A 54147-nucleotide genomic window follows, 5' to 3' on the forward strand; every position below is an offset into this window, starting at 1 on the left:
ACGGCCGCGCAACCTCCGGGCGGCGCCAACTTCGCGCTGGCAGCGGCCGGTACCGGCAACAACGCCGGACGCACCGACTTCTTGCCGCAGAAGGCCAAGACCTATGAAGTGGGCACCAAGTGGGACGTGCTGAACAAGCGCCTGGCGCTGACCGCAGCGCTCTACCGCACGGAGGTGCGCAACGAGGTGGTCCAGGATCCGACCAACGCCGCCGTCTTCACGCAGACCGGCAAGAAGCGCGTGCAAGGCATCGAGCTGGGTGCGGCCGGCGCGATCACCGACAACTGGGGCGTGAGCGCAGGTTTCACGACCATGAACACCAAGGTCGACGGCTCCACCAATTCGCAGGACCAGATCACGGTGGTCCCCTACACGCCGAAGCGGGCGTTCACGGCGTGGACGACCTACCAATTTCCCTTCGGCCTGACGATCGGCGGCGGCGCCCGCTACAACGGCAAGCTGACCAAGGGCTTCGACGGCGCCGTGGGCACCCCGGCCTACACCGAATCGTATTGGGTGTTCGACGCGATGGCGTCTTATCGCGTCAGCAAGAACGTCGAGATCCAGCTGAACATCTACAACCTGTTCGACAAGGAGTACGTGGCGGCGATCAACAAGAGCGGCTATCGCTACTCGCCCGGCATCCCGCGTTCCGGGCGAATCACGGCCAACTTCACGTTCTGATGCGAGCGCCGCGTCGCCGCCCGCGCGATGCGACACTCGAGCCCCGGCCCCTTTGCCGGGGCTTTTTTCATTGAGAGAGCTCCACAAATGATGCTGCATGTGCCCAATGTCCTCAGCGCGGAACAGGTGTGCGACATCCGCGCAGCGCTCGACGGCACCGACTGGGTCGATGGCCGCGAAACCGCCGGCAAACAAGGCGCGCAGGTCAAGCGCAACCGGCAATTGCCGGAGCACTCCGCGGTGGGGCGCGAACTCGGCAAGACGATCCTGCAGGCGTTGGCCCGCCACCCGCTCTTCTTCTCGGCCGCGTTGCCGCTGCGCTTCGTGCCACCGCTGTTCAACCGCTACGAAGGCGGAGAGCACTACGGGCTTCACGTCGACGGATCGGTGCGTTCCGTGCCGGGCACGGGCGAGCAGTTGCGCACCGATCTCTCCTGCACCCTCTTCCTGTGCGATCCGGACGACTATGAAGGCGGCGAGCTGGAGGTCGTCGACACCTACGGCGCGCACGAGGTCAAGCTTCCTGCCGGCGACCTGATCCTCTATCCCTCGAGCAGCCTGCACCGCGTACACCCCGTGACCCACGGCGCCCGCACCTGCGCGTTCTTCTGGGTCCAGAGCATGGTGCGCGACGACGGCCAGCGGGCCATGCTGTTCGAGCTCGACCAGAACATCCTCAGGCTGCGCGGACGGATCGGCGAGTGCGAGGAGACGGTGGCGCTGACGGGCCACTATCACAACCTGCTGCGCCTCTGGGCCGAAGTTTGAGACTGGCCGCCGCCGCTGCAAAACCCCATTGGCCATAGTTGTTGCAAATGCGAGGGATTCGTATTTATAATCACGACTCCTATCACCAGCCAGCCAGACTGCCGCCCCACCGCCATGATCGTTTGCGTATGTCGCCGAGTGTCAGACCGCGAAATCGCGCGCCACGTGCGGGCGGGGATGACTTTCGACGAAGTGCAATTCGAGCTCGGCGTCGCCACCCAGTGCGGCCAATGCGAGAGCTGCGCACGCGACGTGGTCGCGCAGTGCAGTGCCTCCCACCCGATCGCCGCGTTGAGCCGCGAATCGGAGCCGAGTTCGATCCAGCTCGCCAGCGCCATCACGGAAAGCAGGGCATGGAACTCTTCTCGGCACTCGGCATCAGCCTGATCGTCGTCACAGGCTCGGCCTGGTGGATTTTTCGCAAGTAAGTAGACAGCCGGCGGTTTGCTGCATCCGGCACCTTTGAAGGTGTCCGGCACTCGAATGTTTGATCGTGTCTGACCGCTTCTATTCGCCGCCCCCCTCCGTTCTGGGCCTGTCGCGCAACGCGCTTATTGCGAGCGGCGTGGTGCTCTTCCACGTCGCGGCGCTCTGGGCGCTGCAAAGCGGGCTGCTGCGGCGGGCCGCCGAGGTGGTCATTCCAGTGGAAATCCTGAGCGAGTTCATCGAGCCGCCCAAGCCGAAGGAGTTGCCGCCGCCACCGCCTCCTCCGCCGCCGCCGAAGCCCCAGGTCACGAAGGCCCCGCCCCCGCCGCGGCCGCAGGCGATTCGCGAGCCCAAGCCTACGCCGGCACCGAACGCCCCCACCGGGACGGTCGAACCGCCCCCACCGCCGGCCCCCATTGCGCCGCCCGCGCCTCCGGCACCGCCGGCTCCGCCCCCCGCGCCGCCGGCGCCGCCGTCAATCCAGTTGCCGTCCAGCGACGCTGACTACCTGCAGAACCCCAAGCCCGCGTATCCGGCCATGAGCAGGCGCCTGGGCGAACAGGGCCGGACTGTCGTTCGAGTCACCATCGGCGTCGACGGGCTGCCTAAACGCGCCACCGTCCGGACCTCCAGTGGCTTTGACCGCTTGGACGAGGCGGCGGTCGCTGCCGTCATGCGATGGCGCTACGTACCGGGCAAACGAAATGGAGTCGTTGAAGAAATGGACTTCAGCGTTCCGATCAACTGGGTTCTCAACTAATTTCTGGAGCAGCTTCGTATGGATTCCCACTTTGGCCTGATGAATGTCTGGAATCAGGGCGACTTCGTCACACGCGCCGTGGCCCTGCTTCTGATCGGCATGTCCCTCGCGTCATGGATCGTGATCCTGATCAAGGCGCTGGACGTCATCCGCTACAAGCGCCTCGCCAAGCACTCGCAGGACTTCTGGCACAGCGAAGACTTCGCCACCGCGCTGAACAAGCTCGGCAAGGACGACGGCAACCCCTTCCGCGCGCTGGCGCTGGAGGGCCGCGAGGCCGCGGCGCACCATCGCAATACCAAGGCGCATCTGCACGACGCACTCGACGTGAGCGACTGGATCACCCGTGCGCTGCGCAACGGCATCGACGAATTCACCGCGCGCCTGCAGACCGGCCTCGCGATCCTGGCTTCCGTCGGCTCGACGGCGCCGTTCATCGGGCTGTTCGGCACGGTGTGGGGCATCTATCACGCCCTGATGAGCATCGGCTCCGCCGGACAGGCCACCATCGACAAGGTGGCCGGCCCGATCGGCGAGGCGCTGATCATGACGGCACTGGGCCTTGCAGTCGCCATCCCCGCGGTGCTCGGCTACAACGCGCTGGTGCGCGGCAACAAGTTCGTGCTGACCAAGCTCAACAGCTTCGCGCACGACCTGCATGCCTACTTCGTGACCGGCGCCCGCGTGCAAAGCGGCGTCGAGGCCACCGTGGTGCCGCTCAAGAAAGGCTGAGGAACGCCATGGCTTTCGGAACCCAGGACGAACCCGACGAGGTGATGAACGAGATCAACATGACGCCGCTGGTCGACGTCATGCTGGTGCTACTGATCATCTTCATCATCACCGTACCGGTGATGAAGCACGCGGTCAACATCGACCTTCCCCGCGCCAGCAGCGAACCGGAGCAGACCAAACCGCAGAACATTTTGTTCACGGTGGCGGCCGACGGCAGCTACTACTGGAACGAGCAGAAGATCGACGACGGCGAGTTGAAGACGCGGCTGGCCGCCCAGGCCGCCAAGGATCCGCAGCCTGAGCTGCACATCCGCGGCGACAAGGCAGTGCGTTACGAGCGCGTGGCGCAGGCCATGTCGGCAGCTCGCCAGGCCGGCGTTCGCAAGATCGGGTTCATCACCGAACCCGAGCCCAGGTAGCGCCGAACCGCAAGCTCGAAAAATCGATCGCAGCGATTGACTTTTTATTGAGAATCATTATCATTCAGCTATCGTTCAGATAAAGGGATTCCAATGCAAGCCGTGCCCAACGCGTTCAGTGTCCTGAGCCATCCCTCGCTCGACCATTCGGGCGGCGGCCGCGCAAGCAGCGAGGCTCCCCGCCCTGCCACCCTGTTCGAGAGCGCGGAGCTTCTCCAGGGCGGCAAGATCGTCGGCATCATGCACAACGGCTCGTTGTACCGGCTGCAAGCCACCAAACTCGGCAAGCTGATCCTCACCAAGTAGGTTTCAGTTCGCCCCTCGCGCAAGTTTCATCGTGGGGCGACTCGAGGAGATCTGATCTCCGAAGGGTCGTTTTTTGCTAGCCAACGGCTTCTTGCCGACTAGCCAAGCTTTTTTTCCCGCCTTGAAACCCAAGTAAAACGCCGACCCGGAGGTCGGCGTTCTGCATTGGGGGCCTTGCAATCAGAGGCCGAGCGCGGCGATGCCCGCCCTGGCGATCTGGGCATCTTCGTTCGACTTGACGCCACTGACGCCGACGGCGCCGATCACCTGGCCGTCCTTGACGATCGGCACGCCCCCCTCGAGCAGGCCATTGATGCCCGGCGCCGACAGGAAGGAGGTGCGGCCGCCATTGACCATGTCCTCGTAGACCTTGCTCTCGCGCCGCCCCATGGCAGTTGTGTGAGCCTTGGCGGGCGCGATGTGCGACGAGATGGCGGCGGCACCATCCAGCCGCTGCAGCCACAGCAGGTTGCCGGCGTCATCGGCGATGGCGATGGTCACGGCCCAGTTGTTCTTGAGTGCTTCGGCTTCGGCCGCTGCGGCAATCGCCTTGACATCGGCGAGTTCGAGAAAAGACTTGGTCTTCATGGTCTTGCGAATAGTGAGCAAATGGCAAGCATAGCGCCAGCGCCTGCCTGAACGCTTACGAAACGCGGAGTGCGCTTTAGCGCCATGCCGAGGCGGGTCTTTTCCCGGTCGGGTCCTTGCACCCCCCTAGAATGACCCCAACTGCTGCATTGCAGCCAACATCAGGAGTTTCAGCAATGAACGACCGCGTCAACACCCTTGCCACTACCGTCGGCTACGGCCAGGCGCTGCCGCAAGCAGAGCGCCAGCGCGTACTGCGCAACACCTACTGGCTGCTCGCCTTGAGCCTGCTGCCCACAGTGCTGGGCGCCTGGCTGGGCGTCGCCACCGGAATCACCCGCTCCCTCAGCGGCGGCATCGGCCTGATGGTGTTCCTGGGCGGTGCCTTCGGCTTCATCTTCGCCATCGAGAAGACCAAGAACTCGGCGGCAGGCGTTCCGGTGCTGCTGGGCTTCACCTTCTTCATGGGCCTCATGCTGTCGCGGCTGATCGCGATGGTGCTGGGCTTCAAGAACGGCTCCGAGCTCATCATGACCGCCTTCGGCGGCACCGCCGGCGTGTTCTTCGTGATGGCCTCGCTGGCCACCGTGATCAAGCGCGACCTGTCGGGCATGGGCAAGTGGCTGTTTGTCGGCGCATTGGTGCTGATGATCGGCGCCGTCATCAACGTGTTCGTGGGTTCCAGCGCCGGCATGCTCGCGATCTCGGTCGCCGCGATCGGCATCTTTTCGGCCTACATGCTCTATGACCTCAAGCAGATCATGGACGGCGGCGAAACCAACTACATCAGCGCCACGCTGGCGCTCTACCTGGACATGTTCAACGTCTTCCAGAGCCTGCTGGCCCTGCTGGGCATCTTCGGCGGCGAGCGCGACTGAGCATCGTCTCGGCATTCGAAAAAAGGGCCTTCGGGCCCTTTTTTCATGCCCGTTCGAACACGGCGATCGACTCGACGTGCGCCGTGTGCGGGAACATGTTAACCACGCCCGCGAAGGTGCAGCGATAGCCCGCCTGGTGCACCAGCAGGCCGGCGTCGCGCGCCAGCGTCGAAGGATTGCAGCTCACGTAGACGATGCGCCTGGGCGGCGCCCAGCCATCCCTGGGCAGATCGTCCTGCTGGTGCAGATCGGCCAGCGCCTTGGCCAGCGCGAAAGCCCCCTCGCGAGGCGGATCCACCAGCCATTTGTCCGCTGCGCCGTCGGCCACCAGCATCGCAGGCGTCATCTCGAACAGATTGCGGGCGACAAAGCGCGTTGGGGCCAGCGCGCCCCGGCTTGGCGCCGGGCCCTGGTTGCGCACCAGGTTCTCCGTGGCCCTGGCCACCAGCGTATCGCTGCCCTCGATGCCCAGCACTTCCCGAGCACGGGTCGCGAGCGGAAGCGTGAAATTGCCCAGTCCGCAGAACCAGTCGATGACGCGCTCCTCTGGCTGCACGTCGAGCAGGCGCAAGGCGCGACTGACGAGCACACGGTTGATAGGCGCATTGACCTGGGTGAAATCGGTCGGCTTGAACGGCATCGTGACGCCGAATTCCGGCAACTGGTACGCCAGCGCCGGCCCGCCGGGCTCCAGCAGCCGCACCGTTTCGGGCCCCTTCGGCTGAAGCCACCACTGCACGCCCTCGTGTTCAGCCGCGAAGGCCTTGAGGCGTGCAATGTCCGCAGTAGACAGCGGCTCCAGGTGCCGCAACACCAGCGCGATCACGCCGAGCCCGGTGTCGTCGGGCCCATCACCGCACGCCAATTCGATCTGGGGGCAGGTGTCGCGTGCGTCCATCGATCCGATGAGCTCGCGCAGCGGCATGAGCATGGCGCTGACGCGCGCCGGCAGCACCGGGCACACCTGCATGTCGGCGAGATAGCGGCTCTTGCGTTCGTGAAAACCGATCAGCACCGTGCCCTTCTTGACCACGTGGCGCACTGACAGCCGCGCGCGATAGCGGTAGTGCCAGGCCGGGCCTTCGAGCGGCCGCAGCATGTTCTCCGGCCGCACCTTGCCCAGATGCCACAGGTTGTCCTCGAGCGCACGCTGCTTGACCGCCACCTGCGCCGCGGCGTCGAGATGCTGCATCTTGCAGCCGCCGCAGGCACCGGGGTGCAACCCGAAATGCGGACATCCCGGACGCACGCGCTGCGAGGATTCGCGGCGGATCGCGGTCACCGTGCCCTGCTCCCAGTTGTTCTTCCTGCGCTGCACCTTGAGCTGCACTTCCTCGAAGGGCAGCGCGCCCTCGATGAACACCACCATGCCGCTGGCCTTGTGTGCCACGCCTTGCGCGTCGAGGTCGAGCGACTCGACCTGCAGCCACTCATCGTCGGGCTGCTGCTGCGCCTCTTGGCTTCCTGTCGATTCCGTCATGCACGGATTGTCTCAGGGCGGCATGCCCTGCCCGGACGGATGCCTACAAGAGCGCGTCGCGCTGCACGCCCGCGCGCGCGAGCTGGCGCCGCATCTTGGCGAGGGCCTCGTTCTGGATCTGCCGCACGCGCTCGCGCGTGAGGCCCAGGCGCACGCTCAGCACTTCGAGGGTCTCCGGATCGCGGTCATGCAGACCGTAGCGCCCCTCCAGCACCTCGCGTTCGCGATCGCTCAGCGCGAGGATCCACTGATCGAGGAGCTTCTCGACCTCATGCGTCTGGGTGGTACCCGTCGGGTCGCTGTGCTCATCCTCGGAGGCCACCGTGTCGGCGAGGCTGAAGCTGTCTTCGCTGCGCTCGCTGCCGGCATCCAGCGAACGCGGCGCCTCGGCCAGCGCCATCAGGTCGGCCACGGCCTGCACCTCGCGACCCAGCAGCGCCGCCACGTCTTCCACACGCACGCCGTCGGGGCGACGCGCGATGAAGTCGGCGTCGCCCTCCAGCGTCCGCCGCGCGCGCATCACCTGCTGCAGTTCGCGCACCACGTGCACCGGGAGGCGAATCGCACGCGCCTGCATCATCGCCGCGCGCTCGATCGACTGGCGGATCCACCAGGTCGCGTAGGTCGAGAAGCGAAAGCCTCGTTCGGGCTCGAACTTGTTGATCGCGTGCATCAGGCCGAGGTTGCCCTCCTCGATCAGGTCCACGAGCGGAACGCCGCGGTTCAGGTACCCCTTCGCAATGTTCACCACGAGCCGCAGGTTGTGCTCGATCATCGACTGGCGCGCCGAGAAGTCACCGCCACGCGCGGCACAGGCAGTGCGGTATTCCTCGTCGGGCGTGAACAGCTCGGTGCGCCGGATCTCGCGCAGATAGAGCGTCAGCGAATCGCCGCCCTCGCCGCCCTCGCCGCCCAGATCGAGCGGGGCGGCTTCACGCGAAATGTCTTGCGCCGCCTCGCCGCCGGCACGCTCGGCCGCCTCGTCCGCAGGAACGGCAGGACCGAAGGCACCGAATGGAACTGCGCCGCCGTTGCCCGCCGCGCGCCGCACGATCTGAACGCGACGCCGGCGAGAGGCAGCCATGCATGGTCCTAGCGGGCGGGCAGATAGCGCGCCGGATCGACAGGCTTTCCCTGCCGGCGGATTTCGAAGTGCAGCTTCACGCGGTCCGCATCGCTGTTGCCCATCTCGGCGATCTTCTGCCCCTTCTGCACCGACTGGTCCTCCTTCACCAGCAGCGTCCGGTTATGGGCGTAAGCGGTGAGGTAGGTGTTGTTGTGCTTGAGGATGATCAGGTTGCCGTAGCCGCGCAGGCCGGCACCCGCATAGACGACGCGCCCATCGGCCGCGGCAAGCACCGAGTCGCCGGCCTTGCCGCCGATGTCGAGGCCCTTGTTCTTGGCCTCGTCGAAGCCCGCGATCAGCGAACCCTGGGCAGGCCAGATCCAGCCGACGTCTTCATCGCCCGACGCCGTAGCGGCCGGTGTCGCGGGCGACGCCGTGACGATGGATGGCGTGGGCTTGGCAGCCGCGCTCGCTGCCGCTGCGGGAGCCGGCGCTGCAGCGGCGACAGTCCCCGCACTGGGTGTGGCGGCAGCGGTCCGCGTCGCATCGGTGGCAGCGGACGCAGGCGGCACCGCCGCGGTTGCGGCCGCGCCCGCAGGCGGGATCACGCGCAGCACCTGGCCCACTTCGATCAGGTCCGGATTCTCGAGATTGTTCCAGCGCACGATATCGCGCCAGTTCTGGCCCGTCTCCGTGCCGATGCGGCGAATGGTGTCACCAGGACGAACCGCGTAGTAGCCGGGCTTGCCGTAGTTCTCGATCCCCGGCAGCGGCTTGCCCGATGCATCGGTGGTGATGGGAGGCGTGCCGGGGGCGCCCGGCGCGGCAGCAGCCGGCGCACTGATCATCGTGCCGCGGTCCTCGACCGGAACGGGCCCGCGCTTCGCGGCACACCCCGCAATCAAGAGTGCGACCAGCAGCGTCACGCCAGCAAGCCAGCCCCGATTGCCAATACCCTGCATGTGTTCTTCCTTCAAGCAATTCCCGATTTTAGGGGGACAAAGTGAACCGCCTCAAGAACGCGGCGCTCGAGTCCGCGAGCGGTCTTGTCGATCACGACGAGGGACTGTCCACCCGCCGCCGACTGCGTCGGCGCGACGATGCGGCCGCCGACGGCGAGCTGCGCGAGCCACGCCTCCGGCACTGCATCGCCGCCTGCCGCGGCGATGATGCCGGCATAGGGCGCACCCTTCGCATAGCCCACCATGCCGTCGCCGAGAAGCAGGTGCACGGTGGCCAGGCGGAAGTGGCGCAGATTGGCACGCGCGCGCTCGTGCAGGCCGCGCAGGCGCTCGATGCTGTAGACCTCCGCCGCGACATGGCTCAGCACAGCAGCCTGGTAGCCGCAGCCCGTGCCGATCTCGAGCACGCGCCCAAGCCGATCGCCAGGCTTGTTCGCGAGGGCAGGCGCGCCGAGCAGCAGCTCGATCATGCGCGCCACCACGCTGGGCTTCGAGATGGTCTGGCCCAGCCCGATCGGCAAGCTGGTGTCTTCGTAGGCCTGGTTGACCAAGGCGCTGTCGACGAAGCGATGGCGCTCGACCGTGCTCATGGCGCGCAGCACGCGCGCGTCGGCGATGCCCTGCGCGGCAAGCCGCTGGACCATGCGCGCGCGCACCGCGTCGGAGGCCATCGACGGCGTGTGATGAACGAGCGGCTTCGCAGGAACGGCCGAAGTCCGCCCACGCGTCGCCGCGGACGCGGTGGGCGTGAGCCGCACGGGAAACCCGGGCCGTTGGCTCGCCATGGTCAGGAGAGCTCGCCCAGCCGCGCCACGGTCTCGCGCCACTGCCCCAGGTGCGCGTGGTCGGTCAGGTCGATCTGTAACGGCGTCAATGCGATGTGGCCGGCAGCCGTCGCATGGAAGTCGGTGCCCTCGCCGCTGTCCTTGGCGCCGCCCGCGCCGGCGATCCAGTACATGGTCTCGCCGCGCGGGCTGTCCTGCGTGATGACCTTCTCGGCGGCATGGCGGCGCCCCAGCCTGCAGACCTTGATGGGCTTGAGCTCCTCGAAGGGCAGGTTCGGCACGTTGACGTTGAGCAGGAAGGCCGGCCCTGCGAGCATGCGCTCACGCTCGATCTGTTCGACCAGCCGCCGCGCCGCGCGCGCCGCAGCGTCGACATGCGCCCAGCCCTTCTCGATCTGGGAGAAGGCGATCGCCGGAATGCCGAAAAGGTACGCCTCCATGGCGGCGCCGACGGTGCCCGAATAGATCGTGTCGTCGCCCATGTTGGCGCCGTTGTTGATGCCGGACACCACGAGGTCGGGCCGGTAGTCGAGCAGCCCCTTGAGCGCGATGTGCACGCAATCGGCCGGCGTGCCGGTCACATAGCGAAAACCGTTGTGTGCCTTGTGCACATACAGCGGCGCCGCGAGCGTGAGCGCATTCGACTTGGCGCTGTTGTTGTGCTCGGGCGCCACCACTTCGACTTCCGCCATCTCCTTGAGCGCATCGTGCAATGCAACGATGCCGGGAGCCTGGAAGCCATCGTCGTTCGAAATCAGTATCTTCATGGCGTTGGTAGTGCGCGCGATTGTAGGCGGCGGGCGCGTCACGACAGGGACAATGCCCGCCTGCGGTCCGGCCTATCATGGCCCGGATCCGTTGCCCCAGATTCACCCAAGGAGACCCGAGCATGCACGCATGGCTCTGCGAAAACCCGACCGGCGTCGACGCGCTGACCTGGAAAGAACTACCGACCCCCACGCCCGGCCCGGGCCAGGTGCTGATCGAGATCAAGGCGGCCAGCCTGAACTTTCCCGATCTGCTGATCGTGCAGAACAAGTACCAGATCAAGCCACCGCTGCCTTTCGTGCCGGGATCCGAATATGCCGGCGTGGTCTCGGCCGTCGGCGAAGGCGTCACCCACTTGCGCGTCGGCCAGAACGTCGCCTGCCTGTCGGGCACCGGTGGCTTCGGAACCCACACCCTGGCGCCCGCGGCGCTCTGCATGCCGCTGCCCGAGGGCTTTGGCCATGTCGATGCGGCCGCTTTCATCATGATCTACGCGACCTCCTGGCACGCGCTGATGGACCGCGCACAACTCAAGCCCGGCGAAACCGTGCTGGTCCTGGGCGCGGCCGGCGGCGTCGGCACCGCCGCCATCCAGATCGCCAAAGCCGCAGGTGCCAAGGTGATTGCCGCGGCTTCGACGGACGAGAAATGCGCGCTGTGCAAATCCATCGGAGCGGACCTCACGATCAACTACACCACCCAGGCGCTTCCCAATGGCTTTCGCGATGCCGTGAAGGCCGCGACGGACGGCAAAGGTCCGGACGTGATTTACGACCCCGTGGGCGGAGAATTCGCGGAACCCGCATTCCGCTCCATCGGTTGGCGGGGGCGCTATCTGGTGGTGGGTTTCGCCTCGGGGCCGATTCCCTCGCTCCCGCTCAATTTGATGCTGCTCAAAGGCGCATCGCTGGTCGGCGTGTTCTGGGGCGATTTCGCCAAGCGCGAACCCAAGGCCAATGCCCAGATGATGGCCGAATTGGCGAAGTGGTACGGCCAAGGCAAGATCAAGCCGGTGATTGACCGCACCATGCCCATGGCAGAGCTCAAGGCCGCCTATGCGCACATGGGGTCGCGCGGGGTCAAGGGCAAGCTCGTCATGGTCAACTGAGGGCACCGTTGCCTCCATTGAAAAAGCCCGCAGCGCGGGCTTTTTCAATGGAGAGGACAAAGACCTAGCGGATCTCGAAGTCCGACAGCGATTTGCCGGCGGCCAGCGCCTCCGTGATCCAGCGCGGCTTGCGTCCACGTCCACCGGACCAGGTTTCGCCGGTCGGGCTGCGGTACTTTGCAGCGGACTTCACCGCCGCGACGGGAGCTCCGCGACGGCTGCTGCGCGCTGCGAGCTTCAAATCGGCCGCCGTCAGGCCGTATTCGGCGATCTTCTTGCGCAACTCTTCGACCACGCCCGCGCGCTCTTGATTGCGCAGCTCCTCGGCTTGCTTGCGCAATTGCGCAATCTGCTCGTCGTGCTTCTTGATCTGGGAATTGATGTCGGCAAGTGTTGAGGCCATCGGTGAAAGCTCCTCCGAATTAGGAAGTCCGAATTCTAATTCAAGTCCGAATTGCCGCAAGCGCGGCCGGCCCCAAAAAAAACGCCGGTCGATTGACCGGCGCTTTTCATCAAAGGATTTTGGGGTGGCTGATGGGACTCGAACCCACGACGACCAGAATCACAATCTGGGACTCTACCAACTGAGCTACAGCCACCGCAGAGCCCGCAATTGTAGCCGGAAAAAACTAGCGCCCGACGACGATGCCCGCATCGACCGGTTTCGGCACCAGAATCTCAGCCTTGAACCGGCTCTTCAGCAGTTCGTAGTAGGCAGCGGCTTCCGCCGCGGCCGTGGTCATTGCGACCTGCTGGGTTTCCTGCTGCGCCGCCTCAGGTGCAGGCGGCGTGCGCGGCACGGCCTTGTTGACGCGAACGACGGCATAGCCTTGCGCGCCCAGATCCACACCCACCAGCGAGGGCAGCTTGGCCGGGTCGGCGCGCAACGCACTCTCGATGATCGGCGTGGGCTGCGACTGCGCGTCGAGCCGGGAAACCGTCACCGCCGCGCCGAAGTTCGCGCCGGCCGCGTTCGATTGCCACGCCGCGAGCTTGGCCTCGCCTTCGGTCTTGGCCAGCGCTCCCGCGCGCTCGGCGACGAGCTGTGTGCGAACCTTGTCCTTGACCTCGTCGAAAGGCTGCGCCCGTGCCGGCGAGTGCTGTGTCACCCGTCCGGATGCGAGCTGATTGGGGCCGATCTCGATCGCCTCCGTGTTGTGCTTGCGCTCAAGGGAATCGGCGGCAAACAGGGCGCTCAGGAAATTGCGGCTGGCCAGGGCGCCCGTCGCGCCGGGCGCCGGCGTGCGCGCCACCTTGTCCGCAGTCCGGACCGTGAGCTTCAGCTTGTCGGCCGCCGGCTTCAGGCTGTCCGGCTGCTGATAGACCGCATCGGTGAAGGTCTCCGCCGCCTTGGCGAACTCCTGCGTGGCCTGTTGGCCGCGGACCTCGTCCTCGATCTTCGCGCGCACCTGCTCGAAGGGCGCCACCACGCCCGGCTTGATGTCGTTGAGCTGGATGACGTGGTAGCCGAACTCGGACTCGACCACGTCGCTGACTTCGCCCTTCTTGAGCGCGAACATCGCATCCTCGAACGGCTTCACCATCGCGCCGCGCGTCACGAAGTCGAGATCGCCGCCCTTCTCCGCCGAGCCCGGGTCCTGCGAATTCTTGCGCGCGAGCTCGGCGAAGCTGCCCGGCGCCTTCTTGATCTCGGCCAGCAATTGCTGCGCCTTCTCGCGCGCCTTTTCACGCTCTGCGGCAGGAGCTCCCGAGGGGGCGGTGATCAGGATGTGGCTGGCACGCCGTTCCTCCTTCGTGCCGAAGCGCTCCTTGTTCTGTTCGTAGTAGGTCCGCAGGTCAGCTTCGTTGACGGCGATGTTCTTCTTGGCAGCGTCGAGATCCAGCACGAGGTATTCGATGCTCGCCTGCTCCGGCACCTGGAACTGCGCAACGTGCTGCTTGTAGTAAGCCTCCAGATCCGCATCGCTCACATTGACCTTCGCCGCGAACTCGCCGGGGGCGAAACGCGCGACCTGGATCTCGCGCCGGTCATAGAAGGCATTGAGCGTCGCGGCGGCCTGCGCCGGCGCTGCGAAGGCCGTGTCCGCGATGCCCTTCAGCACCTGCTGGCGCGTCATCTGCGCAGCGAGCGCGGCCTGGTGCTGCTCGGGTGTCATGCCCGTGGCGCGCAGGAAGAGCTCGCGGTCGAACTGGCGCTTGCCATCCTTGACGACCACGAAGCTGGCCAGCCCCGGGTCGTTCTGGAAGATCTCCAGCTGCCGCTGCTCCGTCACGACAAAGTGATCCTGCGCCGCGGCGGCCGCCAGTACGCGGTCGCGCACCATGCGCTCCAGCGTCGCGAAGCGTTCCGTATCGGTATCGAACATCGCCGCATCCACGTCCGGCCTTTGCTGGCGAATGCGATCGATGTCGTTGCGATGCTGCGCGTCCCAATCCGGACGTCGAATGCTCTCGCCCGCCACGCTGGCGACCTTCTCGCCCTTGTCGCCCGAACCGCTGTAGCGATCCAGCACGCCGACCACCACGAAAGACGGCACGATCAACAGGAACAAGACGACCATCAGGACTTTGTTGTGCTGTCGGATGAAATCGAACATGGATGGGTGTCTCTGTAGCGAAAAACAAAAAAGGCGAACTGCTTGTTCGCCTTTGCATCGGTTGGTGGGTGCTGAGGGGTTCGAACCCCCGACCTACGCCTTGTAAGGGCGCCGCTCTACCAGCTGAGCTAAGCACCCAACCGGAAACCGTTCATCAGTTCAGCGCGTCTTTCAGCGCCTTGCCGGGACGGAACTTCGGGATCTTGGCGGCCTTGATTTTAATCGCGTCGCCGGTGCGTGGATTGCGACCCGTGCGCGCAGCGCGTTTGCCCACAGCGAAAGTACCGAAACCGACGAGCGAGACCGAGCCGCCCTTTTTGAGCGTCGTACGAATGGCGCCGATCGTCGATTCCAGGGCACGCGTGGCGGCGGCTTTGGAGATGTCGGCGTTTTTTGCGATGTGCTCAATCAGTTCGGTTTTGTTCACAAGGACCCCTTGTAGGAAAAGATAGTTGATCGGGTAGCGTCAGAAGCGGTGCCGGCCCCGTGACGATGCCACGGGGTCCGATGAAGAAAAAAGGATGGCAGTTCTGACGCGCCGGCAGCGCACTGCCGAGAAGGATTACAACCACTGGTCCACAGGGTGTCAATATGACACTCACCCGTGCAATCCAGCGAGGACCGCGATTCTAGTGGGGTTTCGCGCCGGTCCTCTTTCCGGCGCTTGGCGCTCAGAGCGCCTGCGCGATCGCGCGGCCCAGGTCGGCCGTATTCGCATTGCCGCCGATGTCCGGCGTGCGCGGCGCCCCGCTCGCCGGTGCCAGGACCTTCTCGATCGCAGCCAGGATCGCATCGTGCGCGTTCTTGTGGCCCAGGAACTCGAGCATCATGGCCCCGCACCAGATCTGGCCGATCGGATTGGCGATGCCCTTGCCCGCGATGTCGGGCGCCGAACCGTGCACCGGCTCGAACAGCGAGGGCGTGGTGCGGTCCGGGTTCAGATTGGCGCTCGGCGCGATGCCGATGGTGCCGGTGCAGGCCGGGCCCAGGTCGGAGAGGATGTCGCCGAACAGGTTGCTGGCCACCACCACGTCGAAGAAGTCGGGACGCTGCACGAAGTGCGCCGTCAGGATGTCGATGTGGAACTTGTCGAGCTTGACGCCCGGATAGCTTTTCGCCATCTCGGCCACGCGCTCGTCCCAGTACGGCATCGTGATCGAGATGCCGTTGGACTTGGTCGCACTGGTCAGGTGCTTCTTCGGCCGCGACTGCGCCAGCTCGAAGGCGAACTTGAGGACGCGGTCAACGCCGGTGCGCGACATCACCGTCTCCTGGATGACGATCTCGCGCGCGGTGCCTTCGTACATGCGCCCGCCGATGCTCGAGTACTCGCCCTCGGTGTTCTCCCGCACGATGTACATGTCGATCTCGCCGGGCTGCCGCAGCGTGCCGTCGCGCCGCACCACCGGCGCGATGATGCCGGGCATCAGGCGCGCCGGCCGCAGGTTGATGTACTGGTCGAACTCGCGGCGGAACAGCAGCAGCGAACCCCAGAGCGAGACATGATCCGGAATCTTCTCGGGCCAGCCCACGGCGCCGAAGTAGATCGCGTCGTGGCCGCCGATCTGCTCCTTCCAGTCGTCCGGCAGCATCTTGCCGTGCTTCTCGCAGTAGTCCCAGCTGGAGAAATCGAAGTGGTCGAAATGCAGGTCGATGCCGAACTTGCGGGCCGCGGCATCGAGCACCTGCAGTCCCTCGGGCATGGTTTCCTTGCCGATGCCGTCGCCGGCGATGACTGCGATGCGGTGCTTGCTCATGGTCTCTGTCCTTGGTCTGTGTACTGGAGAAAGAAAGGCAGCGCCTCGGCCAGCAGCTCGCTCGGCGCCTCTTCGGGAACGTAGTGGCCGCAGGGCAGCGCGCCGCCCGACACCTCGAGGGCGCGCTCGCGCCACAGCGCGAGCACATCGAAGCAGCGGCCGACCACGCCATGCTCGCCCCACAGCACGCGCAGCGGCTGGGCGAGCTTGCGGCCGGCGGCGACGTCCGCGCGATCGTGCTCGAGATCGATGCTCGCCGACGCGCGGTAGTCCTCGCACAGAGCCTGCGCCGTGCCCTCGATCGCGAGGCAGCGCTCGTACTCGGCCAGGGCGTCGGGGGCGAAGGGTGCCAGCCCCGCATGACGCCCGCCCATGACGCTGCGCACATAGCGCACCGGGTCGGCATCGATCAATGCCTCGGGCAAGGGGGGCGGCTGGATCAGGAAGAACCAGTGCCAGTAGGCGCGCGCAAAGGCTTCCGTGGTGTTCTCGTACATCGCGAGCGTGGGCGCGATGTCCAGCAGCATGAGGCGCTCGACTGCAGAGGGATGGTCCGCCGCCAGCCGATGGGCCACGCGCGCGCCGCGGTCATGCGCGAGCACGCCGAAGCGGTCGAAGCCGTGGTGCTGCATGGCGGCCAGCGCATCGAGCGCCATCTCCCGCTTGCTGTAGCGCACATGCTGCGCATCGGCCGCCGGGCGCCCCGAGTCGCCATAGCCGCGCAGATCGATCGCGATGACGGTGAAGTGCTCCGCCAGCGCCGGCGCCGTGCGATGCCAGATGGCATGCGTCTGCGGATGGCCGTGCAGCAGGAGCAAGGGCGCGCCACGCCCGCCGATCCGGCCATGCACGCGGACGCCGTCGCGCGACAAATCGAAGTTGGAGAAGAAGGTGAACACAGCGGAATTGTGCGTTGCGCCCCGCGCCGGAGCAAGCAACAATGAGCCAATTGATACTTTCCAAAATGGCAGCAATGGATCGCGCAGATCTCGAACTCGTGACAGCCATCCGCGACCGCGGCAGCCTCGCAGGGGCGGCGGCGGTGCTGGACGTCGTGCCCTCCGTCGTCACCAAGCGCCTGGGGGCGCTCGAGGCGCGGCTCGGGCAGCGCCTGTTCGATCGCACCACGCGCCGGCTCAGCGCTACCGCCGAGGGCGAAACGGTGTGCCTGCATGCCCAGTCCCTGCTGCAGGGCTTCGCGGCTCTGGAGAACGAGCTCGGCGAGCGGCAGAACGAACTGGCGGGCTCGATCCGGCTGGCCGCGACCTTCGGCTTCGGCCGACGCTGGCTCGGCCCGGCGCTGGCAAGCTTCCAGGCCCGCCACCCGGCGCTGCAGATCCAGCTGCAGCTGACCGAGCAGTTGCCCGAGCTCGGCGCGGAAGGCTACGACGGCGCTGTCTGGCTGTGGCCGGTGCAGCGCCGCCATGCGGGCGATTGGGTCACGCGCCGCATCGCACGCAACCAGCGCGTGCTCGCGGCTGCGCCCGCCTACCTCGAGCGGCGAGGCCGCCCTGCCGACCTCGCCGCGCTGGCAACGCACGACTGCCTGGTGGCACGCGAGAACGGCGGCGAGGCGGGCGATCGCGATGCCACGCTCTGGTCGCTGCGCAGCGCCAGGGACGGCAGCATTGCGCGGGTGCGCGTGCGCGGCCCGCTCGCCAGCAATTCGGGCGAGCTCGTGCGCGACTGGTGCCTGGACGGCCACGGCATCATGCTGCGAAGCCTGTGGGACATCGCGCCACAAGTGGCGTCGGGCGAGCTGGTGCAGTTGCTGCCGCAGTACGCGATGCCGGACGCCGACATCCAGTGGGTCGCCCCCTGGCGCCCCAAGACGCCGCGGCGCGTGCGCGCGCTGGTCGATTTCCTGCTCGAAGGCTTTCGCAGCGAGCCGTGGAAGCCTGCGGCCCGCCGCGCTCGCTGAGCAGGGGCCGGTTCAGCGCTCGCCGCGCACCACCAGGCTCACGCCCGCGGCCGTCAATGCGATGCCCACCAGCGTCGGCACGGTGATCGGCTCGGCAAACAGGAGCCAGGCCATCAGCGCCGTGCAGGGCGGCACGAGGTACAGGAGGCTGGTCACCGCCGTCGCGGTCCCGCGCTGGATCAACATGTAGAGCAGCGAGCTGCCACCCAGCGACAGTGCCAGCACCGACCAGGCCATGGCGCCGCCGGAGTGCAGGTTCCACTGGATGCTGTCGGCCTCCAGGGCCGCGAAGGGCAGCGTGGCCAGCAAGGCGGCGGCGAGCTGGATCGCGCCCGCGATACGCACATCGCAAGGCGCGACGAAGCGCTTCTGATACAGCGTTCCGGATGTGATGGAAATGAGCGCCATCAGCGCCAGCCCCATCGTGAGCGCATTCACCTCCCCGCCCTGTCCCAGCTTGCGCAGCACCACCAGCACCAGCCCGGCGAAGCCCAGCGCAAGGCCGGCCCATTGGCGGCGCGAAATCGAGCCACCGCGCATCGACAGCCACACGGCCGTGAGCACGGGCTGTACGCCGACCAGCAAGGCGATCAGCCCCGAGCCCATGCCGGCCCGGACCGCGGCCCACACGCCGCCGAGGTAGCCCGCCTGCATCAGGATGCCGGTGACCGCGAGATGCGCCCACTGCGCGCGCTCGCGCGGCCAGCGCACGCGCGCCGCCCACACCCAGACCAGAAAGCACAGCACCGACAGCGCATAGCGCACGGCGAGGAACTTGAGCGGCGGCGCATAGGGCATGCCGTAGCGCGCCACGATGAAGCCGGTGCTCCAGATCAGCACGAAGACCGCGGGCATGGCCCGCACCCATCCGGACGCCGCCGGTACCGCAGCCGCCGTCATTTGGCCCGGGCCCGGATCTCCGGTATGGCCTTCTGGAGGTAGTAGACCATCGACCAGACCGTGAGCACGGCCGAGATCCAGATCAGCCACTGCCCCCAGGTGCCGGTGTCGATCACGCCGAACAGGAGGCCGTCGAAAAGCAGGAAGGGGATCGCCACCATCTGCACCACGGTCTTGATCTTGCCGATCATGTGGACCGCCACGCTCTTGCCGGCGCCGATCTGCGCCATCCATTCGCGCAGGGCGGAGATGGCGATCTCGCGGCCGATGATGATGAGCGCCACGAACACGTCGGCGCGGTTCAGGTGCACCAGCACCAGCAGCGAGGCGCACACCAGGAACTTGTCGGCCACCGGATCGAGGAAGGCACCGAAGGCCGAGGTCTGGTTGAGCCGCCGGGCGAGAAAGCCGTCGAGCCAGTCGGTGGCGGCAAACACGATGAACATCACCGTGGCCACGAGGTTGCGCATGGGCTCGCTCAGGGGCAGGTAGAACACCCCCACGATCAGCGGAATCGCGACGATGCGCGTCCACGTCATGATGGTCGGAAGCGTCCAGAACATGAAGGCGAGTATATGGCCCGCCCCACGCTTGTCCGCTTGGCGATCCTAGTGAAGCGCCCGGTAGATTTCTTCCGCCAACTCGAACGCGATGCCGTCGACCGAGGCAATGTCTTCGACGCTTGCAGCCGCCACGCCGCGGATCCCGCCGAAGCGTTGCAGCAGGCGCGCCCGCCGCTTGGGTCCGATGCCGGGAATGTCCTCCAGCTGGCTGCCGCCCACGCGCACCTTGGCCCGCTTCGCGCGCATGCCGGTGATGGCGAAGCGATGCGCCTCGTCGCGGATCTGCGCAACGAGCATCAGGGCCGCCGAGTCGCGGCCGAGGTAGACCTTGTCGCGGCCGTCGGCGAAGACCAGTTCCTCCAGGCCGACCTTGCGGCCTTCGCCCTTCTCGACACCGATGATCAGCGACAACGGCAGGCCCAGCTCGCTGAACACCTCGCGCGCCATCGACACCTGGCCCTTGCCGCCGTCGACCAGCACCAGGTCCGGCATGCGCGCGCCGCGCGTACCGGGCCGGGCATCGCTGCCGGCGCCGGCCGCGTCGCCCGCGGGCGGCGCGTCGGTCTCCGCCGCCATCGCCTCGGCCAGCTTGCCGTAGCGGCGATGCAGCACCTGGCGCATCGCCGCGTAGTCGTCGCCGGGCGTGATGCCGTCGATGTTGTAGCGCCGGTACTCGCGGTTCTGCATCGCGTGATGCTCGAAGACCACGCAGGAGGCCTGCGTGGCCTCGCCCGCCGTGTGCGAGATGTCGAAGCACTCGACGCGGAAGTTGTCGAGCTCGTCGGGCGCCAGCTCCAGCGCGTCCACCAGCGCGCGCGTGCGCGCCTGCTGCGAGCCTTCCTCGGCCAGCAGCCGCGCGAGCTGCAGGCCCGCGTTGGTCAGCGCCATCTCCAGCCAGTGCCGGCGCTGCTCGCGCGGCTGGAACACGGCCGTCACTCGCGTGCCGGCCTGCTGCGAGATGGCCTCGATCAGCTCGCGGCCCACCAGCTCGCTCAGCACCAGCGTGGGCGGCACCGGCACGTCGATGTAGTGCTGGGCGATGAAGGCCTCGAGCACCTGGACCTCGACCGATCCGGCGAAGGCGCCGGCGGCCTCTTCGCCTTCGACATCCTGCGTGCCGTACTGGATCTGCGTCGCGTCTTCCACGTGAACCGGAAAGTAGGCGCGGTCGCCCAGGTGCCGGCCGCCGCGCACCATCGCCAGATTGACGCAGGCCTTGCCGCCCTGCACCTTCACGGCAAGGATGTCCACGTCCTTGTCGGAGGCGATCTCGACCGACTGCTGGTGCAGCACACGCGACAGCGCCGACATCTGGTTGCGCAGCTCGGCCGCCTGCTCGAACTCCAGCTTCTCGGCATGCGCCGTCATGCGGGCCTCGAGCTGGGACAGCACCGCCTGCGTGTCGCCCATCAGGAAGGCCTCGGCGTTGGCCACGTCCTGCGCATAGGCCTCGGGCGTGATGTAGCCCACGCAGGGCCCGGTGCAGCGCTTGATCTGGTAGAGCAGGCAGGGCCGGGTGCGGTTGGCGTACACCGTGTCCTCGCAGGTGCGCAGCTTGAAGACCTTCTGCAGCAGTTGGATCGATTCCTTCACCGCCCAGGCGCTCGGATACGGGCCGAAGTAGCGGTGCTTGCGGTCCACCGAACCGCGGTAGTACGCCAGGCGTGGAAAGCTGTGCGACGCGATCTTGAGATAGGGGTAGCTCTTGTCGTCCCGGAACAGGATGTTGTAGCGGGGTTTGAGCGTCTTGATCAGGTTGTTCTCGAGCAGCAGCGCCTCGGCCTCGGAGCGCACCACGGTGGTCTCCATGCGGGCGATCTTCGAGATCATGTGGCCGATGCGCGTGCCGGCGTGGTTCTTCTGGAAATAGTTGGCAACGCGCTTCTTCAGGTTGCGCGCCTTGCCCACGTAGAGCACCGCGCCCGTGGCATCGAAATAGCGGTAGACGCCGGGCAGTTGCGGCAGCGCCGCGACCTCGCTGAGCAGTTGATCGGAATGCGTGTCTGACATCGGGCGCTATTGTGCTGGCGCGATCCTGCGCGGGTCGCCGGGGAACGGGCTGTAGAGTATCCCGCGATGCGCTGGGACATTTTCTGCAAGGTCATCGACAACCATGGCGACGTCGGCGTGTGCTGGCGCCTGGCGTGCGGGCTCGCGGCCGCGGGCGACACGGTGCGGCTGTGGATCGACGACGCGTCGGCGCTGGCGTGGATGGCGCCGCAGGGCCATCCGGGTGTCCACGTGGTCGCCTGGACCGCCGCCGGCGCCGCGCAGGAGGCCGCCGCCGCGCCGCCGCCCGACGTGCTGATCGAGGCCTTCGGTTGCGATCCCGCGCCCGAGCTCGTTGCGCGCTTCGCGCAGCCGGCGCCTCCCGGCGCGGCGCGACGCGTGTGGCTCAACCTCGAATACCTCTCCGCCGAGCCCTATGTCGAACGGCTCCACGGGCTGCCCTCGCCCGTGTTCAAGGGCCCGGGGGCGGGCCTGACCAAGCACTTCTTCTACCCCGGCTTCACCCCTTCGACGGGCGGGCTGCTGCGCGAGGCCGACCTGCCGGCGCGCCGCGAGCGCTTCGACCGGGCCGCCTGGCTCGCTCGGCAGAACATCCCCTGGAACGGGGAGCGCCTGGTCTGCCTGTTCTGCTACGAGCCGCCGGCGCTCGATGCGCTGCTGGCCCACTTCGAGCATTCGGGCGAGCCGACCCGCCTGCTGGTGACCGCCGGCCGCGCCTCGCGCGCCCTGCCGCCCGGGCCGGCCCAGCGCGGTGCGCTGTCCATCACCTGGCTGCCCTACTTGACCCAGGAGGATTTCGACCACCTGCTGTGGGCCTGCGACCTGAACTTCGTGCGGGGCGAGGATTCGCTGGTGCGCGCCCTCTGGGCCGGCGCGCCCCTCGTCTGGCAGATCTACACCCAGGACGACGACGCCCACCACAGCAAGCTCGATGCCTTCCTCGACTGGCTGAAGGCCCCGCCCGAGCTGCGCCGCCTTCATCACCTCTGGAACGGCATGGCCGCGGGCGAGCTGCCGGAGTTCGGCCCGACGAGGCTTGCGCCCTGGCAGGCCGCCGTCGCTGCAGCACGCGATCGCCTGCTCCAACAGGATGGCCTTCTGCGGCGTTTGCGGCAGTTCGTCGCCCAAAAAAGTTAGAATTGCGGGCTTTGCGGATTTCCGGCCCGGGCCTTTCAGGCACTGCCGCACTCATCCGCTGAACCCGCCGCGGTGAATGTGTCAAGGGATCCAGGCCACAGACACGCCGAGCGGCCAACATCCAGAGACCCTGACTATGAAAATCGCTCAAGAAATCCGCGCCGGCAACGTGATCATGCACGGCAAGGACCCGATGGTCGTCCTCAAGACCGAATACAGCCGCGGCGGCCGCAACTCCGCCACCGTGCGCATGAAGCTCAAGAGCCTGATCGCGAACTTCAACACCGAAGTCGTGTTCAAGGCCGACGACAAGATGGAGCAGATCGTTCTCGAAAAGAAGGACTGCACCTACTCCTACTTCGCCGACCCGATGTACGTCTGCATGGACAGCGAATTCAACCAGTACGAGGTCGAGGCCGAGAACATGGGTGACGCGCTCAACTACCTCGAGGACGGCATGCCGGTCGAAGTGGTGTTCTACGACGGCAAGGCCATCTCGGTCGAACTGCCCACCAGCGTCGAGCGCGAGATCACCTGGACCGAGCCGGCCGTCAAGGGCGACACCTCGGGCAAGGTGCTGAAGCCCGCCAAGATCGCCACCGGCTTCGAGGTTCCCGTGCCGCTGTTCGTCTCCCAGGGCGACCGCATCGAGATCGACACCCGCACGGGCGAATACCGCAAACGCGTCTGAGCGGCTCCCGCGCTTGCGTCAAAAGGCTCCTTCGGGAGCCTTTTTTGCGTACGCTCCGGCCATGGACAGCCCTTCCGTACGCACCGAGATCGATGGCCCGGTCAGCACCATCGTCATGAGCCGCCCGCGGCAGCGCAACGCGGTGGACCGCGACATGGCCGAGCGGCTGCGCGAGGCCTTCGAGCGCTTCGAGGCCGACGACAGCCAGCGCGTGGCGGTGCTCTGGGGCGAGCACGGAACGTTCTGCGCCGGCGCCGACCTGGGCGCGGTGAACGACCCGGCGCGCCGCAACGAGCTCGATCCCGAGGGCGGAGGCACCGGCCCCATGGGCCCCACGCGCATGGCGCTGGCCAAGCCCTTGATCGCGGCCATCAGCGGCCACGCGGTGGCCGGCGGCCTCGAGCTGGCGCTGCTGGCCGACCTGCGGGTGGCGGAAAGCAGCGCCGTGCTGGGCGTGTTCTGCCGCCGCTTCGGCGTGCCGCTGATCGACGGCGGCACCGTGCGCCTGCCGCGCCTGGTCGGCATGGGCCGCGCGCTGGACCTGATCCTCACCGGCCGCCCCGTCACGGCCGACGAGGCGCTGGCGATGGGCCTGGTCAACCGCGTCGTGCCCGAAGGCACGGCCCGCGAGGCCGCCGAGGCGCTCGCCCGTGAGCTGGCCGCCTTTCCGCAGCAATGCATGCTGGCCGACCGCGCCTCCGCTTATGGCCAGTGGGACCTGCCGCTGGCCGAGGCCCTGCGGCAGGAGGGGCGGCGCGGCGTGCCCATCGTCGCGGCGGAAGGTGCCGCGGGTGCGGCCCGCTTCGTGGGAGGCGCGGGCCGCCACGGCCGCTTCTGAGCCTCTTTTCCATTTCAGGCCCGGATCCTGCTGCGCGCACAATCCGAGACTCGCCTTGACGACAGACCATGCCCAACAACACACACGACCTCCACAACAAGCGCCTCGCCGATGCCTGGGCCACCCTCCAGGCCCACGCCGACAAGGGCCTCCCCCTCCACGCCGACCCCTCGCGACTCGCCTTCGCCGACCCCGAGTTCCTGTTGCGGCGCGAAACGCGCGGGCTGCGCATGCAGCTCGAACTCATGAAACCCGATCTCGAGATGCGCGCCCACGGCATCGAGAACACGGTGGTGGTGTTCGGCAGCGCGCGCTTCCGCAGCGAGGAAGAGTCCGGCGCCCTGATCGCCCAGGCCGATGCCGCTGGCGACGCGGTCGCTGCCGCGCGCTGGCGCAAGCTGGCGCGCAGCTCGCACTACTACGAGAAAGCGCGCGCCTTCGGCAAGCTGGTCGCCCAATACAGCGACGACAAGGACCCGGAGGACAAGCTCTTCGTCGCCACCGGCGGCGGCCCCGGCATCATGCAGGCCGCCAACCGCGGCGCCTACGAGGGCGGCGGCCTCTCGGTCGGCCTGGCGATCGCGCTGCCGATGGAGGAGGAGGCCAATCCCTACGTCACGCCGGCGCTGAGCTTCAAGTTCCACTACTTCGCCATCCGCAAGATGCACTTCATGATGCGAGCGAAGGCGCTGGTGGCCTTCCCGGGCGGCTTCGGCACCCTGGACGAGCTGTTCGAGGTGATCACGCTCGTGCAGACCCGCAAGGCCCGGCCGGTGCCGATCGTGCTCTTCGGCTCGGACTACTGGAAGCAGCTGATCAACTTCGATTTCCTGGCCGAGGAAGGCGTGATCTCGCCCGAGGACGTGAGGCTGGTCGAGTACGTCGACACGCCGCAGGACGCGTGGGACGCGATCAAGCGCTTCTACAAGCTCTGACCCGTGCCGGCGCGGGCCTGAGGCCTCTCAGGCCTTCAGGCCCCAGACCGCCCGCGTCCCCAGCGCCACCACCCCGCCGGCCAGCCAGAACACGCCACCGATGCCGATCAGCGCGCCGATCGAGCCGAACAGCATCGGCATGGCGACGCTGGAGGCGTTGATGGTCATCAGCCGCAGCCCAAGCGCCTCGCCATGCCGCGCATGCGGCGTGATCTGGTGCAGCATGCTCATCACCATCGGCTGCACCGCGCCCAGCGCGAAGCCCAGCACCACCGAGCACGCGCCCATCGCAGGCGCCGACGACAGCAGCGGATAGACCGCGAACACCATGGCCGTCACCACGGAGGAAGTGGCGATCACGCTGCGCTCCGACGCGCGCGCGGCCAGCAGGGGCAGCACGATGCGGATCACCGCCGCGGCGATGGCGAAGGCGCCGAGGATGGACCCGATGACCGAGGCGCCCAGCCCGCGCTCGTGGCCCAGGATGGGCAGCAGGAAGGCATGCACGTCCCAGCTGGAGGACTGCAGCCAGTTCACGAACAGCAGGCGCCGGAACATGGATTGCCGCAGCAGGTCCCAGGCGCGCGGCCTGGCGCCGCCTTCCACCGGCGCGATGCGCGGCAGCTCCTGCGTGCGGCGCGCGAAGAGCCAGCCCGCAAGCGGCAGCAGCGCCAGCACGGCGAAGGCGATGCGGAAGCCCGGCAGGTCGGCCGGACTGCGGCCCGCATGGTCGATCAGCAGGCCGGCGCAGAACGGGCCGACGAAGTTGGCGACCGCCGGCGCGATCGCCAGCCAGCTGAACACCTGCTTGAGCTGCACCGGGTTGCTTGCCGCGCGCCCGACATGGCGCTGCAGCGCAATGACGGCCGCGCCGGTGGCGCCGCCGGTCAGCAGCGCCGACAGGCACAGCACCGGGAACGAGGGCAGGACGGCGGCCAGCGCGGCCCCCGACGAGGCGGCGATGACCGCCAGCATCAGCGGCCGCTTCAGCCCGTGCCGATCGGCAAAGCGCCCGGCCGGCAGCGCCAGGAACACCTGGGTCAGCGCGAACAGCGCGATCAGCAGGCCGACTGCGGCCGCGCTGTAGCCCTCTTGCAGCGCCAGCAGCGGCGCGCCGAGGCGCATGCCGGCCATGGCCGCGTGCAGCAGGATCTGCGCCGCGATCAACCGCAGCAGTTCGCCGCTCACGTCCCCAGTTCGCCGTCGTCGCCGGCCGGCAGCAGCGCCTGCGATTGCGCCTCCGGCAGCGCCTCGACCTTGCGCAGCGCCAGGCGCATCTGCTTGGCGCGGGTGTCGGCCTTGTCGAGCGTGTCGGAGGCCTTGGCCACCTGCTCCTTGATGCGCGCCACCCATTCGCCGTAGCGCTCGAACTCGGTCTTGACGGCGCCGAGCACCTTCCACACCTCAGAGGCCTGCTGCTCCAGCGCCAGCGTGCGGAAGCCCATGTGCAGGCTGTTGAGCATCGCCAGCAGCGTGGTCGGCCCGGCCAGCGTCACGCGGTGCTGGCGCTGGATCGCGTCCATCAGCCCGGGGCGGCGCAGCACCTCGGCATACAGGCTCTCCACTGGCAGGAACAGAATCGCGAAGTCGGTAGTGTGCGGCGCGGCCAGGTAGTTCTCGGCGATCGAGCGGGCCTCGCTGCGGATGCGCGCCTCGAGCGCGCGAGCCGCAAGCTCGGCGGCGCCGGCGTCGATGCGCTCATGGGCATCGAGCAGGCGCTCGTAGTCGTCGCGCGGGAACTTGGCATCGATCGGCAGCCAGACCGGCGCGCCGTCGCTGCCGCGGCCGGGGAAGCGGATCGCGAAGTCCACGCGCTGGCCGCTGCGCGGCTTGGTCTCGACCTGACGGGCGTACTGCTCGGGCGTGAGCACCTGCTCGAGCAGCGCCTCCAGCTGCACCTCGCCGAACACGCCCCGCGTCTTCACGTTGGTCAGCACGCGCTGCAGGCTGCCGACGCCGACCGCCAGCGTCTGCATCTCGCCCAGGCCCTTGTGCACCTGCTCCAGCCGGTCGGCTACCTGCTTGAAGCTCTCGCCGAGCCGGGCCTCGAGCGTGCTCTGCAGCTTCTCGTCGACGGTCTTGCGCATCTCGTCGAGCTTGGCGGTGTTGCTCTGCTGGAGCTGCGCGAGCTGGGTCTCCATCGTCGCGCGCACCTCGGCCAGCCGCCGCGCATTCGATTCGGTCAGCCCCTGCAACTGGGTGTTGAGGGTATCGGCCAGCGTCTTCTGCAACAGGCTCAGTTGCTGCGCGAAGGCGTCGATCTGCGCGTTCTGCGTGCGGGTGGCCTCGGCCCCCTGCTGCACCAGCGCCTGCTGGAAAGTCGCAAAGGCCTGGCTCGTCTCCTGCCGCGCGCCGCGCGACGACTCGCCGATCTCGTGCCGCAGCTCGCGTTCGATGCGCTCGTTGGCCGCACCCAGCGTGGCGACCAGGATGCTGTGGTCGGGTGCCGGCGGCTTGCGCAGCAGCAGCCAGACCAACAGGACGAGGTTGAAGACGGCGAGGCCGATCAGGATCCAGGGTTCCGGCAAAGGCATGACGGGTCTACTTGCCTCCCAGGACCGCGGGATTGAGCGGCGTGACCGGCTTGCCGTCGACCAGGAAGCCGACGAGGTTGTCCGCCGCCAGCTCGGCCATCGCGCGCCGGGTCGGGATGGTGGCGCTGGCGATATGGGGCGTGAGCACGACGTTCGGCACTCCGAGCAACGCGGGATGCACGTTGGGCTCGCCCTCGAACACATCCAGCCCCGCCGCCGCGATGCGCTTGTCGCGCAGCGCCGCCGCCAGCGCCGCATCGTCGACGATGCCGCCGCGGGCGATGTTCACCAGCGTGGCCGTCGGCTTCATCAGGGCCAGCTCGGCGGCGCCGATGGTGTGGTGCGAGGCCGCCGAATACGGCACCACGAGCACGACGTGGTCGGCGGTCTTCAGCAGTTCCTCCTTGCCCACATAGCTGGCCTTGCATTCGGCCTCGAGCTGCGCATCGAGCCGCGAGCGGTTGTGATAGATCACCTTCATGCCGAAGCCGTGCGCGCCGCGCCTGGCGATGCCCTGCCCGATGCGCCCCATGCCGATGATGCCCAGCGTGGCGCCGTGGATGTCGGAGCCGGCGAACATGTCGTAGCTCCACTTCTGCCACTTGCCGGCGCGCAGGAAATGCTCGCTCTCGGTGATGCGGCGCGCGGTCGCCATCAGCAGCGCGAAGCCGAAGTCGGCGGTGGTCTCGGTCAGCACGTCGGGCGCGTTGGTGGCGAGCACGCCGCGGGCGGTCATGGCGTCGACGTCGAAGTTGTTGTAGCCCACCGCCATGTTGGCGCAGATCTTCAGCTCGGGGCAGGCTGCCAGCACCTCGGCGTCGATGCGCTCGCTGCCCGTGGTGAAGGCGCCCTGCTTGCCCTGGAGCTTCTGGATCAGCTGCGCCTTGCTCCAGCTCTGGTCGTCCTGGTTGGACTCGACCTCGAAATGAGCTTCCAGCCGGGCGATGGTTTCGGGAAAGACCGAACGGGCGACGAGGATCTTGGGTTTGTTCATGATCAGCGGAAGAAGATGAAGGTGGAGAGAATGAACAGCGGCACCAGGATGGCGCCCGACCACATCATGTAGCCGAAGAAGCTCGGCATGCGCACGCCGCGGCTTTCCGCGATGGCCTTGACCATCAGGTTGGGCGCATTGCCGATGTAGGTATTTGCCCCCATGAACACCGCGCCCGCCGAGATCGCGACCAGGGTCGGTGCATGCGTGGTCATGAGTGCCTGCGCATCGCCCCCCGCCGTGTTGAAGAACACGAGATAGGTGGGTGCATTGTCGAGGAAGGAGCTCAGCACGCCGGTGGCCCAGAAGTACATCGCCGGATCGGGCTGGCCGTCGGGCCGCGTCACGGCCGAGACGACCGCGCCGAAGGGGCCGTGGACGCCCGCCTTGAGCATCGCAATCACCGGGATGATGGTGAGGAAGATGCCCGCGAAGAGCTTCGCCACCTCCGCCATCGGCGCCCAGCCGAACTGGTTGTCGGCATGCACCTGAGGCGCCGTGATCCGGAGCGACAGCAGCGTGATCGCGACCAGCCCGGCGTCGCGCACGAGGCCGGGAAGCCCGAGCTCGGTGCCATGGACGTCGAAGCCGACGGGTGACTTCCAGATGCCGCTCAACAGCACGAGGAAGACGATGCCGCCGAGCAGCCAGAAGTTGGCGGCGCCCTCGAAGCGGATGCCGCGGGTGTCGGGCGTGGGGTCGAAGGGCAGCGCGTCTTCCTTGCCGTAGTACCAGCGGTCGAGCACATGGAACAGCGCCAGCAGGACGCCGATGATGAACAGGGTCTCCGGCAAGATGTTGCGTGCCGTCCAGAAGAACTCCACGCCCTTCAGGAAACCCAGGAACAGCGGCGGATCGCCCAGCGGCGTGAGCGAGCCCCCCACGTTCGACACGATGAAGATGAAGAACACGATCACGTGCACCCGGTGCCGGCGGTTGTCGTTGGCGCGGATCAGGGGCCGGATCAGCAGCATGGAGGCGCCGGTTGTCCCCATCAGGCTCGCGAGCAAGGCCCCGATCGCCAGGATGCCGGTGTTGAGCCCCGGCGTGCCATGCAGGTTGCCGCGGATGTGGATGCCGCCCGCCACCACGAACAGGGCGGTCAGCAAGAGGATGAAGGGGATGTACTCCGCCAGCAGCGCGTGCAGGAGCTGCGCACCCGCCAGCCCCGCGCCGTGGAGCGCCGCAAAGGGCAGCAGGAAGGCCAGCGCCCAGGCGGCCGACACCTTGCCATAGTGGTGGTGCCAGAAGGACGGCGCCAGGAGCGGCATGAGCGCGATCGACAGCAGGATGCCCGCGAAGGGCAAGCCCCACCAGGGCGACAGGTTGCCGCCGTCGAAGTCGGCAGCGAAGGCGGTGACGGGCAGCAGGGTCGGCAGTGCGACGGTGGCCAGCAGGCGAAGGAATCTGGTGGCCGCGTGCGAAAGTGTCATGCGGTCGGCTGGGCAATCTCGAAGACCTGGCGCAGGTAGGCCAGGTAGCGCTCGTCGTCACACATGTTCTTGGAGGGCGTGTCGGACAGCTTCGCCACGGGCTGGTCGTTGCAGCGGACCATCTTGATCACGATCTGCAGCGGCTCGTAGCCCAGGTCGTTGGTGAGGTTGGTGCCGATGCCGAAGGCCAGCTGGCAGCGGCCGCGGAACTGCTGGTAGAGCTCGATGGTGCGCGGCACGGTCAGGCTGTCGCTGAAGATCAGCGTCTTGGTTTGCGGATCGACGCGGTTGGCGACGTAGTGGGCCAGCATGCGCTCGCCCCACTGGAAGGGATCGCCGCTGTCGTGCCGGGCACCGTCGAACAGCTTGCAGAAGTACATGTCGAAATCGCGCAGGAAGGCGCTCATGCCATAGACGTCCGACAGCGCGATGCCCAGGTCGCCACGGTACTCGCGCGCCCACGACTCGAAGCCGAAGACCTGGCTGTCGCGCAGTCGCGGACCGAGCGCCTGGCAGGCCTGGAGGTATTCGTGCGCCATGGTGCCCAGCGGGATCAGGCCGAGCTTCATGGCGTAGAGCACGTTGCTGGTGCCGGCGAACTGCGGCGGTTTGCCTGCGCTGCGCTGCGGTGGCGAGGTCACCGGGCCCAACCGGGCGCTCAGGGTGCGCAGCACCTCGTCGTGCCAATCCTTGGAGAAGCGGCGGCGGGTGCCGTAGTCCGCAATCTTCAGGTCCTGCAGCCCTGCGCCCTGCAGCTGCCCGATCTTGGTCTCGAGGCGCCGCCGGCCCTCGGCGATGTCCGGCCGCGGCTGGGTATTGCGGAAGTAGACCTCGTTGACGATCGCCAGCACCGGGATCTCGAACAGGATGGTGTGCAGCCACGGACCCTCGATGCGGATGTCGAGCTCGCCCGAGGCCTGCGGGATGATCTTGATGTACTTCTCGTTGAGGCGGAACAGCCCGAGGAAGTCGACGAAGTCGCTCTTGATGAAGCGCATCGAGCGCAGGTAGCTCAACTCCGCGTCCCGGAACGACAGCGAGCACAGGTGCCGGACCTCCTCGCGGATCTGCGCGGCGAACTGCGCCAGGTCGATGCCCGGGTTGCGGCACTTGAAGCGGTACTCCACACGCGCACCGGGGAAGTGGTGCAGCACCACCTGCATCATCGTGAACTTGTAGAGGTCGGTGTCGAGCAGGCTGTGGATGATCATGATGATGCGGCGCGCTGGTGTCCGGTTTCTGCGTGCGCCCGATTATCACGGGCCGCGTCGGCATGTGCCTACGGACCGTTCCCCGGGCGTCCTACCACTCCGTTCCCCCTTGCAAGCCAGAGTCCTTCTCACGCTGGCCACAAGCAATGGGGTCAGCGACAAAACCCGTTATCTGAAGGAGATATGTCGATGAACAAGGACACCGTTGAAGGCAACTGGAAGCAGCTCAAGGGCAAGGTCAAGGAGCAGTGGGGCAAGCTGACCGACGACGACTTCGACGTCATCGCCGGCAAGCGCGACCAATTGCTCGGACGCATCCAGGAACGCCACGGCATCAGCCGCGACGAAGCCGAGAAGCAGGTCAAGGACTGGGAATCGCGCGACGGCCGTACGCCGGAGGCGCTCTGGTTCGAGAAGTATTGATCAGCAACCTCACAGGAAGGAGTATCTCCATGAAGAAACATCTGCTCATGCTCGCGATCGCCTCGTCGTGCTTCGTGGTCACGCAGGCCAGTGCGATGACCCAGGACGAGCACAAGGTTGCCAAGGAAAAGATCGAGGCCGCCTACAAGGTCGACAAGGCCAAGTGCGACGCGCTGAAGAACAACGCGAAGGACGTCTGCGAGAAGGAAGCCAAGGGCAAGGAAAACGTGGCCAAGGCTGAACTCGAACAGCAATACAAGCCTAGCGACTCCAACGCCCGCAAGGTCGAGGAAGAAAAGATCAAGGCCACCTACGACGTCGCGAAGGAGAAGTGCGACGACCAGAAGGGCGACGCCAAGAGCGCTTGCGAGAAGCAGGCCAAGGCCGATGAGACCAAGGCCAAGGCCGACATCCGGGCCATGATGAAGCCCGCGGCCAAGACGCAATAACCGTCCCGGGCGGCAACAGCCGAAGCGGCGTCCACACCGGGCGCCGCTTTTTCTTTGCGTGGCCGCTCAGCCGCGCAGTTCGGCGACCAGGACCTGCAGCGCCGCCGGCAGCTTCACCGGCCGCTGCGTCGTCCGGTTGACGTAGACATGAACGAAATGGCCCTGCGCCGCCGCGGTGTCGGCACCCTCGGCGAACAGCGCGATCTCGTAGCGCACGCTGGAGCTGCCCGCATGCGCCACGCGAACCCCCGCCTCCACCGTCTGCGGAAAGGCCAGCGGCGCAAAGTAGTTGCACTGCGTCTCGACCACGAAGCCGATGGTGTCGCCCTGGTGGATGTCCAGTGCCCCCCGCTCGATCAGCAGTGCATTGACGGCGGTGTCGAACCACCCGTAGTAGACGACATTGTTGACGTGCCCATACATGTCGTTGTCGGCCCAGCGCGTCGGGATGCTGCGGAAGACGCGGAATGCGCTGCGGTGGTGGGGGGTGGGTCTGGCGCTCATCTCATCAATGCCGTCTGGCCGCGGCATTCTGCCAGCGTCCCCAGTAGTCGATGGCCACGCGGAAGGTGCCTAGCTGCACCTGCACGGTCTCGGCAATGTCGCTGGCATAGCCGCCGGCCATCGCGAACGCGAGCGGGATGCGGCGCTGCCACGCAAAGTCGAAAACGCGCCGGTCGCGCGCCTCCAGGCCGTCGAAACTCAGCTTGAGGCGCCCCAGGCGGTCGCGCTCGAAGGGGTCGGCGCCGGCGAGGTAGATCACCAGGCCGGGGGAGAAGCGCCGGTCGAGCTCGTCGAGCGCGTGCTCCAGGGCGGCCAGGTAGTCGGCATCGCCGCAGCCGTCAGGCAGCTCGACGTCGAGGTCGCTCGCTTCCTTGCGGAAGGGGAAGTTCTTCTGCCCGTGCATCGACAGCGTGAACACGCTCGGGTCCTCGCGAAAGATGCGCGCAGTGCCGTTGCCCTGGTGCACGTCGAGATCGATCACCGCCACCTGCAGCGGCACGCGGCCGCGCCTTCCGTGCTCCGCCTGCATGAGGCGTGCCGCGACCGCGGCGTCGTTGAAGACGCAGAAGCCCCCGCCCCGATCGGCGCTCGCATGGTGGGTCCCGCCGGCCATGTTGCCCGAGACGCCCTCGGCCAGGGCGGCACGGCAGGCGGCGATGGTCGCACCGGCCGAACGGCGCGAGCGCTCGACCATGGCTTCGCTCCAGGGGAAGCCGATCTCCCGCATGGCCTGCGGGTCGACAGTGCCTTCGCTGACGGCGGCGATCCACTGCGGCGTATGGGCCAGCGCCAGCTCGCCGTCGCTGGCACGTGGCGCCTGCAGCATCTCGACCTCCGGCAGGTGCCGCTCCATCTGCTCGCGCAACAGCGCGTAGCGCCCCATCGGGAACCGATGGCCAGGGGGCAGCGGCAAGACGAAGTGGCCCGAATAAAAAGCACGCATAAGGAACATTGTCGACACGGTTTTAGAAATCTGCTTCTAAATTGCTGCAAAGCAGCAAAAACCTCTTGGAGAGCGCCGGGGCGCTGCCTATACTTCCGCCATGCTGCGCCGCAACATAAAAAGAAGAGTGCAGCTCACCGCGAATCGTCCCCTTTTATCTAACTGGAGCTCCACAAATGGCACTCACCGCTGACCAAATCATCGCCTCCCACAAGGCCAACGTCGAAACGCTGTTCGGCCTCACCACCAAGGCCTTCGAAGGCGTCGAGAAGCTGGTCGAACTGAACGTGACCGCCTCCAAGGCCGCCCTGACCGAAGCCGCTGGCACCACGCAAGCGCTGCTGAGCGTCAAGGACGCGCAAGAGCTGCTGGCCCTGCAAGCCGGCCTGTTCCAGCCCCTGGCCGAGAAGACCGCCGCCTACAGCCGCCACCTGTACGAAATCGCCCAAGGCACCGGCGCCGAATTCAGCAAGGCTTTCGAAAGCAAGGCCGCTGAAGCCCAGCAAGCCTTCGTCGGCCTGGTCGACAGCGCTGCCAAGAACGCCCCCGCCGGTTCGGAAACCGCCGTCGCCGTGATGAAGAGCGCCGTGGCCGCCGCCAACAACGCCTTCGAATCGGTCCAGAAGGCCGTCAAGCAAGCCACGGACGTCGCCGAAGCCAACTTCCAAGCCGTCTCGACCACGGCCGTGAACGCCGCCAAGAGCACCGCCCAAACGGCTGCCCGCAAGCGCGCCTAATCAAGTGACAAGCCCGCCTTGAGCGGGCGACGATTGTCTCCTTGGGTCCTTCGGGATCCAATTCAAGGGCCCCGTCTTCAGACGGGGCCCCTTTTTTTGCGCTCTATGATCGCCGGACGAACGCATTCTTTGAGGAGCTGAGCACATGCAGATCGAAGGCAAGGTTTTCATCGTCACCGGCGGCGCTTCGGGCCTCGGCGAAGGCACGGCGCGGATGCTGGCCGCAAACGGCGGCAAGGTCGTCATCGCCGACATGCAGGCGGACAAGGGCGAGGCGGTCGCCAAGGACATCGGCGGCATCTTCGTGAAGTGCGACGTGAGCCAGGAGGCCGACGGCCAGGCCGCGGTCGCCGCCGCCCAGAAGCTTGGCAAGCTGGTCGGCCTCGTCAACTGCGCGGGCATCGCGCCCGCCGAGAAGACCGTCGGCAAGAACGGCCCGCACGCGCTGGCCGTGTTCAGCAAGACCGTCACCGTCAACCTGGTCGGCAGCTTCAACATGATCCGCCTGGCGGCCGACGCCATGAGCAAGAACGAGCCGGAGGCCACCGGCGAGCGCGGCGTGCTGATCTCCACCGCCTCGGTGGCGGCCTACGACGGCCAGATTGGCCAGGCCGCCTACAGCGCTTCGAAGGGCGGCGTGGTCGGCATGACGCTGCCGATCGCCCGCGACCTGGCGCGCAACGGCATCCGCAACATGACGATCGCCCCCGGCATCTTCGGGACGCCGATGCTGTTCGGCATGCCCCAGGAAGTCCAGGACGCGCTGGCCGCCAGCGTGCCCTTCCCTTCGCGCCTGGGCACGCCCGAGGACTACGCGAAGCTGGCGAAGCACATCATCGAGAACGACATGCTCAACGGCGAGGTGATCCGACTCGACGGTGCGATCCGGCTGGCGCCGCGCTGACCGCTGCGATCTCGCCCGGGATCGGCTTCGCGCTTCCGGTGCGCTCGAGGCGCTCGTACTGCGCAATCACCTGGGCGCCGAAGAGCACCAGCGTGGCGGCGATCTCCAGGCTCAGCAGCACCACGATCGCGGTGGTCAGCGAGCCGTACACCACGTTGACCTGCGACAGCGTGGCGAAGTAGAGCACCAGCAAGCGCCGCGTGACCTCCCAGAGCAGGGCCGCGGTCACGCCGCCCAGCAATGCGTGCCGCAGCCGCAGCCGGCCCACGGGCATCACCAGGTAGAGCGAGGTCAGCATGAAGATCTCGCCGCCTAGCCCGAGCAGATACAGCAGCACCCCCGACACGCCCGACAGCGACCAGCGACGGCCGAACAGCTCGACGCTTTCCTGCCCGATCACCTGTAACGCGCCCGCCACCAGCGTGACCAGCAGCAAGCCGACACACAGGCAGAGGATGTAGATATAGGGCATCACCGCCGAAATCAGGAAATGCCGCGAATGGTCGGCCTTTCGGTGATGAAAGATCACCGCCATCGCGCTTTCGAGCACGGTGAAGGCCAGTGAGCTGAAGAAGATCATCGTCACGAGCAACACCGGCCCCATCACGTCGCGATGGTCCAGAAAGTTCGACAGCTCGGCAACGATGGCCCGTGACTGGCCCGGCAGCAGCCACTCCAGGTAGCGACCCACCGAGCTCAGCAGTTCCGCCTGGCCGATGAAGTGCGACATCGCGATCACGCTCAGGATCAGGATCGGCACGATCGAGAGCAGCGCGTAGTAGGCGACCGCGCCCGCGAGCAGCAGGCCCTGGTTGGCCCGGAACGCCTTGGCCGCCTCCCAGGCGAAGCGGAGGGGATGGCGCAGCACGGGCACTGAATGGCGGATGGTGTGGCGAATCATGCGAATGCGGCGCGGGATTCGAAGCGACCAGTATGCCGCCGGGCCGCGATGGCATGAGGTCTTGCGTATGATTTGCCGCTCTCCGCCTACATGACCATCCCCGCCTCTTTCATCCAGGAACTGATCGCGCGTGCCGACGTGGTGGAGATCGTCGGGCGCTACGTCCAGCTGAAGAAAGCCGGCGCCAATTTCATGGGGCTGTGCCCCTTTCACGGCGAGAAGTCGCCCTCCTTCTCCGTCAGCCCGACCAAGCAGTTCTATCACTGCTTCGGCTGCGGGGCGCACGGCAACGCCATCGGCTTCCTGATGGAGCATGCCGGCATGGGCTTCGTCGAGGCGGTGCACGACCTCGCCGGCCAGTACGGCCTGCAGGTGCCCGAGGACGACGCCTCGCCCGAGGAACGCGCCCGCGCGGCCGGGCAACGCCAGAAGCAGGCGACCCTGTCCGAGGTGCTCGAGAAGGCGGGCGAGGCCTACCGCAAGCAGCTGCGCCAGTCCCCCGCCGCCATCGACTACCTCAAGGGCCGCGGCCTCTCGGGCGAGGTCGCCCGGCAGTTCGGCATCGGCTACGCGCCGCCCGGCTGGCGCACGCTGGCCAGCGTCTTTCCCGACTACGACGACCCGCTGCTGGCCGAGAGCGGCCTGGTGATCGCCGGCGAAGCGGACGAAAACAGCGAAGGCAAGCGCTACGACCGCTTCCGCGACCGGGTGATGTTCCCGATCCGCAACGTGAAGGGCGAATGCATCGGCTTCGGCGGCCGGGTGCTGGGCGACGAGAAGCCCAAGTACCTCAACTCGCCCGAGACGCCGGTCTTCAGCAAGGGCCGCGAGCTCTACGGCCTCTATGAGGCCCGCGCCGCCTTCCGCGAGCGCGGCTATGCGCTGGTGACCGAGGGCTACATGGACGTCGTGGCGCTGGCGCAGCTGGGCTTCCCGAACGCGGTCGCCACCTTGGGCACGGCCTGCACCACGGACCATGTGCAGAAGCTCTTCCGCTTCACCGAATCGGTGGTGTTCAGCTTCGACGGCGACGCCGCCGGCCGGCGCGCCGCGCGCAAGGCGCTCGACGGCGCCCTGCCCTACGCCACCGACGTGCGCAGCGTCAAGTTCCTGTTCCTGCCGGCCGAGCACGATCCCGACAGCTTCATCCGCGAGTTCGGCGCCGACGCCTTCGCCCGCTTCGTCGGCGAGGCCACGCCGCTGAGCCGCTTCATGCTCGAGGCCGCCCGCGAGGGCTGCGACCTCGGCAGCGCCGAAGGGCGCGCCCACATGGCCAGCAACGCCCGGCCGTTGTGGAGCGCACTGCCGGAAGGCGCGCTCAAGCGACAGCTGTTGACCGAAATCGCGGAAATGGTTCAGTTGAGCGCTCAGGAGCTGGGCGAGCTGTGGCTGCCGCCCGGGGCGGCCCGCCCCGCCGGGTCCGGCCCGCGCGAGCGCCGCGACGGCCGGGCCCGCCCGCGGGAAGACCGCTACGCGCCACGCGCTTCGCCCCCGCGCCCGCCCGCCCGCGGCCGCACCCTGCCCCCCGGCCGGGCCGACGTCGCGGCGCGCCTGCTGCTGTCGACCATGGCGGAATGGGAGGCCTTGCCTCACGAGCTCCATGCCCTGCTGTGCGAGCTCCCCGGTGAGCACGGGCAGCTCTTCGCCTGGCTGGACAGCCAGCTGCATGAACACGGGGTGCAGCCCTGGGCAGCGCTGCGCGAGGGCCTGCGAGGCCTGGATTTCGAGGCGCTGGCGCTGCGCGTGATGACCGGCCCCGATGGCGGCCCGATCGGCGATCCCGAGGGCGGGCAGGCGGCGGAGGCCGCGCGCGAGCTGCGCAACGTGCTCGACTTCATGCTGGACGACCGGCTCAAGGCCCAGCAAAGCGAGGCGATCGCCGCCGTCGGCAGCGACCCACGGGCCCTGGAGCGCTACAAGGCCCTCGAGGCGCGCCGGCTGGAGCTGCGCGCCCGCCTGCATCCGCCGCGTTAGGACACCAGGAACTTGCTTGAAAATTGCGCAGCGCGCTATAATGTAAGGCTTCGCAAACATGCGAAATTAGGCAAGAGCGACAGCAGCACCTCCGGGCCGACTCGATGCGCAACGCACTTTCTGATGAATCCACATCGGAATACGGGTCAAAAACCGCAAGGACTGCACACCAAATGTTCGCCCGACATCTTGTCTTTTGAAGAGCGCTCGAGGGGCCGCCCGCGGCCTTTTGTTCGCCCCTCTCTGTTTTTTGTGCTTCCGCCTGCGCCGGGCTGTTGGCGCCCGTGATTGCGTTGGTTCATTCTTGTTGTACGAGGTCGTATGCCCAGTTCAAAGAAGCCTGCCGTGTCCGCCGCCAGCAAGCCGGTTGCAGAGAAACCGTTGAAAGCTGCGGCCCTGCCGGCAACTAAGACAGGTATCGCCGCGTCCAAGGCGACAGCCGCTACGAAAGTGAAAACCGTGCCCACCAAAACGTCTCCCACCGCCGAACCGAAGAAGGCCGCCGCAGCAGCAGCGGTCGCCGCTGCTCCCGCCACCGCCGCGCGCAAGGTCGGCCGCCCCCCCAAGGCGGCCGGTGCAGCGCCCGCCGCCGGCGGCGCCAAGCGCGGCCGCAAGCCCAAGGCCGCCGCCAGCGAGGCGCCGGCCAGCGATGTCGACCTGTCCGACATCGAGGACGAACTGGTCGGAGACGAGCCCGCGGCGACCGAGGAAAAGGTCAAGCCCCTTCGCATGAAGATCAGCAAGGCGAAGGAACGCGCCTTGATGAAGGAATTCGGCCTCGACGAGACCGTGCTCTCCGAGGAAGACCTGGCCAAGCGCCGCTCCCGCCTCAAGACCCTGATCACCCTGGGCAAGACCCGCGGCTACCTGACGCACGGCGAGATCTCCGACCACCTGCCCGACAAGCTGGTCGACGCCGAGACCATGGAAGTCGTGGTCACCATGCTCAACGACATGGGCGTGGCGGTCTACGAGCAGACGCCCGACGCCGAGACCCTGCTGCTGAACAACACCGCGCCGACCGCCACCACCGTCGAGGAAGCCGAAGAAGAGGCCGAAGCCGCCCTCTCGACCGTCGACAGCGAATTCGGCCGCACCACCGACCCGGTTCGCATGTACATGCGCGAGATGGGCACGGTCGAGCTGCTGACGCGCGAGGGCGAGATCGAGATCGCCAAGCGCATCGAAGGCGGCCTGATGGCCATGATGGAGGCCATCTCGGCCTCCCCCGCCACCATCGCCGAGATCCTGCGCCTGGGCCAGGAGATCCGTGACGGCAAGGTGGTCATCTCCACCATCGTCGACGGCTTCTCCAACCCCAACGAGGCCGACGACTACGTGGCCGAGGAAGACTTCGACGAGTTCGACGAGGAAGACGACGACGACGGCAAGGGCGGCTCCAAGGCCCTGACCAAGAAGCTGGAAGAGCTCAAGAACGAGGCCCTCACCCGCTTCGACCGCATCGCCCTCCTGTTCGAGAAGGTCCACAAGATCTACGACAAGGAAGGCTACGGCACGCCGTCCTATCAGAAGGCGCAGCACTCGCTGTCCGAGGAGCTGATGACCATCCGCTTCACGGCCCGCACCATCGAGAAACTGTGCGACCTGGTGCGCACGCAGGTCGACGACGTGCGCAAGAAGGAGCGCGAGCTGCGCCGCATCATCGTGGACAAGTGCGGCTTCCCGCAGGACGAGTTCATTCGCGACTTCAGCGGCTACGACAAGAGCGGCCACCGCGTGGCCTCCAACCTGCTCAACCTCAAGTGGGTCGAGAAGCAGGCCGCAGCCGGCAAGCCCTGGAGCGCCGTGCTGGCCCGCAACATCCCGCCGGTGCAGGAACTGCAGCAGAAGCTGGCCGACATCCAGTCGCGCGTGGTGGTCCCGCTGGCCGAGCTCAAGGACATCAACAAGCGCATGAACGAGGGCGAGTCGTCCTCGCGCGACGCCAAGAAGGAAATGATCGAGGCCAACCTGCGCCTCGTGATCTCCATCGCCAAGAAGTACACCAACCGCGGCCTGCAGTTCCTCGACCTCATTCAGGAAGGCAACATCGGCCTGATGAAGGCGGTCGACAAGTTCGAATACCGCCGCGGCTACAAATTCTCGACCTATGCGACGTGGTGGATCCGCCAGGCGATCACGCGCTCGATCGCCGACCAGGCGCGCACCATCCGCATCCCGGTGCACATGATCGAGACCATCAACAAGATGAACCGCATCAGCCGCCAGCACCTGCAGGAGTTCGGCTTCGAGCCCGACGCCGGCATCCTGGCCGCGAAGATGGAGATCCCGGAAGACAAGATCCGCAAGATCATGAAGATCGCCAAGGAGCCGATCTCGATGGAAACCCCCATCGGCGACGACGACGATTCGCACCTGGGCGACTTCATCGAGGACAGCAGCAACACGGCCCCGATCGAGGCCGCGATGCAGGCCGGCCTGCGCGACGTGGTCAAGGACATTCTCGACAGCCTGACGCCGCGCGAGGCCAAGGTGCTGCGCATGCGCTTCGGCATCGAAATGTCGACCGACCACACGCTGGAAGAGGTGGGCAAGCAGTTCGACGTGACGCGCGAGCGCATCCGCCAGATCGAGGCAAAGGCACTGCGCAAGCTCAAGCATCCTTCGCGCTCCGACAAGCTGCGCAGCTTTATTGATACGCTCTGATCCCCTGGCGGATCTTCGAGCCCGAACGCCCGCTTTGCCTTCACGGCGGCGGGCGTTTTCTTTTGCCGCGCACAACAAGCAAGAACGGAGACCTCTCGCAATGAACCCCGACGCCGACAAACTCTGGCACGCCCCGCGCTGGGCGCTCGCCGTGCTGCTGGCGGTGCTGGGCATGCTCGGCCCCTTTTCCATCGACACCTACATCCCGGCCTTCGCGGGTATCGCGCAGAGCATCGGCGCGACGCCTGCGCAGATGCAGCAAACCCTGTCGGCCTACCTCTTCGGCTTCGCCTTCATGAACCTGTTCCATGGCGCGCTGTCCGACAGCTTCGGCCGGCGGCCCGTGGTGCTGTGGGGACTGGCGGTGTTCACCATCGCCTCCCTGGGCTGCGCACTGTCGCAGACCATCGCGCAGCTGGTGTTCTTCCGCGCGCTGCAGGGCCTGTCGACCGGCGCCGGCATCGTGGTCTCGCGCGCCGTGATCCGCGACATGTTCCCCCCGGCCGAGGCGCAGCGGGTGATGAGCCAGGTGACGATCTACTTCGGCATCGCCCCCGCGATCGCGCCGATCATCGGCGGCTTCCTCTTCGTGCATCTGGGCTGGCACAGCGTGTTCTGGTTCCTGGTGGCAGTGGGCGTGGTGCTGTTCGCAGCCAACTGGAAGCTTCTGCCGGAGACCCTGCACAAGAGCGAGCGCCAGCCCTTCGAAGTGCGCCATCTGATGCGTGGCTACTGGAATCTCTGTTCCGATGCGCGTTTCCTGCTGCTCGCGCTGGCCAGCGGCGTGCCCTTCAACGGCATGTTCCTCTACGTGCTGGCCGCGCCCGCCTTCCTCGGCGACCACCTCGGCCTCGCGCCCACCCAGTTCTTCTGGTTCTTCCTGCTCACCATCGGCGGCATCATGACCGGTGCCTGGGCCAGCGGGCGCATGGCGGGCAAGGTGGCGCCCAAGCGGCAAATCCGCGACGGCTTCCTGATCATGCTGCTGACCTCCATCGTCAACGTGATCGCCAACGCCCTCTTCGCCCCGCACCCCTTCTGGGCGATATTGCCACTTGCGGTCTTCGCCTTCGGCTGGGCGCTGATGGTGCCGGTGGTGACGTTGCTGGTGCTCGATCTTCATCCCGAGCGCCGCGGCATGGCCTCCTCGCTGCAGGCCGTGATCGGCTCGACCGCCAACGGCATCGTGGCCGGCGTGGTCGCCCCGCTGGTGATGCACTCCACCCTCGCCCTGGCGCTGACCTCGATCGGAATGATGAGCGTCGGCCTGGTGGCCTGGGCCTGGCTGCACGGGCGCTGGCCCGAGATCGGGCGCAGGGTCGCCGGCGAACTCGCCTGAAGACATGCTGAGCGAGCAACTGCGTACCTTCGCGCGCGCCTGGCTGCCGGCGCGCACCAACGTCAATGCCGGGGAACGCCTGCGCGCCGTCGCAGGCGCCGGGCTGGGCCTGCTGGTCACGGCGCTGCTGTCCCAATGGACGGGCTCTTCGATCGACAGCCGCTGGCTGGTCGCGCCGCTGGGCGCCAGCGCCGTGCTGGTGTTCGCGCTGCCCGCCAGCCCGCTCGCCCAGCCCTGGTCGGTGATCGCCGGAAACACCTTCTCGGCATTGGTCGGTGTCGCCTGTGCCCGATGGATCGCAGATCCGGTCTGGGCCAGCGCCCTCGCCCCCGCGCTCGCCATCGGGCTGATGTTCGGCTTGCGCTGCCTGCATCCGCCCGGCGGCGCGGTGGCGCTGTTCGCGGTGCTGAGCCAGACCACCCACTTTCCGTTCTCGCTCTATCCGGTGGCGCTCAATTCGGTGCTGCTCGTGCTGGCCGGCGTGCTCTACAACAGCCTCACGGGCCGGCGCTACCCGCATGTGCAGCTCGCGCCGCGCAAACCCAGCGCCGATGCGCGATTCAGCTCGGCCGACGTCGATGCAGTGCTCGCGCGCTACAACCAGGTGCTCGACATCAGCCGCGACGACCTCGAAGCGCTGATCCGCGAAACCGAGCTGGAGTCCTACCGCCGCCGCCTCGGCACCGTGCGCTGCGCCGACATCATGTCGCGTGACCCCGTGGTCGCCGAGTTCGGCACGCCGCTGCAGGAGGCCTGGGCGCTGATGCAGGCGCGCCGCATCAAGGCCCTGCCGGTGATCGATCGCACGCGCCGGGTGGTCGGCATCGTCACGCAGGCCGACTTTTTCCGCCACATCGACCTGGATCACCACGAGGGCCTGGGCGGCCGGCTGCGCGACTTCATCCGCGCAACGCGCACCGTGATGTCGAGCAAGCCCGAGGTGGTCGGCCAGATCATGACGCGCCAGGTGCGCGTGGCCAGCGAGGAGCGGCCGATGGTCGAGCTGGTGCCGCTGTTCTCCGAGGGCGGCCACCACCACATCCCGATCATCGACGGCGAGCGCCGGCTCACCGGGATGATCACGCAGTCCGACTTCGTGCGCGCGCTGTACCGCGCCGTGGGGCCGGAGGCCCCGCAGGAGGCCAGTGCCGCGGGTCGCTGAAACGCTCCGCCAGAAAGTCCAGCATCGCGCGCAGCGCAGCGGGCATCTGGCGGCGCGAGCTGTAGACGCCGTAAACCCCCAGCGCCTGCGGGCGCCACTCGGGCAAGAGCGCGACCAGCCTGCCGCTGGCCATCAGGGGCTCGGCCGAGTACACCGGCTGCATCGCGATGCCCGCGCCCTCGAGCGCAGCGGCCAGCAGCACGCGTGATTCGTTGGCGCTGAGATTGCCGCCCACCGGCACCGCCAGCTGCTGCCCCTGCCGCTCGAACTGCCAGAGACTCTTGCCGAAGTAGGAGTGGGTCAGGCAGTTGTGGAGCGCGAGCTCCTGGGGCAAGCGCGGCGTGCCGTGCGCGGCCAGGTAGGCCGGCGTGGCGCACACCAACGAGCCGCAGAGGCCCAGCGGCCGGGCGATCAGGTTCGGGTCCAGGTCGTTGGTGATGCGGATCGCGAGATCGATGCGCTCCTCCACCAGGTTCACGGTGCGGTCGCTGATCTGCAGGTCGACGGCCGTCTGTGGATGCAGGCGCAGGAAGGCCGCCACCGCCGGCGCCAGGATGTCCTGCGCCAGCGACTGCGCGCAGCTCAGTCGCAGCAGGCCGCGCGGCAGCTCGTCCTGTGCATCGACGGCGACCGGCATCTGCCCTGCGATCTCGAGCATCTGGCGGCAGCGCGCCAGCGCCTCCTCGCCGGCCGGCGTCAGGCTGATGCGGCGGGTGGTGCGGTGCAGCAGCCGGGCCCCAGCCCAGCCCTCCATATGCGCCAGGTAGCGCGTGACCATGGCGCGCGACATGCCCAGCGCCTCGGCCGTGGCGGTCATGCTGCCGCGCTCGGCGACGTTCAGGAAGACCTGCGATGCGGTGATTCGGTCCATGATGATCTGATCGATTCAAGCAACAAACCTTTGCATCGTATGCGGTTTTTGGATCGGATCGAGCAACATAAGATTCGCTCCGTTCCGACTCTTCAGACGCTCACCCCATGATTCGCAGAAACCTCCTCGCCGCCGGCCTGGCCTCGCTCGCCGCGGTTCACGTCCTGCCGGCATCGGCCGCGGAAGCCGCGCTTCAACTCGAGGTCTACAACCCCGGCGGCAAGTCCGTCTTCCCCGTGTCCTCGGCCATCGTGAGCGGCCGCAACGAGGCCGTGCTGATCGACGCGCAGTTCCAACGCAACGACGCCGAAACCCTGGTGCAGAAGATCAAGGCCGGCGGCAAGAAGCTCACCACCGTCTACATCAGCCACAGCGACCCCGACTACTACTTCGGCCTCGACGTGATCCAGGCCGCCTTTCCCGACGCGAAGATCGTGGCCACGCCGCAGACGGTGGCGGCGATCAAGGCCTCGATGGACGGCAAGCTCGCCTACTGGGGGCCCATCCTCAAGGACAACGCGCCCAAGGCGCTGGTGCTGCCCGAGCCGCTGGCCGGCGACACCCTCCTGCTCGAAGGCCGCAAGCTCGAAGTGAAGGGGCTGAAGGGCCCGAGCCCCGAGCGCAGCTACCTTTGGATCCCCTCGCTCAAGACCGTGACCGGCGGCGTGTCCGTGTTCAACAACACCCACGTGTGGATCGCCGACACGCAGACACCGGCCTCGCGCCAGGCCTGGCGCACGACGCTCGACGGCATCGCCGCGCTCAAGCCCGCGACCGTGGTGCCGGGTCACTACATGGGCGACGCGCCGAAGGGGCTGCAGGCGGTGAAATTCACCGCCGACTATCTGAAGACCTTCGAGCGCGAAGCCGCGAAGGCCAAGGACTCGGCCGCACTGGTCGCGGCCATGAAGCAGCACTACCCGAGCCTGGGCCAAGTGTCGTCGCTCGAGTTGAGTGCCAAGGTCATCAAGGGCGAAATGAAATGGCCGGCGCATTGAACGGCCCCACCCTGCACTACGTCTTCGACCCGTTGTGCGGCTGGTGCTACGCCGCCGCCCCGCTGGTCCAGGCGGCCCGTGCGGTGCCCGGCCTCACGATCGCGCTGCACGGCGGCGGCATGATGACCGGCCCGAACCGGCGCACCATCACGCCCCAGTGGCGCGACTACGCGATGCCGCATGACCGGCGCATTGCACAGCTGACCGGCCAGCCCTTTGGCGAGGCCTACTTCGAAGGACTGCTGCGCGACACCACGGCGGTGATGGATTCCGAGCCGCCGACCACGGCCATTCTTGCGGCCGAGGCGCTGGGGGGCCGAGGGCTCGATCTGCTCCAGCGCCTGCAGCGCGCCCACTACGTCGAGGGACTGCGCATCGCCGATGCCGCGGTGCTGCGCAAACTGGCCACCGACATCGGCCTCGACGGTCCGGCTTTTGCCGCCGCGGTCGACGCGCACGCGGGCGAGCCCTCGCGCGAGCACTTCGCCGCGAGCCGTGCGCTATTGGCGCGCATGGGCGGCAGCGGGTTTCCGAGCTTCGCGCTGGCGCGCGGCGACGGCCGCCTCGAACGCATCGACGCCGGCCCCTGGCTCGGCCGGTCCGAGGCCTGGCAGCAGCACCTGGCCCAGGCGGCGCGGCAGGCCGTCTGAGAAGCCCCCTTTCCATTTCCTTTTCTTCAACCAGGAGTTCTTCCATGAGCCATATCGCCATCCTCGGCATCAGCGGCCGCGTCGGTTCCCGCATCGCCAACGAGCTGCTTGCACGCGGCCACACGGTCACCGGCATCGCGCGCAACATCGACAAGGTCCAGCCCCAACCCGGCCTCGCGCTCAAGCAGGCCGACGCCACCCGGCTCGACGCACTGGTGCCGCTGCTGCGCGGCCATGACGCCGTCGTCAGCGCGACGCACTTCGCGGGCGGCACCGACGCGACCACTGCCGTCGCCGCCGCCAAGCAGGCGGACGTGCCGCGCCTGTTGGTAGTGGGCGGCGCAGGCAGCCTCGAGATCGCGCCGGGCAAGGCGCTCGTCGACACGCCCCAGTTCCCCGAGGCCTACAAGGCCGAAGCGCTGGCAGGCCGCACCTTCCTGGAGTCGCTGCGCGCCGAGAAGGAACTCGACTGGACCTTCCTCTCGCCCTCCGCCCTGCTCGAACCGGGCGAGCGCACCGGCAGCTACCGCACCGGCGGCAACCAGTTGCTGGCCGACGCCAACGGCAAGAGCTGGATCTCGATGGAGGACTACGCGATCGCGATGGCCGACGAGATCGAGAAGCCTGCGCATCCGCGCCAGCGCTTCACCGTCGGATACTGAATGGGCCGCCGCGAGACGCCTCGATCGTCTTCATCGCGGCGCGAAAGACGCGAAATCTGTCAAGCGGCCCGCGATTGCCGAAGCCCCTCGTAGAATTTTTTCTACAACTTTTCAGTGGGGTTACATGAGACTTGTCGGCATTGGCCTTTCGGCACTCGCACTCACCGGGCTCATCGCCTGTTCCAAGGTACCCGACACGGTGAAGATCGGCGTTGCCCAGCCTTTGTCCGGCCCGCTGGCCGCCCTGGGCAAGGACATGCTGCAGGGCGTCGAGCTGGCGGTGAAGGAGATCAACGCCAGCGGCGTCACGGTCGACGGAAAGACCGTGCATTTCCAGATCGTTGCCGTCGACGATCAGGCGAGTGCGGGCGTCGGCGAGCAGGTTGCGCGCCACCTTGTCGACGAGGGCGTGGCGGCTGTCATCGGTCACCTCAATTCCGGTGTGAGCATCCAGGCTGCACCGATCTACGCTGCGAAGAACATCCCGCAGCTCGCCATTTCCACCCAGCCCAAGTACACGCAGCTCGGCTTCCCCACGACGCTGCGACTGGTGGCCAGCGACACGATCCAGGGACGCGCGATGGGCGCCTATGCGGCCACGACGCTCAGCGAGAGCGCAGGCGCCTGTGCCGTCGTCGACGACAGCTCGTCCTATGGCAAGGCGTTGGCCGATCTGGCGGAAAAATCGCTGAGCGCCCATGGCCGTACCGTGGCCCTGCGCCGATCGTTCAACGACAAGACCACCGAGTTCGGCTCCCTGGTCAAGGAGTTGAAGACACGTTCGGTCGAGACCATCGTCACGACTCTCGCGGACTTCCAGGTCGTCGCGCTCGTCAAGCAGCTGGCAGACGCCGGCCTGAACAACATCAAGATCGTCGGTGGCGACACGCTCAAGACGAACAAGCTGCTGGCGCAGAAGCTCCCGCTCGAGGTCTTCGCCACGTCGCCCGTTCTGGAGCCGATGGAGTTCTACCGCGGCGCGAAGTTCGTCGGCGCCTTCAGCGCTGCATACGGCCACCCGCCGGTGTATGGCGCGCACTACGCCTACGATGCGATGTACCTGCTGTCCAACGCCGTGCAGCGGGCCAAGTCGGTCGACGGAAAGGTGCTGACCGCCAAGCTTCGCGAGCTCGACTTCATGGCCCCTGTCACCAATGTGATGAAGTTCGGTCCCGACGGCGAGCAGATCTACGGCAGCGTGGGTGTCTATCGACCGCGCGGGGGCCGCTGGGAAGCGCTGATGAGTTCAGACCGCTGGTGAACCAGCCGGCGTGCGGCGTCGTGAGGGGGGCGTGCAGGCCCGACGCACCTTCAGCGCGCGACGCCCAGCAGCCGTTCCAGCACCTCGGGCTGCGCGCGCAAGCTGGCCGCGCGATCGGCATGCACCACCGTGCCGTGGTCCAGCACCACCGCCTCGTCGGAGATCGCGAGGATGGCCTGCGGATGCTGCTCCACGATGATGGCCGCCAGGCCTTCGTCCTGCGTGATGCGGCGGATGGCGCGCAGCAGCTCCTCCACGATGATGGGGGCCAGCCCTTCGAGCGGCTCGTCCAGCAGCAGCAGCCGCGGGTTCACCACCAGCGCCCGCCCCACCGCCAGCATCTGCTGCTCGCCGCCCGAGAGCTGCGTGCCCAGGTTGCGCTTGCGCTCGGCCAGGCGCGGGAACATTTCGTAGACGCGCTGGGGGGTCCACGCACCAGGCCGTTCCACCGCCGTCAGGTTCTCGTGCACCGTGAGCGACTTGAAGATGTTGCGCTCCTGCGGCACCCAGCCGATGCCGGCCGCCGCGCGCTGGTGCGGCGAGAGCTTGTGCAACGCCACGCCGCCGAGCGCAATGCTGCCACCGTGCTGGCGCGCCGCGCCTGCGAGCGTGTTGATCAGCGTGGTCTTGCCGGTGCCGTTGCGGCCCAGCAGCGCCAGCGTCTGGCCTTCGCCCAGGGCGAGCGAGATGTCGTGCAGCACCACGGCTTCGCCGTAGCCGGCGCTGAGCTTCTCGATGCGAAGCAGTTCAGACATGCACGGCTCCCTGGCCCAGGTAGACCTCCTTGACCTTCGGGTCGTTGGCGATCGTGTCGGGGTCGCCCTCCGTGAGCAAGGCTCCGTTGACCAGCACCGTCATGCGGTCGGCGAAGCTGAACACCAGGTCCATGTCGTGCTCGATCAGCAGCACCGAGACGTCGGCCGGCAGCGCCGCCACGGTCTGCAGCAGCTCCTCGCGTTCGCCGGCCGGCACGCCCGCCACGGGTTCGTCGAGCAGCAGCACGCGCGGCTCGCAGGCCAGGGCGATCGCGATCTCCAGCAGGCGGCGCTTGCCGTAGGCCAGCTCGCGCGTCGGCTGATGCGCCACGTCGCCGAGGTGGAACTGCTCCAGCAACTGCGCGGCGCGCTCCGAGACCCGGCCCGACGCACCCAGCGGGCGCCACCACTGCGCGCCCAGGCCCGAGCGCTGCGACACCACCAGCGCCAGCGTCTCCAGCGGCGTCATCGAGTCGAAGAGCTGATTGATCTGGAAGGTGCGCACCATGCCGCGCGCCACGCGGGCATGCGGTGCCAGGCGCGTGATGTCCTCGCCCTCCAGCACGATGCGCCCGGCGGTCGGCGTGAGCACGCCCGTCAGCAGGTTGACCAGCGTGGTCTTGCCAGCGCCGTTGGGACCGATCAGCGCGTGGCGCGCGCCGCGCTTCAGGTTCAGCGTGACGTTGTCGGTGGCGGTGATGCCGCCGAAGCGCATCACCAGCCCGGTGGCGGCAAGGACGGTATCGCTCATCGCGCCGCCCCCGCCCGCTTGCCGAACCAGGTCCAGGGCTTCAGCAGGCGGTCACGCCCGACCAGCACCAGCAGCACCAGGATCAGCCCGACCCAGAACATCCAGTACTGCGGCGTCACGGCCGAGAGCGTGTCCTGCAGCAGCTTGAAGACGATGGCGCCGGCAATGCCGCCGTAGAGCCAGCCCACACCGCCGATCACCAGCATCAGCAGCACGTCGGCCGAGCGGTCGAAGGCCAGCACGTCCAGCGAGGCGAAGCCGGTGGTCTGCGCCAGCAACGCGCCCGCCGCGCCGGCCACCGCAGCGGCCACGGTGTAGATCACCGCGATGCGCGAGACCACGGGGATGCCGATGGCCATCGCGCGCAGCCGGTTGTCGCGGATCGCCTTGAGCGTGGCGCCGAAGGAGGACTGCACCAGGCGCCGCATCACGACGAACAGCACCAGCAGCACGGCCATGGAATACCAGGCCGCCGTGCGCCCGTAGAGGTCGAATTCGAACAGGCCCAGCACCGGCCCCATCACCACGCCCTGCAGCCCGTCGGCGCCGCCGGTGAGCCAGTCCAGCTTGTTGGCCAGTTCCAGCAGCAGCAGCGCAGTGCCCAGCGTGACCATCAACCGCGTGAGGTCGCTGCCACGCAGGATGGTGATGCTGGCCACGGCGCCCAGCGCGGCCGAGGCGGCGATGGCGACCACGAGGCCCACGGTCGGGTCCGGCATCACGTGCTTGGCAAAGAGCGCGGACGTGTAGGCGCCGAAGCCGAAGAAGGCCGCGTGCCCGAGCGAAACGATGCCGGTGTAGCCGAGGATCAGGTCCAGCGACAGCGCGAACAGCGCGATGATCGCGATCTCGTTGATCATCAGCGCCTTCGAGGGCAGCAGCGCCGGCAGCACGAAGACCACGGCCCAGAAAACGAACTCCCACGGCCGCCAGCGGGTCCGGGCGAGCAGCGCTGATTGAAATTCGGACTTGCTCATTTCGGTGCGCCCGACCGACGGCCGTCGAAAACACATGCCCTATGCCAGAGCCGCCGCGGAACCGGCTTTGCCGGGCCGCTGGCGGCGCCCCCTGGAAGGGGGTTGGCGGCCACACGCAGTGGGCAAGCATGGGGGTGAGTCATGCCTTCCCTCCCCGGCGCGTGAACAGTCCCTGGGGCCGCCACATGAGGATCAGGATCATCAGCAGGTAGACCGTGAAGGCCCCCATCTTGGGAATGAAGTACTTGCCCGCCACGTCGGCGATGCCCAGCAGCAGCGCAGCCAGCAGCGGCCCAGTGATCGACGAGGTGCCGCCGACCGAGACCACGATCAGGAAATAGATCATGTACTTGAGCGGGAAGGTCGGGTCCATGCCCAGGATCTCGGCGCCGAGCGCGCCGCCCAGCCCGGCCAGGCCCGAGCCCACCGCGAAGGTCGCCAGGAACACCACGTTGACGTTGATGCCCAGCCCGGCGGCCACGCGCGGATCGTCCACCGCCGCGCGCAGCCGGCTGCCGAAGCGCGTCTTCGACAGGATGAGCTGCAGCACCACCGTGAGCAGCGTACACAGCACGATGATGAAGATGCGATAGTGCCCCATGCCCAGCAGCAGCGCGCCATCGCCGATCTCGGTGCGGCCGCGCAGCCACTCGGGCAGGTGGATGTTCTGCTGCGAGGAGCCGACGAAGAAGTCAATGGCCGCCACCGCCATGAAGGCCAGGCCGATGGAGAACAGCACCTGGTCGAGGTGCGACTTGCCGTACATCGGCCGGTACAGCGTGCGCTCCAGCAGCGCGCCCAGCAGCCCCACGAGCACGAAGGCGAGCACCAGGCAGGCCAGGAAGGGCACACCCGCCTTCTGCATCGCGAACACCGTGAGGTAGCCCCCCGCCATCGCGAAGGCGCCATGCGCGAGGTTGATGAAGTTCATCAACCCCAGCGTCACCGCCAGGCCGACGGCGAGCACGAACAGCAGCATGCCGTAGGCAATGCCGTCGAAAAGAATGGTCAGCATCGGCCTGAGGGTGAGCTTATTGCTTTGCCTTGCCCGGGTCCTTGACGGCCTTGATCACGTCGAACTCGACGTTGTAGAGCTGCCCGTCCTTCTTCTCGACCTTGCGCAGGTACACGTCCTGCACGATGTCGCGCGTCTGCGCGTCGATCAGCACCTGGCCGCGCGGGCTCTCGAAGATCTGGCCCTTCATCGCGGCCAGCAGCGCGTCGCCGCCGCCCTGCCCCTTGGTGGTCTTGAGCGCCTCGTAGATCACGCGCATGCCGTCGTAGCCGCCCATGGCCATGAAGTTGGGGCGCATGTTCTTGTTGGCCTTCTGGAAGGCCTCGACGTACTTCTTGTTGAGCGCCGAGGGGTGTGCGGCCGAGTAGTGGTGCGTGGTGACCACGCCCAGCGCGCCGTCGCCCATGTCGTTGAGCTGGTCGTCGTCGGTCACGTCGCCGGTGGCGATCAGCTTGATGCCGGCCTTGTCCATGCCGCGCTCGTTGAACTGCTTCATCACCGCCGCGCCGGCGCCCGAGGGCACGAAGACGAAGAGTGCGTCGGGCTTGGCGTCGCGCACCTTCTGCAGGAAGGGCGCGAAGTCCGGGTTGCGCAGCGGCACGCGCAGCTTGTCGAGCACCTTGCCGCCGTTCAGCTGGAAGCGCTCGGCGAAGTACTTCTCGGCGTCGTTGCCCGGCCCGTAGTCGGCGACCAGCGTGACCACCGACTTGATGCCGTTCTTCGGCGCCCAGTCGCCCATCGCCACCGACACCTGCGGCAGCGTGAAGCTGGTACGCACGATGTAGGGCGAGGCCTCGGTGATGCTGGAGGTGGCGGCGGCCATCACGATCATCGGCGTCTTCGACTGGGTGGCGATGGGCGCGGTGGCCATGGCCGAGGGCGTGATGCCGAAGCCGGCCAGCACGTTGACCTTGTCGTTCACCACCAGTTCCTGCGCGAGGCGCTTGGTCACGTCGGGCAGGCTGGTGTCGTCCTTGACGATGAGCTCGATCTTCTTGCCCGCCACGGTGTCGCCGTTCTGCGCCATGTAGAGCCGGGCCGCGGCCTCGATCTGGCGGCCGGTGGAGGCCTGCTGCCCCGTCATCGGCAGCACCAGCCCGATCTTGAAGGTGTTGCCCTGGGCCTGCGCCAGCGGCATGGCCAATGCGAGGGCCGTGAGGCTCGCGGCCTGCATGAGATGGCGACGTTGCATGGAAAGTCTCCTTGTGGATGAAGCGGGGCGTATTGTGATCAATTGAAACGAAGTGCGCGCCTCGGCAAACACCTAAGGCGCCGGCCCGCAGCCGCTTTTACTGCGCGATCCGTCGATCGATTGCGCGATGATCGCGCAGAGATCCAAGTCTTCAGCCGGGTCTTCACGTAGCGTCGGGCCGCCACGCGGAGTCGAGGGTGATGTTGCCGACCGCGCGCGACACGCAGGCGCAGATGCGGCGGCCTTCGCGCTTCTCCTGCTCGCTCAGGAACACGTCGCGGTGGTCGATCTCGCCGTCGACGGCCAGCACGTCCATGGCGCACAGGCCGCATTCGCCGCGACGGCAGTCCCACAGCGTCTGCACCCCGGCGGCTTCGAGCGCTTCGAGCAGGCTGCTGTCGGCGGGCACCTGGATGCTCAGCGCGTGGCGCGGAATGCGCACCTCGAAGGCTTGCGCAGGCAGCCGGCCGCTGCTGCCGAAGGTCTCGAAGCGCAGGTCGGCCGGCGGCCGCCCGGCTGCCTCCCAGGCGCGCTTGACGGCTTCCAGCATCGGCACCGGCCCGCAGGTGTAGAGCTGGCCGCCGCGCGGCAGGGCCTCGATCTCGGCGGCGAAATCGATGGGGGCGCTGCCGGTGTGGGCCTGCACGCTGGCGGCCTCCGAGGCTCCGAGCGCTTCCTGCAATAGCGGAAGGTAGGCCAGCTCTCCGGCGCTGCGCGCGCCGTAGAGCATGCGCACGGGGATGCCGCGGCGTCCGGACAGCGCGCCCAGGCGCTGCGCCATGAAGACCATCGGCGTGATCCCGATGCCGCCCGCCACCAGCAGGTAGCCCGGCGCAGTCGTATCGAGGCCGAAGTGGTTCTGCGGCTGCGTCACCAGCAGGCGATCGCCGGGCGCCAGGCGCCACATCGCGAGCGAGCCGCCGCGCCCGTCGTCCAGGCGCTTGACGGCGATGCGCCACGCGCGGCCGTCGGGCTCGCCGACCAGCGAGTAGTGGCGCGTCTGCATCCGCCCTGCGCCGGGCGCGCCGACCAGCAGCTGGACCTGGAGATGGGAGCCAGGTTCGTATGCGGCCGCGAAGCCCGTCTCGGGCGTGATCTCGAACTCGCGCACCGTGGGCGTGAGGTCGCGGCAGGCGGCGATGCGCGCAGGCATCCAGTGAACTTCGCTTGTCATCGTGATGGAGGTGGTTGTCAGGCCCGGCGGCGGATCAGTTGCACGCCCGGCAGGGGATGGTTGTGCGCGCCATGCAGGGCCTCACGCAGGTTGCGCTGTGCGAGGCGGCTGTGCTCGCGCATCAATGCCTCGGCGCGCGAGCCCTCGCGGTTCTCGATGGCGTCGAGCACCTGGCCATGCTGGTCCTGCGCGATCACGAGCATGTCGCGCGCGGCCGGCGAGTTGGCTTGCACCACCACGAAGGCCGAGGGCGAGGCAAAGGGCAGATTGGTCGCGCGCTCCAGCTGCTGGGCGATCAGCGGGCTGCCCGCCATCTCCGACAGCAGCCGGTGAAACTGCCCGTTGAATTCGACATAGCGCGAGAAGGCGGCGTCGTCGAGCGCGGGCTCCCTCAAAAGCTCGTCGATGCGCTTGAGGCAGGCGCGCGCCTCGCGCAGCACCACCGGCGCCGCCCCGCGCTCGGCCGCGAGCCGCGCCGCCAGGCCTTCGAGCGTGCCGCGCAGCTCGATGGCGTCGGCCACGTCGCGCTCGGAGAAAGTGCGCACCGCGTAGCCGCCGTTGGGCAAGGCCTCGAGCAGGCCTTCCTGCTCGAGCCGCATGAGGGCGCTGCGCACCGGCGTGCG

At 67.5% G+C, this 54147-nt stretch carries 56 protein-coding genes and 2 tRNA genes (2 of these 58 running past the window's edge); 26 read left to right on the top strand and 32 right to left on the bottom strand.

The window, feature by feature from the left end; all coding sequences use genetic code 11:
- From AC3A6X_RS10275 to hemP, 7 genes are all read left to right on the top strand, one after another.
- A protein-coding gene (locus AC3A6X_RS10275; protein WP_487842088.1) for a catecholate siderophore receptor Fiu crosses the window boundary here: on the top strand, window positions 1–684 show its end. It extends 1674 nt beyond the left edge of the window; 684 of the gene's 2358 nt are visible here — the last part of the coding sequence; its start codon lies off the left edge, out of view; the stop codon is at window positions 682–684.
- A gap of 87 nt (window positions 685–771) precedes the next feature.
- Complete coding sequence (locus AC3A6X_RS10280; RefSeq protein ID WP_487842089.1) at window positions 772–1452, top strand: Fe2+-dependent dioxygenase; 681 nt, start codon at window positions 772–774, stop codon at window positions 1450–1452.
- A 114-nt stretch (window positions 1453–1566) separates the two neighbouring features.
- Window positions 1567–1839: a (2Fe-2S)-binding protein gene (locus AC3A6X_RS10285; RefSeq protein ID WP_106556729.1), complete on the top strand. Its 273-nt coding sequence runs from the start codon at window positions 1567–1569 to the stop codon at window positions 1837–1839.
- 103 nt (window positions 1840–1942) lie between these two features.
- Complete coding sequence (locus AC3A6X_RS10290; protein WP_487842426.1) at window positions 1943–2638, top strand: energy transducer TonB; 696 nt, start codon at window positions 1943–1945, stop codon at window positions 2636–2638.
- An 18-nt stretch (window positions 2639–2656) separates the two neighbouring features.
- On the top strand, window positions 2657–3370 hold the full coding sequence (locus tag AC3A6X_RS10295; RefSeq protein WP_164255369.1) for a MotA/TolQ/ExbB proton channel family protein: 714 nt from the start codon (window positions 2657–2659) through the stop codon (window positions 3368–3370).
- An 8-nt stretch (window positions 3371–3378) separates the two neighbouring features.
- Window positions 3379–3792, top strand: coding sequence for an ExbD/TolR family protein (locus AC3A6X_RS10300; RefSeq protein WP_487842090.1), 414 nt, complete (start codon window positions 3379–3381; stop codon window positions 3790–3792).
- Window positions 3793–3885: 93 nt separating this feature from the next.
- Window positions 3886–4098, top strand: coding sequence for a hemin uptake protein HemP (gene hemP / locus AC3A6X_RS10305; protein WP_487842091.1), 213 nt, complete (start codon window positions 3886–3888; stop codon window positions 4096–4098).
- Between the two features lie 180 nt (window positions 4099–4278).
- Here hemP and AC3A6X_RS10310 read toward each other — a convergent pair whose 3' ends face one another.
- Entirely contained in the window at window positions 4279–4686 is a 408-nt protein-coding gene (locus AC3A6X_RS10310; protein ID WP_487842092.1) for a GlcG/HbpS family heme-binding protein, read from the bottom strand.
- A gap of 176 nt (window positions 4687–4862) precedes the next feature.
- Between AC3A6X_RS10310 and AC3A6X_RS10315 the strand changes: the two genes are divergently transcribed.
- Window positions 4863–5564, top strand: a complete 702-nt coding sequence (locus tag AC3A6X_RS10315; protein WP_309971782.1) for a Bax inhibitor-1/YccA family protein — start codon at window positions 4863–4865, stop codon at window positions 5562–5564.
- A gap of 43 nt (window positions 5565–5607) precedes the next feature.
- Here AC3A6X_RS10315 and rlmD read toward each other — a convergent pair whose 3' ends face one another.
- The 5 genes from rlmD to surE are packed head-to-tail and all read right to left on the bottom strand — an operon-like array spanning window position 5608 to window position 10624.
- A complete protein-coding gene (rlmD, locus tag AC3A6X_RS10320) occupies window positions 5608–7044 on the bottom strand; it encodes a 23S rRNA (uracil(1939)-C(5))-methyltransferase RlmD (protein ID WP_487842093.1) in 1437 nt (478 codons plus the stop codon).
- A gap of 43 nt (window positions 7045–7087) precedes the next feature.
- Window positions 7088–8128: a sigma-70 family RNA polymerase sigma factor gene (locus tag AC3A6X_RS10325; protein ID WP_487842094.1), complete on the bottom strand. Its 1041-nt coding sequence runs from the start codon at window positions 8126–8128 to the stop codon at window positions 7088–7090.
- A gap of 8 nt (window positions 8129–8136) precedes the next feature.
- Window positions 8137–9072, bottom strand: coding sequence for a peptidoglycan DD-metalloendopeptidase family protein (locus tag AC3A6X_RS10330; RefSeq protein WP_487842095.1), 936 nt, complete (start codon window positions 9070–9072; stop codon window positions 8137–8139).
- An 11-nt stretch (window positions 9073–9083) separates the two neighbouring features.
- A complete protein-coding gene (locus tag AC3A6X_RS10335) occupies window positions 9084–9857 on the bottom strand; it encodes a protein-L-isoaspartate(D-aspartate) O-methyltransferase (protein ID WP_487842096.1) in 774 nt (257 codons plus the stop codon).
- Window positions 9858–9859: 2 nt separating this feature from the next.
- Window positions 9860–10624, bottom strand: coding sequence for a 5'/3'-nucleotidase SurE (surE, locus tag AC3A6X_RS10340; RefSeq protein WP_106560087.1), 765 nt, complete (start codon window positions 10622–10624; stop codon window positions 9860–9862).
- A gap of 122 nt (window positions 10625–10746) precedes the next feature.
- Here surE and AC3A6X_RS10345 point away from each other — a divergent pair, with 122 nt between their 5' ends.
- On the top strand, window positions 10747–11733 hold the full coding sequence (locus tag AC3A6X_RS10345) for an NADPH:quinone oxidoreductase family protein (RefSeq protein WP_487842097.1): 987 nt from the start codon (window positions 10747–10749) through the stop codon (window positions 11731–11733).
- A 64-nt stretch (window positions 11734–11797) separates the two neighbouring features.
- On the opposite strand, the gene AC3A6X_RS10350 is transcribed toward AC3A6X_RS10345, so the two are convergent.
- From AC3A6X_RS10350 to AC3A6X_RS10380, 7 genes are all read right to left on the bottom strand, one after another.
- Complete coding sequence (locus AC3A6X_RS10350) at window positions 11798–12196, bottom strand: H-NS histone family protein (protein ID WP_487842098.1); 399 nt, start codon at window positions 12194–12196, stop codon at window positions 11798–11800.
- Between the two features lie 60 nt (window positions 12197–12256).
- A tRNA-His gene (locus AC3A6X_RS10355) sits at window positions 12257–12332 on the bottom strand.
- Between the two features lie 30 nt (window positions 12333–12362).
- Window positions 12363–14291 carry a peptidylprolyl isomerase gene (locus AC3A6X_RS10360; protein WP_487842099.1) on the bottom strand — a complete coding sequence of 643 codons (1929 nt, stop codon included), beginning with the start codon at window positions 14289–14291 and terminating at the stop codon, window positions 12363–12365.
- 62 nt (window positions 14292–14353) lie between these two features.
- Window positions 14354–14429, bottom strand: a tRNA-Val gene (locus tag AC3A6X_RS10365).
- A 16-nt stretch (window positions 14430–14445) separates the two neighbouring features.
- A complete protein-coding gene (locus AC3A6X_RS10370; RefSeq protein ID WP_007830705.1) occupies window positions 14446–14718 on the bottom strand; it encodes an HU family DNA-binding protein in 273 nt (90 codons plus the stop codon).
- Between the two features lie 244 nt (window positions 14719–14962).
- Window positions 14963–16048 carry a tartrate dehydrogenase gene (locus tag AC3A6X_RS10375; protein WP_106560091.1) on the bottom strand — a complete coding sequence of 362 codons (1086 nt, stop codon included), beginning with the start codon at window positions 16046–16048 and terminating at the stop codon, window positions 14963–14965.
- The gene (locus AC3A6X_RS10380) at window positions 16045–16947 is read right to left on the bottom strand and encodes an alpha/beta fold hydrolase (protein ID WP_487842100.1); all 903 of its coding nucleotides are present in this window, start codon (window positions 16945–16947) and stop codon (window positions 16045–16047) included. The genes AC3A6X_RS10375 and AC3A6X_RS10380 overlap by 4 nt, the downstream gene beginning before the upstream one ends.
- Before the next feature lie 74 nt (window positions 16948–17021).
- On the opposite strand from AC3A6X_RS10380, the gene AC3A6X_RS10385 reads away from it, so the two are divergent.
- Window positions 17022–17969, top strand: a complete 948-nt coding sequence (locus AC3A6X_RS10385) for a LysR substrate-binding domain-containing protein (RefSeq protein WP_487842101.1) — start codon at window positions 17022–17024, stop codon at window positions 17967–17969.
- 12 nt (window positions 17970–17981) lie between these two features.
- On the opposite strand, the gene AC3A6X_RS10390 is transcribed toward AC3A6X_RS10385, so the two are convergent.
- The 3 genes from AC3A6X_RS10390 to uvrC are packed head-to-tail and all read right to left on the bottom strand — an operon-like array spanning window position 17982 to window position 21442.
- Entirely contained in the window at window positions 17982–18824 is an 843-nt protein-coding gene (locus tag AC3A6X_RS10390) for a DMT family transporter (RefSeq protein WP_487842102.1), read from the bottom strand.
- A 41-nt stretch (window positions 18825–18865) separates the two neighbouring features.
- Complete coding sequence (pgsA, locus tag AC3A6X_RS10395) at window positions 18866–19432, bottom strand: CDP-diacylglycerol--glycerol-3-phosphate 3-phosphatidyltransferase (RefSeq protein ID WP_487842103.1); 567 nt, start codon at window positions 19430–19432, stop codon at window positions 18866–18868.
- A 45-nt stretch (window positions 19433–19477) separates the two neighbouring features.
- Window positions 19478–21442, bottom strand: a complete 1965-nt coding sequence (uvrC, locus tag AC3A6X_RS10400; RefSeq protein WP_487842104.1) for an excinuclease ABC subunit UvrC — start codon at window positions 21440–21442, stop codon at window positions 19478–19480.
- Window positions 21443–21508: 66 nt separating this feature from the next.
- Between uvrC and earP the strand changes: the two genes are divergently transcribed.
- From earP to AC3A6X_RS10420, 4 genes are all read left to right on the top strand, one after another.
- Window positions 21509–22579: an elongation factor P maturation arginine rhamnosyltransferase EarP gene (gene earP, locus AC3A6X_RS10405; protein WP_487842105.1), complete on the top strand. Its 1071-nt coding sequence runs from the start codon at window positions 21509–21511 to the stop codon at window positions 22577–22579.
- A gap of 136 nt (window positions 22580–22715) precedes the next feature.
- Window positions 22716–23270: an elongation factor P gene (gene efp, locus AC3A6X_RS10410; RefSeq protein WP_309904780.1), complete on the top strand. Its 555-nt coding sequence runs from the start codon at window positions 22716–22718 to the stop codon at window positions 23268–23270.
- A gap of 61 nt (window positions 23271–23331) precedes the next feature.
- Window positions 23332–24108 carry a crotonase/enoyl-CoA hydratase family protein gene (locus tag AC3A6X_RS10415; protein WP_487842106.1) on the top strand — a complete coding sequence of 259 codons (777 nt, stop codon included), beginning with the start codon at window positions 23332–23334 and terminating at the stop codon, window positions 24106–24108.
- A gap of 68 nt (window positions 24109–24176) precedes the next feature.
- Window positions 24177–25043: an LOG family protein gene (locus AC3A6X_RS10420; protein ID WP_106560105.1), complete on the top strand. Its 867-nt coding sequence runs from the start codon at window positions 24177–24179 to the stop codon at window positions 25041–25043.
- Between the two features lie 27 nt (window positions 25044–25070).
- Here AC3A6X_RS10420 and AC3A6X_RS10425 read toward each other — a convergent pair whose 3' ends face one another.
- Genes AC3A6X_RS10425 through pncB form a run of 5 tightly spaced genes read right to left on the bottom strand, consistent with a single transcriptional unit; the run spans window position 25071 to window position 31215 of the window.
- Window positions 25071–26231, bottom strand: a complete 1161-nt coding sequence (locus AC3A6X_RS10425) for an MFS transporter (protein WP_487842107.1) — start codon at window positions 26229–26231, stop codon at window positions 25071–25073.
- On the bottom strand, window positions 26228–27577 hold the full coding sequence (locus tag AC3A6X_RS10430; protein WP_487842108.1) for a DNA recombination protein RmuC: 1350 nt from the start codon (window positions 27575–27577) through the stop codon (window positions 26228–26230). Before AC3A6X_RS10430 ends, AC3A6X_RS10425 begins: the two co-directional genes overlap by 4 nt.
- A gap of 7 nt (window positions 27578–27584) precedes the next feature.
- Window positions 27585–28571, bottom strand: a complete 987-nt coding sequence (locus AC3A6X_RS10435; RefSeq protein WP_487842109.1) for a 2-hydroxyacid dehydrogenase — start codon at window positions 28569–28571, stop codon at window positions 27585–27587.
- A 2-nt stretch (window positions 28572–28573) separates the two neighbouring features.
- Entirely contained in the window at window positions 28574–30004 is a 1431-nt protein-coding gene (locus AC3A6X_RS10440; protein ID WP_487842110.1) for a sodium:proton antiporter, read from the bottom strand.
- Window positions 30001–31215: a nicotinate phosphoribosyltransferase gene (gene pncB, locus AC3A6X_RS10445; protein WP_487842111.1), complete on the bottom strand. Its 1215-nt coding sequence runs from the start codon at window positions 31213–31215 to the stop codon at window positions 30001–30003. The genes AC3A6X_RS10440 and pncB overlap by 4 nt, the downstream gene beginning before the upstream one ends.
- A 189-nt stretch (window positions 31216–31404) precedes the next feature.
- Here pncB and AC3A6X_RS10450 point away from each other — a divergent pair, with 189 nt between their 5' ends.
- Both AC3A6X_RS10450 and AC3A6X_RS10455 read left to right on the top strand, forming a co-directional pair.
- On the top strand, window positions 31405–31638 hold the full coding sequence (locus AC3A6X_RS10450) for a CsbD family protein (RefSeq protein ID WP_309971821.1): 234 nt from the start codon (window positions 31405–31407) through the stop codon (window positions 31636–31638).
- Window positions 31639–31667: 29 nt separating this feature from the next.
- A complete protein-coding gene (locus AC3A6X_RS10455) occupies window positions 31668–32087 on the top strand; it encodes a hypothetical protein (RefSeq protein WP_487842112.1) in 420 nt (139 codons plus the stop codon).
- A gap of 66 nt (window positions 32088–32153) precedes the next feature.
- Here the strand turns inward: AC3A6X_RS10455 and AC3A6X_RS10460 are convergent, their stop codons facing one another.
- Together AC3A6X_RS10460 and AC3A6X_RS10465 are read right to left on the bottom strand one after the other, a co-directional pair.
- The gene (locus tag AC3A6X_RS10460) at window positions 32154–32591 is read right to left on the bottom strand and encodes an acyl-CoA thioesterase (protein WP_487842113.1); all 438 of its coding nucleotides are present in this window, start codon (window positions 32589–32591) and stop codon (window positions 32154–32156) included.
- Between the two features lie 4 nt (window positions 32592–32595).
- On the bottom strand, window positions 32596–33534 hold the full coding sequence (locus AC3A6X_RS10465) for a histone deacetylase family protein (protein ID WP_487842114.1): 939 nt from the start codon (window positions 33532–33534) through the stop codon (window positions 32596–32598).
- Between the two features lie 176 nt (window positions 33535–33710).
- On the opposite strand from AC3A6X_RS10465, the gene AC3A6X_RS10470 reads away from it, so the two are divergent.
- Together AC3A6X_RS10470 and AC3A6X_RS10475 are read left to right on the top strand one after the other, a co-directional pair.
- Window positions 33711–34271, top strand: a complete 561-nt coding sequence (locus AC3A6X_RS10470; protein ID WP_309971829.1) for a phasin family protein — start codon at window positions 33711–33713, stop codon at window positions 34269–34271.
- Between the two features lie 145 nt (window positions 34272–34416).
- Window positions 34417–35175: a 3-hydroxyacyl-CoA dehydrogenase gene (locus AC3A6X_RS10475; RefSeq protein ID WP_487842115.1), complete on the top strand. Its 759-nt coding sequence runs from the start codon at window positions 34417–34419 to the stop codon at window positions 35173–35175.
- Here the strand turns inward: AC3A6X_RS10475 and AC3A6X_RS10480 are convergent.
- A complete protein-coding gene (locus AC3A6X_RS10480; protein ID WP_487842116.1) occupies window positions 35123–36076 on the bottom strand; it encodes a YihY/virulence factor BrkB family protein in 954 nt (317 codons plus the stop codon). The genes AC3A6X_RS10475 and AC3A6X_RS10480 overlap by 53 nt on opposite strands.
- Window positions 36077–36166: 90 nt before the next feature.
- Between AC3A6X_RS10480 and dnaG the strand changes: the two genes are divergently transcribed.
- The 4 genes from dnaG to AC3A6X_RS10500 all read left to right on the top strand — a co-directional run bounded on the left by dnaG (window position 36167) and on the right by AC3A6X_RS10500 (window position 43218).
- Complete coding sequence (gene dnaG, locus AC3A6X_RS10485; protein WP_487842117.1) at window positions 36167–38050, top strand: DNA primase; 1884 nt, start codon at window positions 36167–36169, stop codon at window positions 38048–38050.
- Window positions 38051–38371: 321 nt separating this feature from the next.
- Window positions 38372–40717 (top strand): RNA polymerase sigma factor RpoD, encoded by a 2346-nt coding sequence (gene rpoD, locus AC3A6X_RS10490; RefSeq protein WP_487842118.1) that lies wholly within the window; start codon window positions 38372–38374, stop codon window positions 40715–40717.
- 100 nt (window positions 40718–40817) lie between these two features.
- Window positions 40818–42056, top strand: a complete 1239-nt coding sequence (locus AC3A6X_RS10495; RefSeq protein ID WP_487842119.1) for a multidrug effflux MFS transporter — start codon at window positions 40818–40820, stop codon at window positions 42054–42056.
- A 4-nt stretch (window positions 42057–42060) separates the two neighbouring features.
- The gene (locus AC3A6X_RS10500; protein ID WP_487842120.1) at window positions 42061–43218 is read left to right on the top strand and encodes an HPP family protein; all 1158 of its coding nucleotides are present in this window, start codon (window positions 42061–42063) and stop codon (window positions 43216–43218) included.
- Here AC3A6X_RS10500 and AC3A6X_RS10505 read toward each other — a convergent pair.
- Window positions 43136–44089 (bottom strand): LysR family transcriptional regulator, encoded by a 954-nt coding sequence (locus AC3A6X_RS10505; RefSeq protein ID WP_487842121.1) that lies wholly within the window; start codon window positions 44087–44089, stop codon window positions 43136–43138. The genes AC3A6X_RS10500 and AC3A6X_RS10505 overlap by 83 nt on opposite strands.
- Before the next feature lie 107 nt (window positions 44090–44196).
- On the opposite strand from AC3A6X_RS10505, the gene AC3A6X_RS10510 reads away from it, so the two are divergent.
- The 4 genes from AC3A6X_RS10510 to AC3A6X_RS10525 all read left to right on the top strand — a co-directional run bounded on the left by AC3A6X_RS10510 (window position 44197) and on the right by AC3A6X_RS10525 (window position 47660).
- Window positions 44197–45087, top strand: a complete 891-nt coding sequence (locus AC3A6X_RS10510) for an MBL fold metallo-hydrolase (RefSeq protein WP_487842122.1) — start codon at window positions 44197–44199, stop codon at window positions 45085–45087.
- Window positions 45072–45737, top strand: coding sequence for a DsbA family protein (locus AC3A6X_RS10515; protein ID WP_487842123.1), 666 nt, complete (start codon window positions 45072–45074; stop codon window positions 45735–45737). The genes AC3A6X_RS10510 and AC3A6X_RS10515 overlap by 16 nt, the downstream gene beginning before the upstream one ends.
- 44 nt (window positions 45738–45781) lie before the next feature.
- Window positions 45782–46399 carry an NAD(P)-dependent oxidoreductase gene (locus tag AC3A6X_RS10520; protein ID WP_487842124.1) on the top strand — a complete coding sequence of 206 codons (618 nt, stop codon included), beginning with the start codon at window positions 45782–45784 and terminating at the stop codon, window positions 46397–46399.
- Window positions 46400–46523: 124 nt separating this feature from the next.
- A complete protein-coding gene (locus AC3A6X_RS10525; protein ID WP_487842125.1) occupies window positions 46524–47660 on the top strand; it encodes a branched-chain amino acid ABC transporter substrate-binding protein in 1137 nt (378 codons plus the stop codon).
- 50 nt (window positions 47661–47710) lie between these two features.
- Here the strand turns inward: AC3A6X_RS10525 and AC3A6X_RS10530 are convergent, their stop codons facing one another.
- From AC3A6X_RS10530 to AC3A6X_RS10560, 7 genes are all read right to left on the bottom strand, one after another.
- Complete coding sequence (locus tag AC3A6X_RS10530; RefSeq protein WP_487842126.1) at window positions 47711–48415, bottom strand: ABC transporter ATP-binding protein; 705 nt, start codon at window positions 48413–48415, stop codon at window positions 47711–47713.
- A complete protein-coding gene (locus AC3A6X_RS10535; protein WP_487842127.1) occupies window positions 48408–49166 on the bottom strand; it encodes an ABC transporter ATP-binding protein in 759 nt (252 codons plus the stop codon). Before AC3A6X_RS10535 ends, AC3A6X_RS10530 begins: the two co-directional genes overlap by 8 nt.
- On the bottom strand, window positions 49163–50143 hold the full coding sequence (locus AC3A6X_RS10540) for a branched-chain amino acid ABC transporter permease (protein ID WP_487842128.1): 981 nt from the start codon (window positions 50141–50143) through the stop codon (window positions 49163–49165). Before AC3A6X_RS10540 ends, AC3A6X_RS10535 begins: the two co-directional genes overlap by 4 nt.
- Before the next feature lie 139 nt (window positions 50144–50282).
- On the bottom strand, window positions 50283–51158 hold the full coding sequence (locus AC3A6X_RS10545) for a branched-chain amino acid ABC transporter permease (protein ID WP_487842129.1): 876 nt from the start codon (window positions 51156–51158) through the stop codon (window positions 50283–50285).
- A gap of 16 nt (window positions 51159–51174) precedes the next feature.
- Complete coding sequence (locus tag AC3A6X_RS10550; RefSeq protein ID WP_487842130.1) at window positions 51175–52350, bottom strand: ABC transporter substrate-binding protein; 1176 nt, start codon at window positions 52348–52350, stop codon at window positions 51175–51177.
- Window positions 52351–52513: 163 nt separating this feature from the next.
- Window positions 52514–53503 carry a PDR/VanB family oxidoreductase gene (locus AC3A6X_RS10555; protein WP_487842131.1) on the bottom strand — a complete coding sequence of 330 codons (990 nt, stop codon included), beginning with the start codon at window positions 53501–53503 and terminating at the stop codon, window positions 52514–52516.
- A 38-nt stretch (window positions 53504–53541) separates the two neighbouring features.
- Window positions 53542–54147 carry the 3' portion of a GntR family transcriptional regulator gene (locus AC3A6X_RS10560; protein WP_487842132.1) on the bottom strand. Its footprint extends 150 nt past the window's final position, so only the last 606 of its 756 coding nucleotides appear in the window; its start codon lies off the right edge, out of view — the gene reads right to left on this strand; it ends in the stop codon at window positions 53542–53544.

Source organism: Variovorax sp. Soil_C_12, assembly GCF_057657375.1.

What these genes read in the sequence shown, in the direction of transcription:
- AC3A6X_RS10295 (WP_164255369.1), top strand. Translation starts at nt 2,657, where the DNA reads ATGGATTCCCACTTTGGCCTGATGAATGTCTGGAATCAGGGCGACTTC.
- AC3A6X_RS10520 (WP_487842124.1), top strand. Translation starts at nt 45,782, where the DNA reads ATGAGCCATATCGCCATCCTCGGCATCAGCGGCCGCGTCGGTTCCCGC.
- AC3A6X_RS10545 (WP_487842129.1), bottom strand. Translation starts at nt 51,158, where the DNA reads ATGCTGACCATTCTTTTCGACGGCATTGCCTACGGCATGCTGCTGTTC.
- AC3A6X_RS10460 (WP_487842113.1), bottom strand. Translation starts at nt 32,591, where the DNA reads ATGAGCGCCAGACCCACCCCCCACCACCGCAGCGCATTCCGCGTCTTC.
- AC3A6X_RS10310 (WP_487842092.1), bottom strand. Translation starts at nt 4,686, where the DNA reads ATGAAGACCAAGTCTTTTCTCGAACTCGCCGATGTCAAGGCGATTGCC.
- AC3A6X_RS10325 (WP_487842094.1), bottom strand. Translation starts at nt 8,128, where the DNA reads ATGGCTGCCTCTCGCCGGCGTCGCGTTCAGATCGTGCGGCGCGCGGCG.
- AC3A6X_RS10505 (WP_487842121.1), bottom strand. Translation starts at nt 44,089, where the DNA reads ATGGACCGAATCACCGCATCGCAGGTCTTCCTGAACGTCGCCGAGCGC.
- AC3A6X_RS10475 (WP_487842115.1), top strand. Translation starts at nt 34,417, where the DNA reads ATGCAGATCGAAGGCAAGGTTTTCATCGTCACCGGCGGCGCTTCGGGC.
- AC3A6X_RS10510 (WP_487842122.1), top strand. Translation starts at nt 44,197, where the DNA reads ATGATTCGCAGAAACCTCCTCGCCGCCGGCCTGGCCTCGCTCGCCGCG.
- dnaG (WP_487842117.1), top strand. Translation starts at nt 36,167, where the DNA reads ATGACCATCCCCGCCTCTTTCATCCAGGAACTGATCGCGCGTGCCGAC.
- AC3A6X_RS10470 (WP_309971829.1), top strand. Translation starts at nt 33,711, where the DNA reads ATGGCACTCACCGCTGACCAAATCATCGCCTCCCACAAGGCCAACGTC.
- AC3A6X_RS10525 (WP_487842125.1), top strand. Translation starts at nt 46,524, where the DNA reads ATGAGACTTGTCGGCATTGGCCTTTCGGCACTCGCACTCACCGGGCTC.
- AC3A6X_RS10495 (WP_487842119.1), top strand. Translation starts at nt 40,818, where the DNA reads ATGAACCCCGACGCCGACAAACTCTGGCACGCCCCGCGCTGGGCGCTC.
- AC3A6X_RS10280 (WP_487842089.1), top strand. Translation starts at nt 772, where the DNA reads ATGATGCTGCATGTGCCCAATGTCCTCAGCGCGGAACAGGTGTGCGAC.
- AC3A6X_RS10390 (WP_487842102.1), bottom strand. Translation starts at nt 18,824, where the DNA reads ATGCCCGCGGTCTTCGTGCTGATCTGGAGCACCGGCTTCATCGTGGCG.
- AC3A6X_RS10360 (WP_487842099.1), bottom strand. Translation starts at nt 14,291, where the DNA reads ATGTTCGATTTCATCCGACAGCACAACAAAGTCCTGATGGTCGTCTTG.
- AC3A6X_RS10440 (WP_487842110.1), bottom strand. Translation starts at nt 30,004, where the DNA reads ATGACACTTTCGCACGCGGCCACCAGATTCCTTCGCCTGCTGGCCACC.
- AC3A6X_RS10285 (WP_106556729.1), top strand. Translation starts at nt 1,567, where the DNA reads ATGATCGTTTGCGTATGTCGCCGAGTGTCAGACCGCGAAATCGCGCGC.
- AC3A6X_RS10315 (WP_309971782.1), top strand. Translation starts at nt 4,863, where the DNA reads ATGAACGACCGCGTCAACACCCTTGCCACTACCGTCGGCTACGGCCAG.
- AC3A6X_RS10335 (WP_487842096.1), bottom strand. Translation starts at nt 9,857, where the DNA reads ATGGCGAGCCAACGGCCCGGGTTTCCCGTGCGGCTCACGCCCACCGCG.
- AC3A6X_RS10465 (WP_487842114.1), bottom strand. Translation starts at nt 33,534, where the DNA reads ATGCGTGCTTTTTATTCGGGCCACTTCGTCTTGCCGCTGCCCCCTGGC.
- pncB (WP_487842111.1), bottom strand. Translation starts at nt 31,215, where the DNA reads ATGATCATCCACAGCCTGCTCGACACCGACCTCTACAAGTTCACGATG.
- efp (WP_309904780.1), top strand. Translation starts at nt 22,716, where the DNA reads ATGAAAATCGCTCAAGAAATCCGCGCCGGCAACGTGATCATGCACGGC.
- AC3A6X_RS10435 (WP_487842109.1), bottom strand. Translation starts at nt 28,571, where the DNA reads ATGAACAAACCCAAGATCCTCGTCGCCCGTTCGGTCTTTCCCGAAACC.
- AC3A6X_RS10345 (WP_487842097.1), top strand. Translation starts at nt 10,747, where the DNA reads ATGCACGCATGGCTCTGCGAAAACCCGACCGGCGTCGACGCGCTGACC.
- uvrC (WP_487842104.1), bottom strand. Translation starts at nt 21,442, where the DNA reads ATGTCAGACACGCATTCCGATCAACTGCTCAGCGAGGTCGCGGCGCTG.
- AC3A6X_RS10540 (WP_487842128.1), bottom strand. Translation starts at nt 50,143, where the DNA reads ATGAGCAAGTCCGAATTTCAATCAGCGCTGCTCGCCCGGACCCGCTGG.
- rpoD (WP_487842118.1), top strand. Translation starts at nt 38,372, where the DNA reads ATGCCCAGTTCAAAGAAGCCTGCCGTGTCCGCCGCCAGCAAGCCGGTT.
- AC3A6X_RS10535 (WP_487842127.1), bottom strand. Translation starts at nt 49,166, where the DNA reads ATGAGCGATACCGTCCTTGCCGCCACCGGGCTGGTGATGCGCTTCGGC.
- surE (WP_106560087.1), bottom strand. Translation starts at nt 10,624, where the DNA reads ATGAAGATACTGATTTCGAACGACGATGGCTTCCAGGCTCCCGGCATC.
- AC3A6X_RS10550 (WP_487842130.1), bottom strand. Translation starts at nt 52,350, where the DNA reads ATGCAACGTCGCCATCTCATGCAGGCCGCGAGCCTCACGGCCCTCGCA.
- AC3A6X_RS10300 (WP_487842090.1), top strand. Translation starts at nt 3,379, where the DNA reads ATGGCTTTCGGAACCCAGGACGAACCCGACGAGGTGATGAACGAGATC.
- AC3A6X_RS10555 (WP_487842131.1), bottom strand. Translation starts at nt 53,503, where the DNA reads ATGCCTGCGCGCATCGCCGCCTGCCGCGACCTCACGCCCACGGTGCGC.
- AC3A6X_RS10530 (WP_487842126.1), bottom strand. Translation starts at nt 48,415, where the DNA reads ATGTCTGAACTGCTTCGCATCGAGAAGCTCAGCGCCGGCTACGGCGAA.
- pgsA (WP_487842103.1), bottom strand. Translation starts at nt 19,432, where the DNA reads ATGTTCTGGACGCTTCCGACCATCATGACGTGGACGCGCATCGTCGCG.
- hemP (WP_487842091.1), top strand. Translation starts at nt 3,886, where the DNA reads ATGCAAGCCGTGCCCAACGCGTTCAGTGTCCTGAGCCATCCCTCGCTC.
- AC3A6X_RS10450 (WP_309971821.1), top strand. Translation starts at nt 31,405, where the DNA reads ATGAACAAGGACACCGTTGAAGGCAACTGGAAGCAGCTCAAGGGCAAG.
- AC3A6X_RS10430 (WP_487842108.1), bottom strand. Translation starts at nt 27,577, where the DNA reads ATGCCTTTGCCGGAACCCTGGATCCTGATCGGCCTCGCCGTCTTCAAC.
- AC3A6X_RS10385 (WP_487842101.1), top strand. Translation starts at nt 17,022, where the DNA reads ATGGATCGCGCAGATCTCGAACTCGTGACAGCCATCCGCGACCGCGGC.
- earP (WP_487842105.1), top strand. Translation starts at nt 21,509, where the DNA reads ATGCGCTGGGACATTTTCTGCAAGGTCATCGACAACCATGGCGACGTC.
- rlmD (WP_487842093.1), bottom strand. Translation starts at nt 7,044, where the DNA reads ATGACGGAATCGACAGGAAGCCAAGAGGCGCAGCAGCAGCCCGACGAT.
- AC3A6X_RS10515 (WP_487842123.1), top strand. Translation starts at nt 45,072, where the DNA reads ATGGCCGGCGCATTGAACGGCCCCACCCTGCACTACGTCTTCGACCCG.
- AC3A6X_RS10375 (WP_106560091.1), bottom strand. Translation starts at nt 16,048, where the DNA reads ATGAGCAAGCACCGCATCGCAGTCATCGCCGGCGACGGCATCGGCAAG.
- AC3A6X_RS10420 (WP_106560105.1), top strand. Translation starts at nt 24,177, where the DNA reads ATGCCCAACAACACACACGACCTCCACAACAAGCGCCTCGCCGATGCC.
- AC3A6X_RS10500 (WP_487842120.1), top strand. Translation starts at nt 42,061, where the DNA reads ATGCTGAGCGAGCAACTGCGTACCTTCGCGCGCGCCTGGCTGCCGGCG.
- AC3A6X_RS10480 (WP_487842116.1), bottom strand. Translation starts at nt 36,076, where the DNA reads ATGATTCGCCACACCATCCGCCATTCAGTGCCCGTGCTGCGCCATCCC.
- AC3A6X_RS10330 (WP_487842095.1), bottom strand. Translation starts at nt 9,072, where the DNA reads ATGCAGGGTATTGGCAATCGGGGCTGGCTTGCTGGCGTGACGCTGCTG.
- AC3A6X_RS10455 (WP_487842112.1), top strand. Translation starts at nt 31,668, where the DNA reads ATGAAGAAACATCTGCTCATGCTCGCGATCGCCTCGTCGTGCTTCGTG.
- AC3A6X_RS10415 (WP_487842106.1), top strand. Translation starts at nt 23,332, where the DNA reads ATGGACAGCCCTTCCGTACGCACCGAGATCGATGGCCCGGTCAGCACC.